Here is a 56278-nt window from a genome sequence, read left to right as displayed (position 1 = left end):
CATCTTCGCCGCCAACAGCACCGATTCCAGGCCCGGCGCGTGCGCGGCGAGGACCCGGATGCCCTCGTGCAGGTAGGCGTAGCCGGTCGACGAGCTGACCTGGTTGTCGATGGCCAACTGCTTGACCCGAGTGCCGTCGAGGAACCAGCGGATCACCAGGATCGCCTGCTTGAAGCAGCTCAGCGACCGCGTCCCGGAACGGGTCCCGAGCCGCTGCCGTTGCCCATGCAGAAGCCCGGACAGGAACAACACGGTCTCCTCGCGCACGGACAGCTCGGCGGTGTATGTGACACTCATGGCGACGCAGGGCCCCTACTGAAGTTGATCTGTGGAAGGACCACTTCATACCGGGGCTCTGCGTCTTTCCCTTGCACCACAACGGGTCCGGGCGTGTCCGCACCGCCCACCAACGCCGCTACGCGCCGCACTCACACCGTTACGCGGAAAGGCTCAGTGCCATGTCGATGCCCGCGGAGACGCCGGCTGCGGTCGCGTAGTGACCGTCGATGACGACGCGCTGCTTCGATGGTGTGACACCGAAGCCGGTGAGGTGCTCGAGCGCGGCCCAGTGGGTCGTCGCCCGGCGACCGTTGAGGATGCCGGCGGCGGCCAGGACAAAGGTTCCGCTGCAGACGGCAGCCGTCCATGTGCTGGTCCGATCGACCGTTCGCAACCACTCGTGCAATCGGCCGTCGGACATCTGCTCCGACTGTCCCGGACCCAATGCCACGTAGCCTAATTTGATCATGGGGTTGGACTGGGTCTTTGTGGATGGTCGGCGTGGTGGCGTGACCGGCAGGTCGGGTGCTGGTGTGCTTGCCGGTCATGTCCGAGACGGTGGCGGTGACGGCGGATCAGGTGTCGTTGGGGGTGCTGGTGTCCGCGGTGCCGCGGGATGCGGTGGACGCGGCGGTGGCCCGGTTTGGGGTTGGGGCCAAGCGGTCGGATGGGAAGCTTCCGCCGCATGTGGTGGCCTATCTGACGATGGCGTTGTGCCTGTTCGGTGAGGATGACTACGAAGAGGTCGCCACGAAGGTCACCGGGGCGTTGACCCGGTTCGGCTGCTGGGACGCCGCTTGGTCGGTGCCGACCGCGTCGGGGATCAGCCAGGCGCGGCAGCGGCTGGGCGCGCCGGTCATGGAGGAGATCTTCGAGTCGGTGGTGCAGCCGGTGGGCACGACTGATACGCGGGGGGCGTGGCTGCGGCGGTGGCGAGTCCTTGCTATTGACGGCTTCGATGTGGACCTGCCGGACACGCCGGGTAACGCCGCCGAGTTTGGCTACGCCGGCTCGGGGGGCAACCGGTCGGCGTATCCGAAGGCGCGGGTGGTGGCGTTGGCCGAGTGCGGCACGCACGCGTTCCTGGCCGGGGAGGTGTCCGGCTATGGCACCGGGGAGCGGACATTGGCGATGCGGCTGTACCCGCGGCTGCGCCGCGATGAGCTGCTGACCGCCGACCGGGGGTTCTACTCCTTCGACGCCTGGTCTGCTGCGGCGGGCACCGGGGCGGCGTTGCTGTGGCGGGCGCCGACCGGGCTGCGGCTGCCGGTCGTGCGGGTGCTGGCCGACGGCACGTATGTGTCCGTGGTGATCAACCCGAAGATCCGCGGCGCCCGCCGGGACCGCGTCGTCGCCGCTGCCCGCGCTGGGCAGGATCTGGCCCCTGAGCTGGCGTATCTGGTACGAGTGGTCGAGTACGACGTGCCCGACCGCGACGGCGACGGCACCGGCGAGCTGATCGTGCTGCTGACCACCGTCCTCGAGCCGGCCGAGGCCCACGCGGACGAGCTGGCCGAGGCCTACCACCTGCGCTGGGAAGATAGAGACCAGCAACGACCAGCTCAAGACGCACCTACGCGGCCCGGGCCGTCTGCTGCGCTCAAGGCTGCCGGAGCTGGCCTACCAGGAAATCTGGGCCTGGCTGATCGTCCACCACGCCCTCGCCGCGTTGATCACCCGCGCGGCCGAAGCCGCCGACCTCGACCCCGACCGGATCAGCTTCACCCGCGCGCTGCGAATCGCCCGCCGTACCGCCACCGGGACGGCGGGCATTCCCCCTGGAGACTGGACTGACCACCTGCCCCACGCACTCGCCGAGCTGGGCCGCAAGCCGCTACCGCCCCGCCGGCACCGCAGCTGCCCCCGGGCGGTCAAACGAGCCCGCCACAACAGCTACCGCGTCAAGAAACACCACGAACCGGCCAGCATCCGCCACGACGGCCCAGCGACCATCCGGTTCTGGGGCCTCAAACCCCCACCACCGGCGGACCCGCCCGCCGCCACCAGCCAGAAAGGACTACCAGAAACACCCGGCCAGACCCGCCCAGCCAGCCGGCGTCAACACCACAGCCCGGACACGCTGACCCGCCCGCCGCACCACACCCGCCGGAAGCCCGTCCGGGCACAAACGACCAGCACAACAACATGATCAAATTAGGCTACGTGGCATTGGTCCCGGACCTCCCCCGACAAGCACCACGTCGGGACTGGGCACGTCATCGAAGGGTGGCGACCACGTTGACCGACAGGGTCTTCAGGTCGTTTTGAACGAGGCCCGGACGTTCGGCAACGAACACCACCTCGGTTTCGGGGAGGCGGCCCAGGACCTCGTAGGGTCCGAGGACGTCCAGCGAGGTGAAGCCGGGATAGAGGACGACGGCGATCTGCATGTCAGTATTCCTTCGGGTGGGGCGACCGCGAGGCGAGGTCGGCCGATCGGCCGGTCGGCAATTTTGCGACCTCGCTCAACATCAAGGTCGTCATCAGGCGTTACGGAACAAACGTAAAGGCGTCCCACCACGACGGCAATGTCATGCAGGGCAACAAATCTGCCATCGTGCAGGCCGGTAAGGCACGAGCCGGGCATGGGCGGGTCGGCGATTTCCGTACCTGAGCGCCGACGTTGTCCGATCGGGGATCAGGAGCCGATCGTCGACGAACTCGCGAATCTGCGGCGGTACTCCGTGGGCGAGACGCCGAGTTCACGCATGAACGCGCGACGCATCGCCTCCGGCGTTCCGTAGCCACAACGATGCGCGATGCCGATCACGCCGTCTCGGGTGTCGGTCAGCATTCGCTGCGCGGACTCCAAACGGATGAGGTCCACGTAGCGGCCCGGTGTCGTCCCGACCTGCTCGGCGAACGCACGAGCGAATTGCCGGGCGGACAGACCGGCGCGCTGAGCCAGCGCCGGAACGGACAGGTCGGATGCCAGGTTGGCTGCGGCCCAGTACTGGACCTCACGCAGCGGATCCGAGCGGGCGATCTGCGCCGAGAGCTGAACGCTGAGTTGCGCCTGGTTGCCTGGCCGGCGCAGGTAGACAACCAGAAGTCGCGCGATCTCGTGGGCCACCGTGCGACCGAAGTCCTCCTCGACCAGGGCTATGGCCAGATCCACACCCGCCGTGACCCCCGCCGACGTGGAGATCGAACCATCACGGACGAAGATCGGGCTCGGATCGATCGAGACCTGGGGAAATCTGCTCGCGAGGTTGGCACAGGCATCCCAGTGCGTCGTCGCCCGGCGCCCATCAAGCAGCCCGGCCTCGGCCAGAAGATACGCCCCGGTGCACACCGACATCACTCGCCTCAGGCCTGGGGCGCGCATACGCAGCCAGGTCGTCAGTCGGGCGTCGACGTGTTCCACGCCGGGCCCGCCCGGCACCAGGAGCAGGTCGGGATCCTCGGCCTCGGCCAGATCGAAGTCAGGGACCAGTCGCAGACCGCCGGCGGACCGTACCGTTTCGCCTCCGAGCGAAGCCGTGCGAACGACGTACGGCGGCGTGCTAGCGCTGCCGGTGAAGCGCGCCGCCGCCGAGAACACGTCCACCGGCCCCGCCACATCGAGCGGCTGCACGCCGTCGAAGAGCACGACCAGCACCGACCGGGTACGCAACCCGGCGATGCCGGCACCGCGGGAATCATGCATCACAACACCGAGGCGGCTGAGCCCGCATCGAGAAAGAGACGGTTCGCACCACCACGGCCCGTACGCCGGAACAGGCCCAGCGTTCAAGCATGAACGTCGCGCCAGACGACATGTGCTGCAAGCCGCAGCGGACATGGCACCGGGTGGAGGTCTGCATCAGGGTCTTCCTAGGCGAGCGACAGGACGTCTGACGAGATAGTCGCCGCGGGGGCGAATCTAGTTCCAACGCCATTCAGTTAGGGCGGTGGTTGGTTGGTCGAGGTTCGTTGGTGATGACGTCGATGCTGGTCGTGGCCTTGTAGAGACCGGCTGGTAGACCTCGTACCACGGGCGCACGCCGTCGGGGCTGTTCGGCAGGCAGGCTGACCGACTCCTGCGGCGGGGCGACCGACGGCCAGTTCCACTCCCAGAGGTTCGCGGTGACCTCACTGAGCCTTTCCGCGTAACGGGTCGTGGCGTTGGGTGATCAGGTTGTGCGGTTGTGCTCGACGTGCAGGAGCACGAGGGCCGCCGCGGTGATCCTGCCGATGTTCCACGGGCACAGGCTGACGTTGCGCAGCGCTTTGAAGGTGGTCTTGAGCAGGGAGTTTCCGCGTTCGCCGATGGCGCGGACACCGTTGTGGGCCTTGTTGAACTGCTGCTGCACGTCGGTGCAGGTGCCGTTGCGCGGCTTCTTGAACGCGGTCGTGATCGTGTCGGCTTCGCCTTCGTAGCCAAGGTCGCCGAGAACCCGCCGCTGGTCGTTGGTCCAGGCGGTCAGCAGGGGCAGGATGCCGTGTTCGCGCAGGGCGGTCGTGTCATGTTCCCGGCCGGGACGCACTGGTGAGGTCCACAGCGGCCACCCGTCCGGGGCGGTGATGACCTGCACGTTACCGCCGTGGTTGTCGTGTTTGCCGGACCACCAGAGTCCACTCCCGGCGTCGGCCCCGGTGTGCGGCACCGGTCGGTCTCGATCAGGGTCCCGTCGATGTTCACGTGGGCGTAGCCGGCCATCTTCGCCGCCAACAGCACCGATTCCAGGCCCGGCGCGTGCGCGGCGAGGACCCGGATGCCCTCGTGCAGGTAGGCGTAGCCGGTCGACGAGCTGACCTGGTTGTCGATGGCCAACTGCTTGACCCGAGTGCCGTCGAGGAACCAGCGGATCACCAGGATCGCCTGCTTGAAGCAGCTCAGCGACCGCGTCCCGGAACGGGTCCCGAGCCGCTGCCGTTGCCCATGCAGAAGCCCGGACAGGAACAACACGGTCTCCTCGCGCACGGACAGCTCGGCGGTGTATGTGACACTCATGGCGACGCAGGGCCCCTACTGAAGTTGATCTGTGGAAGGACCACTTCATACCGGGGCTCTGCGTCTTTCCCTTGCACCACAACGGGTCCGGGCGTGTCCGCACCGCCCACCAACGCCGCTACGCGCCGCACTCACACCGTTACGCGGAAAGGCTCACTGTCGTTCAGGGTGACGGCCGCCCGCGCGGGGGTCGCGGGCACGGTCCCCAGGACCGCCGGCGGCCGGACAGGCCACGGACACGGGCGGCGCCGGCGAGCCGAGGGAGGCCACCACCGATCGTGCTGTCGGTAGGGGCTGTTAGCGTCGCGCCGCTGGCGTACCCGCCCGACCGGAGGTTGTCGTGATCAACTCGCATGTGTCGTCGTTCGCCGGGCTACCGGAGACACCCTTCACCCCGGGGATGGTCCTGCCCGAGGACCCGTCGGCGGTGGCGTGGCGACTGGAGGTCGAGGACTTCGACGCCGATCCCGGGGAGTTCGCCGACCTGGTGGCGGCGTTCCGCGAAGCGGTGCCCGGGGAGGCGGTCCGGGCGGTGGTCGTCGGCGAGTGGGGCGACGCGTACGAGCGGGAACTGCCGGTCGACCTGCTGGTCGACGCGGCGGCCGAGTGGACCGGGCTGCGGGCGGTCTTCCTCGCCGACCTGGTCTCCGAACAGTGCGAGATCTCCTGGCTGACCCTGCCCGACATCACCGGGCTGCTGACCGCGTACCCGACGCTGGAGGTGCTGTGGGTGCGCGGCGGGAACGGGCTGCGGCTGAGCCCGGTGCGGCACACCGGTCTGCGGGAGCTGTGCTTCGAGTCCGGTGGGCTCCCCGGCGCGGTGGTCCGGGCGGTGGGCGAGTCGGAGCTGCCGGCTCTGGAACAGCTGGTCTTCTGGCTCGGCCGGTCCGACTACGGCGCGACCACCGGTGTCGACGAGCTCGCTCCGGTGCTGACCGGCGCCGGGCTGCCGGCGCTGCGGCACCTCGGGCTGTGCAACAGCGAGATCGTCAACGCGATCACCCCGATGGTCGCCGACGCGCCGGTCGTCGCCCGGTTGGAGGTGCTCGACCTGTCGATGGGCGTGCTCGCCGACGAGGGTCTGGACGCGCTGCTGGGCGGGCAGTCGCTGACCCACCTGCGTCGGCTCGACCTGCACCACCACTACCTGTCCGACGAGGCGCAGCAGCGGGTGGTCGCCGCGCTCCCGGGCGTGGACGTCGACCTCTCCGAGGCGCGCGAGGTCGAGGTCTACAGTGGCCGCGAGTACCGGTTCACCGCGGTCGGGGAGTGACCGGGATGGCATTCGGTGGCCACGCGCGGTCCTTCGCCGGCCGGCCGGTGGTCGACGTACCCCCGGACGGGCCGCTGCCCGCCGTGGACGCCCCGGTGTCCTGGCGGATCGCCCACTGGGACTTCGACGAGTCCGCCGGGTACACCCTCTCCGAGCCGTTCCGGGAGGCGTTCGAGCGGTTCGTCGCGCAGGCCGGACCGTCGGTCGAGTCGCTGGTGGTCGGTGCCTGGGGGTACGCGGCGTTCAACCATGCCCCGATCGCGCAGCTCTGCGCGGCGGCACCCCGCCTGCCGGCAGTGCGGGCGCTCTTCCTCGGCGACATGACCTCCGAGGAGTGCGAGGTCTCCTGGATGCGGGTGGGTGACGTCAGTCCACTGCTCACGGCGTACCCGGAGCTGGAGACGCTGCGGGTCCGCGGCGGCACGGAGTTCACCTTCTCGCCGGTCCGGCACGAGCGGTTGCGCGAGCTGGCGGTGGAGACCGGCGGACTGTCCCAGGCCTTCACCCGCGCGGTGCTCGACTCGGAGCTGCCCGCCCTGACCGACCTGGAGCTGTGGCTCGGCACCCCGGACTACGGCGGCGACACGGAGGTCGCCGACCTGGCCCCGCTGCTGGCCGGCGACCGTTTCCCCAAGCTACGCCGGCTGGCACTGCGCAACGCCGAGATCGCCGACGACCTGGCCGAGGCGTTGTCGACCGCGACGGTGGTGGCCCGGCTGGAACGCCTGGACCTGTCGCTGGGCACGCTCGGTGAGCGGGGCGCGGCCGCACTGCTGGCCGGGCAGTCCCTGACCCACCTGGCCGAACTCGACCTCGAACACCACTACCTCCCCGAGGAGGTGGCCGACGCACTGGTCGCCGCCCTGCCCGGGGTGCGGGTGGACGTGTCGGACCCGCAGGAGGACGACGACTACGACGGCGCAAGCTACCGGTACGTCGCCGTCGGTGAATGACGCGTTCCGGTTCGGGTCGGTCCGCCCTGGCTAGCACCAGGCACGACCGACGCCGAGGAGGACGAGATGAGCGACCCGAGGTACGCGGCACTGCCACTGGCGGCCACCGGCCGGTTCACCGAGGACGACGGCACCGGTCCCGAGACGTCCGGTGAGATCGTCGGCGCGGACGACGCCGCAGCCGACGCCGCCCGGGCCGGCGGCGACGCCGACCTGACCGGGGCGAACCGGGACGGTGACGGCGTCCCCGTCGGCGCGGCCGACGCCGCTGCCGACCGGGAACGCGCCGCCCGGCAGACCGACTGACCACTGTCCACCTGACCGACCACCGGTCGCGGCCCGGCCGCCGCCCGCCAGTGTCGGCGGGACGGCGGCCGTCGTGCCGTCAGCCACCGGCGCTCACCAGCTGCGGGTCGCGCGGCAGCTCGCTAGCACGTCCCGCAGCTGGTCCAGCGCCCACCGGAGGTCGTCGTCGGTGGCGACCAGCGGGGGCGCCATCCGGATGGTGGAACCGTGGGTGTCCTTGACCAGCACGCCCCGCCCGGCCAGCGCGGCGCAGACGTGCCGCCCGGTGGCCAGGGCCGGGTCGATGTCGATGCCGGCCCACGCGCCCGCGCTGCGCACGGCGGTGACCCCGTCGCCGATCATGGCGTCGAGCCCCTCCCGCAGGACGGCGCCGAGGCGGCGGGCCTGGGCCTGGTACTCGCCGGTGCCGAGCAGGTCCACCACGGCCTCGCCGACCGCCGCCGCCAGGGGGTTGCCACCGAAGGTGCTGCCGTGTTCACCCGGCTGGAGCAGACCGAGGACGGCCCTGTCGGCGAGCACGGCGGAGAGCGGGACGATGCCGCCGCCGAGCGCCTTGCCGAGCAGGTACACGTCCGGGCGGACCCCGGCCCTCTCGCAGGCGAACGTGGTGCCCGTCCGCCCCAGCCCCGACTGGATCTCGTCGGCGACGAACAGCGCCCGCCGCTCGGTGCAGATCCGGCGGACCCCGGCGAGGTAGCCGTCGGCGGGAACGACCACACCGGCCTCGCCCTGCACCGGTTCGATGAGCACGGCGGCGGTGTGTTCGTCGACGGCGGCCTCCAGGGCCGGGAGGTCGTCGTACGGCACCACGGTGAACCCGGGGGTGAACGGGCCGAACCCGGCGCGGGCCTGCGGGTCGGTGGAGAAACTGACGATCGTGGTGGTCCGGCCGTGGAAGTTGCCGGCGGCCACGACGATGGTCGCCTGGTCGGCGGGGACACCCTTGACCTCGTACGCCCAGCGGCGGGCGACCTTGACCCCGGTCTCCACCGCCTCCGCGCCGGTGTTCATCGGCAGGACCAGGTCCATCCCGGCCAGCGCGGCGAGTTTGGCCGCGAACGGGCCGAGCCGGTCGTTGTGGAAGGCGCGGCTGGTCAGGGTCACCTTGGCCAGCTGCTCCCGGGCGGCGGCGAGCAGCCTCGGGTGACCGTGGCCGAAGTTCAGCGCCGAGTATCCGGCCAGCAGGTCGAGGTAGCGGTGACCGTCGACGTCGGTGACCCAGGCGCCCTCGGCGCGGGCGACGACGACCGGCAGCGGGTGGTAGTTGTGGGCGAGGACGGCCTCCTCCCGGCTGATCGCGGCGCGGGTGCGGGTCCGGTCGGCGGCCTCGGTCCGGATGCTCATCGGCGGATCTCCAGGGTGCAGCACTTGGCCCCGCCGCCGGCCTTGGCCAGCTCGGACAGGTCGACCGGGACGGGCCGGTAGCCTCGGGCGGTGAGTTGGGCGATCAGGTCGGTGGCGGCCTGCGCGACCACCACGTTCGCCCCGTCGCTGACGGAGTTCAGCCCGAGGGCGAGCGCGTCGGCCTCGCTGGCCAGCAGGGCGTCGGGGAACAGGTGCGCCAGGGCCCGTCGGCTGCCCGGGGAGAACGCCGCCGGGTAGTAGGCCACGGTGTCGTCGTCGAGGACGAACAGCGCGGTGTCCAGGTGGTAGAAGCGCGGGTCGGTCAGGCACAGCGACACCACCGGCCGGCCGAGGAACTCCTGCGCCTCGCCGTGCGCGGCCGGGTCGGTGCGGAAGCCGCTGGCGGCCAGCACCAGGTCCCGGGTGACCGCGAAGTCGCCCTCCCCCTCGTTGACGTGCTCGGGCGGTCGGACGCTGGGGAACCCTGCGGCGGTGAACCAGGCTCGGTAGGCGGGGGCCTCGGGCGCGCGTTCGACGTTGCGGTACCGGGCGCCGTAGACCAGGGAGTCGAGCACCAGGCCGCAGTTGGCGGCGAAGACCATGTCGACCAGCCCGGGCACCGGGTCGACCAGGTGCACGGTGTGGCCGAGCTGGCGGTACGTCTCGCACAGCCGCGTCCACTGGGCGGTCGCGCGGGTCCGGTCGACCGGCACCCCCGGGTCCATCCAGGGGTTGATCGAGTAGGTGACGTCGAAGTGGGCCGGCGGGCACATGAGGTACTCGCGCCGGGTGGCGGTACGGATCATCGGGGGTCGTCCCGGGCGAGGATGTCGTCGACGGCCGCCTCCAGGGCCGCCTCGGCGCGGGCGACCCGCTGCCGCAGATCGTCGACGTGCTGCCGGTCGGCGGCCAGCCGCTCGGCGAAGCGGGCCGCCTCCCGGCGGACCGCCTCCGGCGCCGGGCCGCCGTAGAGGGTCCGCCGGACGACGAAGGCGTGCGGGTCCATCGCCTCGGCGAACTGCTCCGGGGTCAGGCCGCTGTCGCGGCCGAGCACCTGCCGGGCCGCGTCGTCGAGCAGTGCGCAGGTGGCCGCCGGGGCGGTCACCCCGCGCTCGATGCCGAGCCGGACGAAGACGCCGACGACCTGGTGGGCGTGCCGCCAGTCGAGCCCGGTGTGCCGGACGAGGGCGGTGGCGACGTCGGTCACCTGGGCCCAGTGCGCGCCCGCTTGGGCGGCCAGCCGGTCCCGGTCGACGCGCAGGTCGGCGAGGATCCCGGCGCAGTCGCGGAGCTTGCCGGAGATCGACCCGCACATCGACCAGAGCGCCTGCTGCGAGTAGCGGCGTTCGAGGATCGGGAAGCCGGTCGGGCCGCGTTCGGCGGTGATCACCCCGACCAGGGCCGCCAGGGCCTGGGTGGCGACCGACTTGACGTCCTCCAGGGCGTCGGGGTTCTTCTTCTGCGGCATGATGCTGCTCGTGCCGCAGTACCGGTCGGGCAGCTCCACGTACCCGAACTCGGACGTCGACCACAGGTAGAGGTCGTCGGCGAGCCGGGCCAGGGTGGCACCGGTGGTGGCGAGCAGCGCCGCCGTCTCCATCTCCAGGTCGTGACTGAGGATCGCGTCCATGGTGTGCGGCAGCGGGGCGTCGAAGCCCAGCAGGTCGGCGACCCGGTGCCGGTCGACCGGCAGGTCGCTGCCGGTGAGGATGGCCGCCCCGGCCGGCGAGAGGTTGAGCCGGCCGTGCAGCCCGAACAGCCGTTCGGTGTCCCGGGCGAAGGCCTGCTCGAACATGGTCGCCCAGTGCGCGAACGTGGTCGGTTGGGCGTGCTGGCCGTGGGTGTAGCCGGGCATCACCGTGTCGGTGTGCGCGTCGGCCAGGTCGAGCAGGACGCCCCGCAGGTCGGTCAGGGCCGGCAGGAGCGCGTGCAGGTGCCAGCGGATCGTCATCCGGCGGGCCACCTCGATCAGGTCGCCGGAGCTGCGGCCGAGGTGGATCCGGCCGCCGGTGTCCGGACCGAGGGTGGCGGTGAGGTACTGCTCGCCGGAGTGCATGCCGCCACCGGCGGCGATCCGGGTCTCGGCGACCCCCCGGACGTCCATGTCCCGCAGGGCGGCGACGATGGCCCGGCCGGTGGCCGGGTCGAGCAGGCCCTGCTCGGTGAGCATCACCGCGTGGGCCTTGTCGAAGGCGTGGATCGCCGGCAGGGAGTCGCCGAGCAGTTCCGTACGGTGGCTGCGCAGGTGCGGCAGCTGTTCCTCGGTCAACCGGACGCCGGTGGCCCGGAATCCCTGGTTGTCGTGGTCGGTGGTCATCGACGGGCTCCTCCGGCGCCGAAGACGGCGAAGTGAAACAACAGGTACGCGGTGAGCGTGGCGGTGGTCGACGTGGGGTGATCGGTGAGCGGGTTGACCTCGGTGACGGCGAACGCGTCGCAGTGCGGGGCGAGCAGCCGGACGGCCTCCAGCGCCTCGCCGGAGGTGAGACCGCCCGGTTCGTGTGCGCCGGCTCCGGGGGCGAACGCCGGGTCGATCGCGTCGATGTCGAAGGAGAGGAAGATGTGGTCGGCGCCGGAGACCCGGTCGAGGATCTGCTCGACGGCGGAGACCGGGCCGAGCGCCTGGAACTCCCGGGCGGTGATGTGGGGCAGTCCGGACGTGCGCTTGAAGGTCGCCGAGGACGGGAAGTTGAAGTGCCGGACGGCGACCTGGATACAGTCGTCGGCGTTGATCCGGTCGAGTTCCAGGCTGCGGCGCATGCCGCTGGACTGGCTGACCCGGCCCTGGTGCCGGTTGTGGTCCATCAGGTCGAGGTGGGCGTCGAAGTGGATGACCCCGACCCGTCCGGGCAGGGCGTCGTGCACCCCCCGGGCGCAGGGGAAGAGGACCGAGTCGTCGCCGCCGATGACGATCGGCGAGCGGCCCTCCCGCAGTGAGTCCGCCACGGCGGCGGAGCAGGCGTCGAGGGTGGCGTGGATGTCGTGGCCCACGACGTCCACGTCGCCCCGGTCGCGCAGCAGGTCGTCGCCGACCTCGTGCACCGAGTCGCTGTCCAGTGAGTAGATGGCACCGTTCTCGATGCGCTGGGTGATCCAGCCCAGTGCCTCGCGGACCCGGGCGGGCGCGTAGCGCGAACCCGGCCAACCCAGGGTGGAGCCCCCGTCGAAGGGGACCCCCCACAGGTCGAACGTCCGCGGCTGGTGACGACGTGGCATTCCTGACCTCTCGCTGTGCGAACGACGGTGGTGGGTGGGTTCAGCCGAGGACACGGGAGAGGAACTCCCGGGTCCGGGGGTGCTGGGGGGCGCCGAGCACATCGGCCGGGGAGCCGCTCTCCACGACGACGCCGTCGTCCATGAAGACGAGCGTGTCGCCGACCTCGCGGGCGAAGCCGATCTCGTGGGTGACGACGACCATGGTCATGCCGTCGGCGGCGAGGGTCTTCATCACGTCGAGCACCTCGCCGACCAGTTCCGGGTCCAGGGCGGAGGTGGGCTCGTCGAAGAGCATGAGGTACGGCTGCATGGCCAGCGCCCGGGCGATCGCGACCCGCTGCTGCTGACCGCCGCTGAGCTGCGCCGGGTAGGCGTCGTACTTGTCGCTGAGACCCACCCGGTCGAGCAGCCGGCGGGCGGCGGCGGTGGCGTCGGCGCGGTTGTGCCGCAGGGCGCGCAGCGGCCCCTCGACCACGTTGCCGAGCGCGGTCATGTGCGGGAAGAGGTTGAACCGCTGGAAGACCATGCCGATCCCGCGCCGCTGCCGGGCGATCTCCCGCTCGTTCAACTCGTACAGCCGGCCCTGGCGCACCCGGTGGCCGACCAGTTCGTCGCGGACCCACAGCTCGCCGTCGTCGATGCGCTCGAGTTGGTTGACGCAGCGCAGGAAGGTGCTCTTGCCAGACCCGGACGGCCCCATCACGCAGAGCACCTCACCGGCGTGCACGGTCAGGGACACCCCACGCAGCACGTGGACCGGTCCGAACGACTTGTGGATTCCGATGGCCTGGACGACGGGTGTGCCGGTCACGCCTCGTTCTCCTTCTCTCGGCGCGCGAGGGCGCGGGCGGCCCGGCGGGTGGTGTGCTGGAAGCCCCGGCCGAACCGTCGTTCGACGAAGTGTTGGATCACGCTGAGCACCGAGACGACCACCAGGTACCAGATCGCCGCGACGATGAGCAGTTCGATGACCCGGTTGTTGGCGTAGTAGATGAACTCGGCGCTCTCCAGGATCTCGCCGAACGTGATCACCGCGGCGAGCGAGGACATCTTCAGCGTGCTGATGAACTCGTTGCCCAGCGGCGGGACGATCACCCGCATCGCCTGGGGCAGGACCACCCGGCGGCGGATCTGCCCCGGGGTGAGACTGAGCGCCTGGGCGGCCTCGATCTGACCCCGGTCGACCGCCAGGATGCCGGCGCGGACGAGTTCGGCGGTGTAGGCGCTCATGTTGATGCCCAGCCCGAGCAGGGCCGCCACGAAGGGCGTCATCACGTCGATGGTGCGGGCCTGGAAGCTGCCGAAACCGATGGTCGGGAAGACCAGCGCCAGGTTGTACCAGATCAGCAGTTGCAGCAGCACCGGCACGCCCCGGAACAGCCAGATGTAGCCGAGGGCGACCGTCCGGGTCACCGGGTTGGCCGACATCCGCATCACCGCGACCACGACGCCGAGGACGATGGCCAGCGCCATCGAGCAGAGCGTGATCACGACGGTGTTGCCCAGTCCATGCAGGATCGCCCCGGCGGTCAGGTACCGGCCGACCACCGACCACTCGATGCTGCCCTGGGCGAAGGCCCGGGCGAGCAGCGCGAGCAGGACGATCACCAGCGCTGCCGAGATCCAGCGGCCGTGGTGCCGTAGCGGCACCCGGGGCAGGCCGGCGAGTTGTCCCGGTCCCGGTGCCGGCGAGGTGGCGGTTCCACCCCGGTCCGTGCTGGTCATGGTGCCTCCCGTCGGTGCTTTCGCCGAGTCTCACCGGCGACGACGGGGCGCGGTACCTGACAGGAGGTCCACTGGGACCGCCCTGACCAGGACTCTCTGTCCTTCGGGGTTGCCGGGTCGGCGCTACGTCCGGTCCGGCGGCGGGCGGGTGTCGTCCGGGTCGGCGGCGCCGTCGGCGAGCAGGGCGAGCCACAGCTCCATGCGTTCGTAGGCGGAGGCGAGGTCGCGGGCGGTGATCCGTTCGATGCGCTCGATCCGGGCCCGCAGGGTGTGCCGGTGGATGCCGAGTTCGGCGGCGGTCTCGTTCCAGTGCCCGTTGTGCGCGAGGAACGCGCGCAGGGTGCCCAGCAGGGTGCCGTCCCGGCCGCCGTCGTGTTGCTGGAGCGGGCCGAGCACCCGGCGGACGAAGCCCGCGAGCGCCTGGGGGGACTGGGCGTGGAACAGCATCTGGAGGGCTTCCAGGTCGTCGAAGCGGGTCACCGCCCGCCGTTCGGCCAGGCCGACCTCGGCGGCGTGGCTGGCCGCACGGTGTGAGTGCGTGACGCGTTCGACGGGCACCACGTCGCCCAGGCCGAGCGCGACGGTGGGACGGACCGAGGCCAGTCGGGCGAGGGCGCGGGCGGTGCGGTCCGAGCCGTCGGTGAGCACGGTGACCCGGGCCTGCCGGCCGGTGGTCTGGACCACCGCCGCACCGGGCAGGTTGGCCTCGCTCATCAGCTCGTTCACCCGGTCGCCCAGCGGGTCGCCCCGGCTCGCGTCGCAGAGGTACGTGGCCACCCGGAGGGCGGTGGGGTCGAGGTCCCAGCCGGTGACGTGCTGGTGGGCCACCGCCGGCGCGATCGCGCCACGGAGCAGCTGGAGCAGGGTGTCGGCGCGCAACCGGCGCAGTTGCCGGCTGGCCGCCTGCGACCGTTCCATCTCCAGCGACAGCAGTGCCACCCCGCCGGCCAGCACCATCCGGCTGTAGTCGCTGGCCCGACCCGGCACGCCGGCGACCAGGAAGCCGCGCATCCGGCCCCGGGCGCCGAGGGTGTGGATCGCGATGGACTCGCGCGGGGTGACCACCGCGCTGCTCGCCCGGATGCCCCGCTCCCGGGTGCGCATGAGGTCCGGGAGCAGGGCGGGCAGCCGCTCGCCGGCCTCCGGCGGCCAAGCCCGGACGACGGTCGCCGCGGTGTCGGTGAGCACGGCCCACCCGTCGACCGCCCGGGAGATCGCGGTGACGATGCCGCCCCGTCCGGACTCCAACGCGGCGGCGGTCAGCGTCTGCTGGGCGTCGAAGGCGCGGGCGATGGTGTCGTAGCGCTCGGCGGCGAGCAGGTTGGACACGCCCTCGGAGATCGCCACGTAGGGCGCGTCGACCGGGATCTCCAGCACGGGCAGGCCGCGTTCCTCAGCGGCGGCCCGCAGCGGTTCGGGGACGTCGGGGTGGTCGAGGCCGACCCCGAAGCCGAGCCCGGCCAGCCCGGCGTCGGCGAGCCGGTGCAGGTACGGCCGGAACTCCTCCGGGTCGGTGATCCGCATACCGGTGGTGAGCAGGAGTTCCCCACCGCGCAGCCACGGGGTCGGGTCCACCGTCTCGCTGACGTGCACCCAGCGCACCTCGTTGCCCATACCGGTGCCGCCGGCCACCATCCGCAGCCGTAGTTCCGGCAGTGCGAGAACCTGCGCGACGGTCACCGTCATCGGACCCACCCCCTGTCGTCGATCATGATTGGACAGCCTGTCTTCGACATGAAGTACAGTCCGACCTGCGGCAACGTGACAATAGGTCGCCTTCCGACAGCCGCGCGGTCGCTTGAACACTGGGGCAACGTCAGCCGATCACCGGCGACGGTCAGGCGGGGTGTGGGGTGCGCCATCACCCGCGAACCCGGAGGAGACAGGTGTGAAGAAGTCAGCCACATGGGTGAGCGTGGCGGTCGCGGCGGCGCTCCTCGCCGGTTGCGGCGGCACGGACGAGCCGGCGGCCAGCACGTCGTCGGACAACCCGCTCAACGCGATGCTCCCCGAGTCGGTCCGCAGCGCCGGTCGACTCAACGTCGGCAACAGCCCGGTCTATCCCCCGATGTCCTACCTGCCGGAGGGCACCGAGGACCGCGAGAAGCGGCAGGGTTTCGACGTCGACCTGGCCCGGGCCATCGGCGAGAAGCTCGGCGTCACCGTCACGTTCGTCACCCAGGAGTACGAGCAGTACATCCCGTCCCTGGCCACCGGTCGGATCGACCTGGTGCAGTCCGCCATGCAGGACCTGGAGTCCCGCCGGCAGACGGTCGACTTCGTCGACTACTACACCACCGGACCACAGCTGTTCACCCGCGCCGACAAGGCCGGCCAGTTCCCGACCGAGGCCGACGTCTGCGGGCACAAGGTGGCGGTGGACAGTGGCGACACCGGGTACCGGAAGGCGCTCACCGACTTCAACACCCGGGTCTGTGCCGCCGCCGGCAAGCCACCAATCCAGGAACTGACCACGAACGGCACCGCCGACGCGCTGTTGCAGTTGCAGCAGGGCCGCGCCGACGTGAGCATCCGGGGCGCGGAGTCGATCCGGTACGTCACGAAGGAGCAGGAACCCGGCAAGTACGCGTTGATCGGCAAGCCCATCGCGGAGATCCCGGTTGGCATCGGCGTCAGCAAGAAGCAGACGCAGTTGCGCGACGCGGTGGCGGCGGCGCTCAAGGCGCTGATCGAGGACGGCACCTACGCCAAGATCGGCGAGAAGTGGGGCCTGTCGGACATCCTGCGTCCGGCGGTGACCGTCAACGGCCAGCCGGTGGCCTGACCATGACCGTCACCGTCCTGCGCGGCGGCACCGTGTTCACCCCGCAGCCGGCCGGCACCGCCGACGTGGTCGTCGGTGGACGTGACCTCCTCGCCGTGACGGCGGCGGGTGACTCCCCGTCCGGCGGCCCGCCGACCGGGTCGCCGGACGCGGTGGTCCACGACTGCACCGGCCTGCTGGTGGTGCCCGGACTGGTCGACGGGCACCTGCACATCGTCGGTGGGGGCGGCGGCGCGGGATACCACTCCCGGATCCCGGAGCTGCCGGCCGACGTGATCGTCGAGGCCGGCACCACCACCTGCGTCGGGATGCCCGGCGTCGACCCGGTCAGCAAGGGTCCGGAGGCGCTGCTCGCCCGGGCGTACGCCCTGCCGGTCGCCGGTCCACGCGCCTGGGTGATGGCCGGGGGGTTCCACTGGCCGCCGCCCACCCTGACCGGGTCCCTGCTGCGGGACCTCTACCTGCTGCCGCACCTGGTCGGCGTCAAGGTGGCCCTGTACGAACACAAGGCCACCTGCCCGGACCTCGCCGAGCTCACCCGGCTACTGCGGGAGCTGGAGTGGGCGGCCGGGGCCACCGGCCGGGCCGCCCTGCTGCACGTGCACCTCGGCACCGCGGCCGGCGACCCGGACCTGCTCCCCCGGGCTCTGGACGCCTCCGGCGCGGACCCGCGCCGACTCCAGGTCACCCACGCCAACTACGCTCCCCGGACCCTGGACGTGGCCGCCCGGATCGGTGCCGCCGGTTCCTGGGTCGACGTCAACCCGTTGATCAACCCGGATCGCATCGCCGGTGCGGTGGCCCCGGTCGGCGCGGTCGCGGAACTCCTCGACCGGGGGGTGCCGGCCGACCGGCTCACCCTCAGCAGCGACGGGAACGCCTCGGTGCCCCGCACGCTGCCGGACGGCACCCGGGAGGAGTTCGCCTACCGGGTGGAGCTGCTGCCCACCGTCCGCGCGCTGGTCACGACCGGCACCCTCGACCTGTCCGACGCCCTGGCCCTGGTGACCCGGAACCCCGCCACCGCGCTCCACCTGGCCGGTGCCGGCACGCTGCGGCCCGGCGTACCGGCCGACGTCGTCGTGCTCGACCCGGAGCTGCGGGTACGTCGGGTGTTCCGGGACGGCACCGAACTGGTCCGGGACGGCCGGGCGGTCACCCCCGCCCCGTTCCGGCCGTCGCCGGGCGAGATCGCCGGTGCTGGCCCGGACACCGGGAGCCGCTGATGCGACACGTCCTCTTCCAGGACCCGGACCCGGCGTCCGCCGGACCGCCCGTGCCGGTCTGGGCCGACGCCGCCACCCCGACGCCCGGCCCCGAGCAGGTGCTGATCGAGGTGCACGCGGCCGGGCTCAACCGCGCCGACCTGCTGCAACGCGACGCCGACTACCGGCCGCCGGCCGGCGAGTCGGCGGTACCCGGGCTGGAGTGCGCCGGTCGGATCGTCGCGCTGGGCAGCCGGGTCACCGACCTGCGGATCGGTGACCGGGTCTGCGCCCTGCTCGGCAGCGGCGGGTACGCCACCCACGTCGTCGCGCCGCGGGCCCAGGTGCTGGCGGTGCCCGACGGGTGGAGCATGACCGAGGCCGCCGCGCTGCCGGAGGCCCTGGCCACCGCCTGGTGGAACCTGCGGATGCTCGGCGGTCTGCGCCCCGGCGACCGGGTGCTGGTGCACGCGGCCAACTCCGGCGTGGGCACCATGGCCGTCCGCCTGGCCCGGGCACTCGGCGCGAGCGTCGCCGGTACGGTCCGCACCGCCGCGCTGGCCGAACGGGTACGGCTCCTCGGCGCCGACCCGGTGGTGGTGTCCACGGCGGCCGACGCGGAGCGGACCCTGCGGGAGCAGGCCCCGGAGGGGTTCGACATCGTGCTCGACCTGGTCGGCGCGGCGGTCGCCGGTCTGACCCTGACCGGGCTGCGCACCGGCGGCCGGTGGCTCTGCGTCGGCGTGCTCAGCGGCGACGAGGTCGCCCTCAGCCTGCGCACCGTGATCCGGCGTCGGCTCGTGCTGACCGGCGGATCGATCCGCAGCCTGCCGGCCGCCGAGAAGGCCGCCATCATCGCCGACGTGCGGCGTCGCGGGCCGTGGGCAGCACCGGACGGGATCCGCCCGGTGCTCGCCGCCGCGTACCCGCCGGCCGGGGTCACCGCCGCCCTGGAACACCTCGAACGCGGTGGCCTGCTCGGCAAGATCGTGCTCGATTTTTCCCGCTGACCTCGCTCCCCGCCCCGTCCCCAGCCCCCTGGAGTTGCCGTGACCCCGACCGCCCCCGCCCCCGCCCCCGCCCCGGAACGCGTCGGACTGGCGCTCGGCTACGACCCGACGGTGTCCGTCCGGCAGATGGCCGGCTCGGCCGCCGCCGCCGAGCGGGCCGGTTTCGACACCGCCTTCTTCTCCGAGACGTTGTTCACCAACCGCGACTCGGTCAGCGCCCTCGCCGCGTTCGGACTGGCCACCGAACGGGTCACTCTCGGCACCACCCAGGTGGTCCGGCTGCGCAGCCCGCTGGTGATGGCGCAGACGGCGGCCACCCTCGACGAGCTGAGCGGCGGACGGCTCGTCCTGGTCGTCGGGGCGTTCACCGCCAAGCACGCCGCCCGCAACGGCCGACCGTTGACGGACCCGGTCACCACCCTCCGGGAGTACGTCGAGTCGATCCGGGCGCTGCTCACCGGGGAACGGGTCACCTACCGGGGCGAGGTGGTGCAGCTCGACGACGTGCGCCTGAACTTCCCTCCGCTCCGGCCGGACATCCCGATCTGGATCGCCGCCGCCAGCCGGCGGGGACTGGTCAACGCCGCGAAGCTGGGTGACGGCGTGCTGCTCGACGCCGGCACGTCCCCCGAGTACTCGGCCAACGCGGTCGAGTTGCTCCGGCGCAGCTGCGAGAAGATCGACCGGGACCCGGCCGAGCTGACCGTGGCGCAGTTGGTCAACACCTCCATCGAGGACGACCGGGAGACCGCCGTCGCCGCGATCCGCTGGGAGGTCGCGACCAAGTTCACCTACGCGTCCACGCCGAAGGCCAAGATGTCGGTGGGCGAACCGACCATCGACCCGGACGACCTGCCCCGGTTCGCCGACGCCTTCGCCCGGGGCGGCAAGGCCGCGCTCCAGGAGATTCTGCCCGAGCGGTACGTCACCTCGTTGACCGCCACCGGCACCGCCGACGACGTGCGGGCCCGGATCGCCGCCTACCGGCAGGCCGGGGTCACCCTGCCGCTGGTCCGCCCGGCCGCGCCGCACCAGCTCGACCGGCTGCTGCGCACCTTCGGCCGCCCCGAGGTGGGGTGACCGGCGCGGAGCCGACCGGCGGTGGGGTGACCGGCGCGGGAGCCGAGCGGCCACCGCGTGTGGCAGGTCGGCGCGCCGCACCGGTCTGGCCGCCTCAGCCGGTGACCGGGGTGGGGCAGGAGTCCAGCCAGCGCCGGTACCAGCGGGCGAAGCCCAGTGCTGTGCCGTCCTCGTCGGCCCGCTCGGCCTCGTCCTGGCGGATCCAGCTCCGCAACGCCTCCGGACGCACGTCCAACTGCCGCGCCGACTGCCGGATCGGCGGTTTCGGCTCGTCCAACTGCTGGCCTCACCCCCGCCACCGAACTGCCGCCGCAGGACGCCACCGGAACCAGCGCCGGGAGATTCCTTCACGCCAGACGAACAACTTGTAGACAAGCTTCGATCACTGGCCCTATCGTCACCCCATCGAGATTCATTGATTCACTTCGATGGGAGAACCGATGCGACTCCGGCGATGGGCGAGCATGTCCCTGGCACTGGTCGTCCTGCAGAGCGCCGTCCTCGGCGCCGCCCCGGCCGCGCACGCGGCCGTGCCCGCACCGTCGGCGGACGCCGGGTCGGACCCCTCCGTCCTGAGCACCGACTACGGGCTGGCGGCCTGGGTACCGGCCAGCACGAGCAACTACACCGTGGCCACCCGGCCCACCGGCCAGCCCATCACCCACGTCGTCATCCACGTGACCCAGGGCTCGTACGCCGGTGCCATCAGCTGGTTCCAGAATCCGGCGTCCAAGGTCAGCGCGCACTACACGTTCCGCTCCTCCGACGGCGCGGTCACGCAGTCCGTCCGGGAGAAGGACATCGCCTGGCACGCCGGCAACTGGACGTACAACACCCAGTCGATCGGCATCGAACACGAGGCCTGGGTCGACAACCCGGCGTGGTACACCGACGCCATGTACCGGGCGTCCGCGGCGCTCACCCGGAACCTCGCCAACAAGTACGGTATCCCCAAGACCCGCAGCAACATCATCGCGCACAGCGAGGTCCCCGGAGCCACCCACACCGACCCCGGCCCGTACTGGAACTGGACCTACTACATGCAGCTGGTCAACGGCGTCACCGGAATCGGCTCGGGGACCGTGCACAGCGCCACCCCCGTCCTCAACGTGCGCTCCGGCCCCGGCACCGGCTACGCCGTCGTCGGCACCCTCACCGGCGGCACCACCGTCAGCGTCTACTGCCAGGCCACCGGCACCTCGGTCACCGGCCCCTACGGCACCACCGGCATCTGGCACCGGATCGGCACCAACCGCTACGTCTCGGCCGCCTACCTGAACACCGGATACAGCGGTTACATCCCGAACGTGCCGCGCTGCTAGCCACACCCGCAGCGAGGCCCGGAGCATCGTGCTCCGGGCCTCGGTCCGGGCAGCCACCCGCGTGCGGGCCCCGCTTCCCCCGGACGGGTCGAATGCTCCGAACGACCCGCGCCGCCCGGTCGCACCCCCCACCATGGAGGCAGGACGACCGCGACGGTGAGAGGGGCGAACGGTGATCAGGCGTCGACGTAGCAGGAGAGGGCCGCTGTTGCAGGCGGCGACGATGTCGCTGGCGGCGGTGGTGACCATGGTGGCCGTGGTGCGGGCGGCGCGCCGCCGCACGGCCGACGCCTCCGCGGGACATCCCTCCGCCGTCGGGGACCGGCTGGTCCCCGGTCGGGGCACGGAGGGGTCGGCGCTGGCCGGCGCCGCGGTGGGCCGGGGCAGCGAAACGGCGTCCTGGGTGGCGACCACCGGCTGAGACGGGCACTGTCACGACCGGGACGACAGCTCTCGACAGCGCCCGCGCGGAGGCCGGGTCCGCGCGGTAGGCCGTTTCCGGATACGCGGGCGATGACGACGAACGTCGACCGCGCCCGGACGGACAGGTAAGGCCCGGCCGGACCGGGTGCCACTGATGGAGCGGTGATCATGAGTGACGCGACCCTGGATACCGGACGTCACGGCGGCAGCGAGTATGCCGACCTGTCCCGCCTGGTCCGCCGGGCCGGTCTGCTCGACCGGCGGCGCGGCTACTACGCGGCGGTCATCGGCCTCCTCGCCGCGTCCTATGCCGGGGCGTGGACGTTGTTCGGCTGGCTCGGCGAGTCCTGGTGGCAGATGGGCGTCGCGGCGGCCCTCGCGGTGATCTTCGCCCAGGCGGGCTTCGTCGGCCACGACGCGGGTCACCGACAGATCTTCCGCACCCACCGCGCCAACGACCTGGCTGGCCTGATCCACGGCAACCTCCTGATCGGCCTCAGCTACGGCTGGTGGGTGCGGAAGCACAACCGCCACCACGCCCACCCGAACACCGAGGGCCGGGACCCGGACATCGTCGTGCCACCGCTCGCCTTCACCCGGAGCCAGACGAGGGACCAGCGGGGGCTCGGCGCACTGGTCGTCCGGCACCAGGCCCTGCTGTTCTTTCCGCTGCTGTTGTTGGAGGGCCTCCACCTGCACGTCAACAGCGTCAAGGCCCTCCTCGGACGGGGACGTGTCGCGCGACGTCCCACCGAGATCGCGCTACTCGCCGTCCACCTCGGCGGATACCTCGGCGCCGTGGTGACCGTGCTGAGCCCCGCCCAGGCCGTCGCGTTCGTCCTCGTCAACCAGGGTCTGTTCGGGCTCTATTTGGGCAGCTCCTTCGCGCCGAACCACAAGGGCATGCCGATCCTCACCGCCGACGACCGCCTCGACTACCTGCGGCGGCAGGTCCTCACGTCCCGCAACGTACGCGGCGGCTGGGGCGTCGACACCCTGCTCGGCGGTCTGAACTACCAGATCGAGCACCACCTGTTCCCCAGCATGCCCCGCCCCAACCTGCGGCACGTCCGTCCGCTCGTCCGGCGCTTCTGCGCCGAGCACCAGGTCCCCTACCACGAGACGACCCTGTGGCGCTCGTGGGCCCAGGCGTTGCGGCACCTGCGGGCAGTCGGCACCGACCGCCCCGCCGGGGGGCGCGGAGTCGACCCGGACCACCACTGACGCCCCGGCGCGGCCGCCCGCCGACAGCGATCGCGCGTCCCGGCGGGCGCCCCGTCACTCGTCCGGCACGGTGGCGGCCGGCGCGTCCGGGCGGTGGTGGTCCAGGTGGTCACGGGCGTACCGGTAGGCCACCGCCACGATCGCGGCGACCGGCACCGCCAGGAAGGCGCCGGTGATCCCGGCGAGGCTGCTGCCGGCGGCGACGGCGAGGATGACCACCGCCGGGTGCAGGCTCAGCCCGCGTCCCTGGAGGAGCGGTTGCAGGACGTTGCCCTCCACCTGCTGCACCAGCAGGACGATGCCGAGAACGATCAACGCTGTGGTGGGGCCCCGGTCGACCAGCGCGATCAGGACCGCGAACGCCCCGGCGACGAACGCCCCGATGATGGGGATGAAGGCGGCGAAGAAGGTCAGCACCGCCAGTGGCAGCACGAGGGGCACCCCGAGGAACCACAGGCCGACGCCGATGAAGAAGGCGTCGATGAAGCCGACCAGCGCCTGCTGCCGGATGAACTCCGACAGCGTCCGCCAGCTCCGCTCGGACAGCTGCGCGACGTGGACCCCGGCACGCGGGCCGGTCTGCGCCGCCAGCCACGGCACCCAGCGGGGGCCGTCCTTGAGGAAGAAAAAGCACAGGACGAGGGCGAGCACGGCGTTGACGATCCCGGACCCGACCGAGGTGGCCCAGGTCAGCACGTAACCGGCGATGTTCTGCGCGTTGGACTGGAGGGCGGCGAAGACGTTGTCGATCGTCTCGCCGATCTGGTCCTCACCGAGGTTGAGCGGGGGGCCGGTGAGCCACTGGCGGACCTGTTCGAGTCCGGCTGTCGCCTGCTCGGTGAGTTCACCGACCTGACCGACCACCGGCGGCACGACGAGGACACCGATGGTCACCAGCAGGGCGAGGAAGGCCAGCAGGACCGTCGCGGCGGCCAGCGCCGCCGGCCAGCGGTGCGCGCGGAGGAACCGCACGGCCGGCCAGAGCACCGTGGTGAGGAGCAGGCCGAGCACCACCGGGAAGAGCACGACCCAGAGCCGGCCCAGCAGGTAGCCGAGCCCGACGATCGCGGCGGCGATGACGAGCAGCTGCGCCGCGACGATCGCCACGCGGCGGATCGCGGCCCGCACCCGGGGACCGCGCTCCGGTGGCCGGACCGGTGCCGGATCCGCCGTCGGGGTGACGGCCACCGGCTCCCGGGGGTCGTCCTCTGCCTGGGTCACGTCTGCCTCCACACCATGGTCGCCCTGCCGACCCTAGTCGTGCGGGGCGACCACGATGACGTGCGGGCCCACTCACGCGGGAGCACCGACCCGGGCCGGCGGCGATCGCCTCGACCAGCCCCTCCACCGCCGCGCGCCGGCACGACGGATCCGCGTGGGCCAACTGGGCGAGAAGTTCGGTCACCGACACCCGGCGGAAGCTACCGGGTGCCACCGACAGGGAGACGGCTCCGGTCAGCTCGGTGGGCGTCCGACGGGTCGGCGTCCCGGCGGCTCTGCGACCCCGCCGGCCGCCGGGACGGGGCGGGGCGGGGCTGACCGGCCGGCGTGGTCAGGGTGCGCAGCGGGCCAGCAGTCGGGCGATCTCCGCCGGCACCTGGTCCGGGCCGCGCAGTGACCTGGTGAAGGGCAACCGGACGTCGCGGTGGCCGGTCGCGGACTCCAGCCGGAGAACGAGCCCGCACCGGTCCAGCCGGAGCGGGTGGATGCGTCGCGCCTCCCGCCGCAGGGGCCCGGGAACCAGCTGGGCCAGGGTCCGCACGGTCTGCTGGCCGTCGTCACCGAGGTGCCGCAGCAGGTCCGCCTCGGCGGCGGCGAGCGGATCGGGCCGCGCGGCGGCGAGATCCTCCGGGTCGACCGGCGCGTCGCCGTCGGCGTCGACCAGCTCGGCGGTGACCAGGTCGAGGCGGGCGCTCACGTCGGCACCGCCGGGATCCGCCGCGGTCAGCCAGCCGGACAGCGTCGCGCGGGACCGCACCCGGTCGCGCATCGGCACCGGGGCCAGGCCGGTGACCTCGACCTGCGCGGCCACCTCGCCGGCGGCGAGGAGGTGCCGGGCGACCCGACTGTCGGCGGGTAACGTCAAGCGGAGCCGGCCGGCGGGGTCGACGGTGTGCCGGCCGGCGAGCTCGGCGCGGTGGTCGGGGGTCCGCAGGGTCAGCGATTCCGTCCCGGCCAGCAGGGTTCGCATTCGTTCGGCGGCCGTTCCGGCCCTCACCGTCTTGCCCACCACGGCGCCCTCCAGTGGGGCCAGCCTACCCGGCTACCACGGCCGGGGCCGGAGTGGCTCACGCCACGACGGTCCTCCCCTGGCCCGGGACCGCCACCGTCGGGGCGTCGTCGGGGACCGTACCGGGCCGGATCCGGCCGTGGAACCGCCGCTGGTGCCGGACCCCGGCGACGACCCCGGCCGCGACCAGCGCCACGGAGGCGACCGCGACGGCCGGGTAGCCGGCCCGGTCTGCCGCGGCCAGGCCGATCGAGGCGGCGACGAACGAGCAGATCAACCCGAACGACGACAGCACGGTGAAGTCGGTGCCGCCGGTCTCCGGCCGGGAGTAGTCCATGTTCACCGTGTAGAGCACCACGTTGAGGACGGTGTACGCGGCCATGAAGCAGCCCAGCGCGACGACCGTGCCGACCAGGGGTGCGTGACCGTTCAGCAGCGGCAGCAGCAGGAGGGCGGAGACGGTCAGCGCCGCTCCCCCGACGACGAGCACGCCGCTGCGGCCGAACCGGCCGATGCCGGATCCGGCCAGCAGGCCGGCCAGGATCGCCGGCACGCTGATCACCACCCCGGTCACCACGCCGACCCGCTCCAGGGTCCAGCCGGCGTCGACCAGCGCCGGCGTGGCCAGCGCGTACGCCGCCCCGGCACCCACGTAGACCAGCGGCACCACGACGAAGGTCCACCACCGGCAGCCGGGTTGACCGAACGTCGACAGCAGCGCCCGGTACGCCTGGCCGGTGCGGGTCACCCGGTCGGTGCGGGGCGGCTCCCGGAACCGCCACACCACCAGCAGGCCGACGGCGGTCAGCACGGCCAGCAGGAGGATCGCCGGGACCCAGCCGAACCGGTCGTAGACGATCACGCAGGCCCCGCCGCCGAGGAGGTTGCCGAGGTAGCTCGCCGCGACCTGGATCCCGTTGCCGGTGCCCCGGGTGCGCGCGGAGAGCAGCCGGACGGCGACCGCGTCGGCGGCGACGTCCTGGGTGGCGGAGAGCAGCACGTACGCCGCGCAGATCGCGACGACCGGACCGAGCCGCTCGGCGGGGCGGGTGAACGGCAGCAGGGCCAGCAGGGCCAGCACCAGGCCGCCCTGGAGCACCAGCAGCCAGGACCGGTAGTGGCCGTGGCGGCGGGAGCCGTACCGGTCGAGGATCGGGGCCCAGAGGAACTTGACCGGCCAGATCAGACCGACGACGTTCAGCAGCGCCAGGGTCTCCAAGGACGTGCCGCCGTCGCGGAGGATCGCGGTCAGGCCGACGGTGATGAAACCGATACCCAGGTACTGGGTGACGTAGAGCGCCGTGAGCGTGCCCAGGCGGCCCGACGCCGACCGGTCCCGTACGTGTTCCACTCGCCCTCCCGGTCGCGATAGTTAGGTGAGGGTAACCTAACTTAATCCACCTGGGTATCCACGTCGGGGCCGGTGTCGAGTAGGCATGACCACATGACGTCGACGATGCTGGTGACCGGGCCGAGGCTGGCGGTCGCGCTGGTGGTGCTGACCGCTCTCGCGGCGGTCGTGGTCACGCTCGGCCGGCTGGGGCACGGCCGGCAGATCGTGGTGGCCGCGGTCCGTGCCGCGCTCCAGCTCACGGCCGTGTCCCTGCTCATCGTCGTCATCGTCGGGTCCGTCGCGGCCACCGCCGGCTTCGTCCTGCTCATGTGGGTGGTGGCGGCGGTGACCTCCGGCCGGCGGATCACCGGCGCCGGGCGGGGCTGGTGGGCCGCCGTACCCATCGGGGCCGGGAGCCTGCCGGTGGTGGTGGCGCTGCTCGCCGCCGGTCTGCTCCCGCCGCGCGGCATCGCGGTCGTCCCGGTGGCCGGCATCCTGATCGGCGGGGCGATGACCGCCACATCCCTGGCCGGTCGTCGCGCCCTGGACGAGCTGACGAGCCGCCGGGGCGAGGTGGAGGCCGGACTCGCGCTGGGTCTGCTCCCCCGGGATACGGTGCTGCTGGTCTGCCGCCCGGCCGCCGGGCAGGCGCTGGTCCCGGCGCTGGACCAGACCCGCACGGTGGGGCTGGTGACCCTGCCGGGGGCGTTCGTCGGTGTGCTGCTCGGCGGCGCGGACCCGCTCACCGCCGGCGTCACGCAGCTGTTCGTCCTGATCGGCCTGCTGGCGGTGGAGGCGGTCGCCGTGGTCGTCACCATGGAACTGGTCGCCCGCGGCCGGCTCCGGCCGGCCTGACCGGAGCACGACGCCGCCCCGGGAAGCGTGGCTCCCCCAGATGCCGAAGCCCGACTTCGCGTCGAAGGCGTCATCGCTCCTGCGCGCCCCAGAAGTGGCCGCCGGCCCGGATCAGCGAGATGTTCTCGAACCTCGTCGGCGGGCTGGCCCCGAACCCGATGAACGGGTAGCCGAAGTCCAGCGAGCTGATGGTGATGCCGGAGTAGGTCAGCATGTCCGCGATGTAGAGGTTGCGCCTGGTCGACGCGGACGCAGACCCTCTCCGTCCAGGCCAGCACCGACGGCACCGCCTGGCGCACGATCGTCGCACCGGCCGGGCGGGTCTTCGACCCGGCCACCGGTAACCAGGTGAGCGTCACCGTCGCCACGACCACGACGCGGTACGTCCGGATCCAGGTCACCGGCAACACCGGGTGGCCCGCCGGGCAGCTTTCCCGGCTCGAGGTGTACGCCACCTGACCGGTCGCCGGCCCGGGGAGGCGGCGGTGCACCTGTCGCAGGCGTCGATCCGTTCGGCACTGATCCGCCGCCGGTGGTCACGGGCCGGGCCCCGGAGCACCGGACCCACGCGTCGTCAGCCGCGCCGGCCCCGCCGGCGCGACGGGTCGCCGCGCCGTCCGTCGTGGGGTCGCCGGCCGATGGTGACCGGGGTCGGCGACCAGTGCGCCGGACGGCCGAGCGACGCCGGAACCGCCGTCCGGGTGTCCCCCCGGGCGGCGTCGAGCTGGGCACGGGTAAGGAAGATGCTGCCGGCCAGGTCGGCACCGCGCAGGTCGGCGCCGCGCAGGTCGGCACCGGTCAGATCGGCCAGGTGCAGGTCCACGCCCCGCAGGTCCGCGCTGATGAGGTACGCCCCCCGGAGGTTGGCCGCCCGCAGGTCGACCCGGCGCAGGTCCGCCCCGACCAGGTCCGCGCCCCGGTGGTCCCGGCCCGGTCCGCCACCCCGGGCGCGCACCCGTGTGCTGACCTGGGACAGCACCGGATTGACCGCGCCGCGCAGGGCGTCCACCTCGACCACGCTCAGCGCGTCCGGGCCGAGCCGGGTGTGGGCGGCCAGCCGCTCCCCCACCTGCCGCAGCTCACCGTCGAGCGGCTCGCCGGGACGCAGGGCGACCGCCTCGGTGACGTACCAGAGCAGCTCGTGCAGGGCACGCAGGACCGGGAAGGCGGCCCGCACCGGGGCGGCCAGCTCGGGATGGGTACGCCAGTCCCGCCCGCCGAAGGTGACCTGGGCGAGCTGCTGTCCCGCGCCGAAGCAGTCGAAGACCGTGCAGCCGGGGAAGCCCCGCTCCCGCAGCCGGTCGTGGATGCCGCAGCGGAAGTCGTCGGCCAGGTTCGGGCAGGGGGTACCGGCGGGCTTGTCGAGGGCGAAGTCGGCGGACGCGGCGAACGCGGGTACGTAGCAGCAGAGGCCAAAGCACCGCGCGCAGTCCGCCCGCAGGTCCGCCGCACGTGGCAGGTCGGTGGGCACGGGAGGCAAGCCTAGTGCCGTGGCCACGGACGTCCACCACGTTCCCGCTGGCGGGTGGCGGATCCTCGCCGGGGGCGCGTGCCCACCCGCGGTGGTGCCGTCACGCCGTCCGCCCCCGCCGACTCAGCGGCGACGACCGCCCGGCTCGGGCAACCCGGGCGCGACCACCGACAGTTCGAGGGCGGCGGAGAGCGGTGCCACCCCCGGCCCACCGGCCCGGACCCAGCCGGTGATGTCGTCGACCACCGCGTCGTCGACGACCAGCCCGAACCAGACCGGCCGCGCGCCGGCCCGGCGCGCCCGGGGAGCCGGGTGCACGACGATCACGTTCGACTGCGCACACAGGTCGAGGCAGGTGCTGATCCGCATCCGGTGCGGTGCCGGGAGGCCGGCGCGCAGGCGGCGCAGCTGTGCGTCGTGGTCGACCGAGGGGTGCTTGCGGGCGCTGCCGCAGCAGCAGTCCCGGCACACGGTGACCAGACAGCCGGACGGGTCGGTCATGGTCGGCTCCTTGGTCGCTGGCCGTCGACGGGCTGTCCCCGCCGCAGGTGTTCGTCGACGATCCGCCCGGCGAGTTCCGGGTCCACCTGCTCGTACCAGATGTCGTCGGGGTGGACCACGACGAGCGGACCGAGGTCGCAGGGGAAGAGGCAGCCGGTAGGGGTGACGAGCGCGTCGTCGTCGCCCAGACCGTGCCGCACGAGCTCCCGGGTGAGGCGGTCGGCGACCTGGTTCGCCCCGTAGGCGGTGCAGCGTGGCCCCCGGCAGACCAGGACGTGGTGGCGGTGCGGGGTGAGGCGCGACCAGGCGGGGCTGCGGAACGGGCCGGGACTGCCGACGAGCGGGTGGCACGGGCCGGTGACCGCCTGCGTGATCGCGGTGACCAGTGCGGGTTGGTCGGCCAGGGGTCCGGTGACCGAGACCCGGGGCGGTCGCGCGTAAACCGGCCGCCCAGTGCGCGTGGGCCCGGCGGATCCAGGTGTCCAGGTACCGGTCGGGTGGCAGGTGCGTCGGGACGAGCAGGACCTCGTCGGCACCGGCGGCGACGGCGTCGTCGAGCGCGGCGTGCAGCGACGGCGCGGCGCCGTCGAGGAAGCACGCCGACACCGGGACGTCCAGCGCCCGGGCCACGTCGTCGGCGAGCCGGCGCACGGTGTCCTGCCCGCCGACGTGGGTGACCGCTTGCGCGCTACGCACTTCGGTCATGACGCGGGCGGGTGGTAGGTGATGGTGGGCCGCCCGGTGACCGGGTGCGCCGCGACGTCGGCGTGGACGCCGTAGACGTCGCTGAGCAGCCGCGGGGTGAGGACGTCGGTGGGTGCGCCGGTGGCGACGACCCGACCGCCGGCCAGCACCACCACGGTGTCGCAGAACATGGCGGCGAGGTTGAGGTCGTGCAGTGCGGCGAGGGTGGTGATGCCGGCGCGGCGGACCAGGTGCAGCAGGTGCAGCTGGTGGCCGATGTCCAGGTGGTTGGTGGGCTCGTCGAGCAGCAGCAGTCGCGGTCGCTGTGCCAGCGCGCGGGCCAGTTGCGCCCGCTGCCGTTCACCGCCGGAGAGCGTGTGCCAGCGACGGTCCGCGTAGCCGTCCAGGTCGACCCGGGCGAGCGCCTCGGTCGCGACCTCCCGGTCGGCGGCGGTGTCCGACCACCAGGAACGGCGGTGCGGGATGCGGCCCAGCAGCACCACCTCGGCGACGGTGAGGTCGAGGTCGGTGTCGGCGTGCTGGGCGAGCAGCGCCGCCCGACGGGCCAACGTGGAGCGGGAGAGGCTGGCGAGGTCGTCGCCGTCGACGGTGACCCGGCCCTGGTCGGCGCGGGTGAGCCGGGCGACGATCCGCAGCAGGGTCGTCTTGCCGCAGCCGTTCGGCCCGAGCAGCCCGACGAGACTGCCCGTCGGCACCGCGCAGGTCACGTCGTCGAGGATCCGCCGGGCCGCCACGGACCAGGACACGCCGGTGACGTCGAGCATCAGTCCCGTGCCCTCCGCCGGTGCAGCAGCACCACGAAGGCGGGCACGCCGAGCAGCGCGGTCAGCACGCCGACCGGCAGTTCCCGGGGCTCGAACAGGGTCCGCGCGGCGGTGTCCACCCAGACCACGAAGATCGCGCCGGCCGGGACGACGGCGGGCAGCAGCCGCCGGTGGTCCGCCCCGGTGAGGAAGCGGACGGCGTGCGGCAGGATCAACCCGACGAAGCCGATCGCGCCGCTGATCGCCACGAGCACGGCGGTGAGCAGCGCGGTGGCGACCAGCAGCAGCCAGCGGACCCGGCCGACCGGGACGCCGAGGGCCGCGGCGGCGTCCTCGCCGAAGGCGAACGCGTTGAGCCGGCGGGCGTGTGCCGCCACCAGGGCGAGCACGGCGGCCAGCACCGGCGAGGCCCAGGCCAGCGCGGTCCAGTCGACCCGGGCCAGTGAACCGGAGAGCCAGAAGGTGATGCTCTGGGTGGCGTGCGGGTCGGCGACCCAGATGATGACGAAGGAGGTCGCCGCGGCGCAGAGCTGCGCGACGGCCACCCCGGCGAGCACCACCCGGGTGGGTTCGAGGGCACCCCGCCGACCGGCCACGGCGATCACGACGACGAACGCGGCGAGCGCACCGGCGAGGGCACCCCCGGTCAGCGCGGCGACGCCGTTGCCGAGACCGACGACCAGGACCGCGACCGCGCCCAGCGACGCCCCGGAGGAGACGCCGAGCAGGTACGGGTCGGCCAGCGGGTTACGGGTGACGGTCTGCATCACCGCGCCGACCGCCGCCAGCCCCGCCCCGACCAGAGCCGCGCCGAGCACCCGGGGCAGCCGTAGCCGCCAGACGATGTGCTCGCGCAGCACCGGCAGGTCGGAGTCGAGCAGCCCCAGCCGGTCGGCCACCACGGTCCACACCGTCCGTATCGAGATGTCGGCGGGCCCGATGGTGACCGCCGCCCCGATCGACGCCACCAGGGCGACCAGCAGCACGGGCACGAGCAGCGCCGGGCCGGCGGGCCGGGCCGGGCGGAGGGCGGCCTGGGTGGGCGGCGCGGTCGCGGTGGTCAGCGCCCGGTCCCGTCGGGGATCCGGACGACGCCTTCGGCGAGCGCCTCGACGCCGCGCACGACGCGCACCCCGGCGGAGGTGGCGGAGAAGGGGATGACGACGAAGCGCTGCCCGCTCACCGCCCTGAGGTGCCGCAGCGTGGGGTGGCCGGTCAGGAACGCCTTCTTCGCGGCGGCCGTGTCCCATGCCGCGTCGACCAGCACGATCACGTCGGGATCGCGTTCGGCGAGGGTCTCCCAGCCGCTGTCGGCCCAGTCGCCGGTCAGGTCGGCGAACGCGTTTCCGACCCCGACCGAGGACATGATGAGGCCGGGAGTGCCGCAGCAGGAGCCCACACTCGGCGCGTCGGTCCCTTCGTCCCACCAGAGCACGGAGAGGTCCCCGGCACCGTCGACCCGGCCGGCGGCCGTGGCGATCCGGGTCCGCTGGTCGGCGATGAGCTTCTCGGCCCGATCGGGTACGCCGAAGATGGCCGCGACGTCCCGGATCTCACCGAACACGTGGTCGATGGTCAGCTTCGCCGGCCGGTGCGGCGCGGGACAGCCGGCCGGGGAGAGGTACGTCCCGATACCGAGCCTCGCCAGCCCGGTCCGGTCACCGGCGCCCTCGTCGCCGAAGGCACTGTGGAAGGAGCCGTAGACGAAGTCGGGCTCGGCCTCGAGCAGCTTCTCCTTCGAGGGGTACTTCTCGGCCAGCACCGGCACCGAGGCGTACGGGGTGGCGTACTCCGGCAGGATGGCGTCGTCCAGGTAGGCCGTACCGGCCATCCGGTCGGCCAGCCCGAGGGCCAGCATGATCTCGGTGGCGGGCTGGTTCATGGTCACCGCCCGCCGGGGCGGCGCGGCCACCCGGACCGGCGTGCCGCAGTTGGTCAGGTCGACCGCGGTGACCGGCTGCGGGGCAGCCGGGGTGGAGTCGTCCCCGGTGCCGCAGCCGCCGAGCAGGACGATGAGGACGGTCAGCGGCGCGGCGACGCGCCGGGACACGGTGGACAGAGCGCGCTCGCGCATCGGGATTGCCTTCCAGCACCTCGTGGACGGGTCGTCACAGTGCCGTGGCCGGTCTCCTGGCTGACGGGACGTGCGTCCGTGGCCGGCCTTCCCAGGCGCGTACGCCCAGTGACCTCGGTTTCGACGAGGGCCGCGGACTCCCGATCACAGTGGCGAGGACCGCACCGGTACTTCACCGGTTTCCCGTGCACCACGGCAGCGTCACCCTAGCCGCTGCCGCGCACGGGTGCCATGGTGACGAAGACCACCCGCGCGGTACCCGCTGCCGGGCCCCGTCGAGGTCCCGGCTGCCGGCGGGCAGGCCGCCCGAGGCCAGCACCAGCACCGGGCAGTCGAGGATGGGGCCTCCTCGACGGCCCGCGGGTTCTCCGTCCGGCAGTCGTGGGCGGTGAGGAAGCCGCCCCGGCGGAGTGGAGGTGACGGTGAGCCCGGTGGCGCGGACCAGCCGGGCCGCCCGCTCGACGCCGTACGCCCCGACCGGTTCGCGCCACACGATGCCCGGCACCCCCGCGTCGGCGTAGTCCGCGACGGCCTCCTCCAGCGGCCGGTTCATCGAGGTGGCCTGGTTGACGGAGTGCCCCCGGCGGCCTGGGGCGATCCCGCCAGGCAAGGGCTTTCCTCCGCCCGTTCGCCCGGCGTGCCGGGCCCCGCGGTGGCGGGGACCGCCCTACCCGCTGCGGTAGCCTGAGGCCGCGACTCAGGGCGCGACCACATCAGCAGAACACTCGGGGGTGGCCATGGCGACGCTGGCCGACGTCGCCCGACGGGCCGGGGTCTCCCCCGCGACCGCGTCGCGGGTCATCAACGGCAGCAGCAAGACCGTCACCGAGGAGCTGCGCGACCGGGTGCTGCGGGCCGTGGCCGACCTGCGCTACGTCCCGAACGCCCACGCCCAGCTCCTGGCCCGTCCCCACCGCAGCGTGGTCGGCGTCATCGTGCACGACGTCTCCGACCCGTACTTCGCCGAGGTCACCCGAGGGCTGCAGCGGGTGGCGACCGCACGCGGCAAGCTGCTCATCATCTGCAACAGCTACCGGGACCCGGAACGGGAACTGGAGTACGTCGACCTGCTGCGCGGCCAACAGGTCGCGGCGATGATCCTGGCCGGCTCCGGCTACCACGACGACAGCTTCACCACCCGGCTCAACGAACAGCTCGCCGCGTACGAGGCGACCGGCGGCCGGGTCGCGGTCATCGGACGCCACGAGCACGCCGGCGACGCGGTGATGCCGGCGAACGAGAACGGCGCGTACCTGCTGGCCCGGGAGCTGCTCGCGCTCGGTCACCGGCGGATCGGGGTGGTGGCCGGCCCCCGGCTGCTCACCACGACCACCGACCGGTTGGCCGGGCTGCGCCGCGCCCTCGCCGAGCGGGAGCTGACCCTGCCCGAGGAGCACGTCCGCTACGCCGAGTTCGACCGGGACAGCGGGGCCGGGGCGGCGGCCGTCCTCCTCGACGCGGTGCCCGGCGTGACGGCGGTCGTGGCACTCAACGACTCCATGGCCATCGGCGCGCTGTCGCTGCTGCGGGCCCGGGGGGTGGCCGTGCCCGGCCAGGTCTCGGTCACCGGCTTCGACGACATGCCGATCGCCCGCGACGTCACGCCGGCCCTGACCACCGTCCGGCTCCCGCTGGTCGAGATGGGGGCACGGGCGATGGCCCTCGCGCTGGAGCCGGTGGCCGCCGGCGGCCGGATCGAGGTGCTCGACGCCGGGGTGGTCCTGCGCGACACCACCGGCCCCGCCCCGGCCTGACCGGCCACCACGCCCCGGCCCGGACACCGTCCCTGCCCGCCGGTCCCGCGCAGCCCCGGCCGGGCTTTTCGCCGGTCCGCACCAGAGGTCCGCCTGATCAGCGTTACCCTCACTCTGACCGGTACGTGACGAAATCTCACCAGCCGCTCGCCGTGACGGACGGGGGGTACGGGCATGCGCGGTCCGCTCTGGCGCAGACGCCTGTGGAGCCCACGGATGTCGGTGGCGAAGCTGACCCGCACGGTGGAGACCCGGGTCAGCGGCGAGGAACAGCAATGGCGGCGCGTCCGAGCCGACAGGCTGCCGACCCGCTCCCGCCGGTGGCCGCGGCATCCCTGGTGGACCGTACTGGCCGTGGTCGTCGTGCTCGTCGTCGCCGTCTGTCTCGTCGCCCAGGTCCTCAACCCCCTCTACCACCTGTTCTTCCCTCCCCAGGGACGCCGGTGGCTCGGTGAACGACTGCCGGAACTCCGGAACCCCTGCGCCGGGGAGCGGCAGGCACCCTGCACGACCCTCGCGCAGTTCTTCAGTCCCCTGATCGGCGCGGCCCTCGGTCTGGCCCTCTTCTACGTGCTCAGCAAGCAACGGGTCCACCGCTGGTACAACCGCCGGGCTCGGGCGTCGGCGACCGCGCTGGTGGCGACCGCCGATCCCAGCGTGGACCGGGTCGTCGGCCGCGACGAACTCTGCGAGGTGCTCATCGAGCGGATCCGGGACCCGCAGGTGCGCTCGCCCGTCGTGCTCGTCGGTGGGGTCGGGTCCGGGAAGACCGCGATCATCGTCGAGTTGACCCGACAGCTCGCCCGCCGCGGGATCGTGCCGGTACCGGTGCGGATGCGCGATGCCCGGCTCGCCGAGGACCTCACCTTCGAGGAACTGGCCAGGAGACGGTTTCAGGAACTGGTGGACGCCCAGTTGTTCAGCGACGGCTCCGGAACCCGGATCTGGCGGCACCTGCGGATGAGCAACCGGATCGCGGTGCTCGCCGACGGACTGCACGAGCCGTTCGGCCGGGACGAGGAACAGCGGGAGGAGAACGTGCTGCGGGAGGCGATCAGCCAGGCCGCCGAGGCACGACTACCGCTGATCGTGACCTCCCGTCCGTACGACCCGCTCCGGGGCATGCGCGCGATCCTGGTCGGGTTGGAACCGCTTGGCGAGGGGGCCGCGCTGGAACACGGGCTCGACGGCACGCCGGGAGCAGCTCCGTCCTCCTGGGCGAGGATCGTCGCCCTGATCAAGGCGGCGGACGTCACCGACTCCCCGTTCTTCCTGACCGTCATCCGCGCCCTGCACCGCAGCGACCGGTTGCCACGGTTGTCCCGGGCCGAGGCCGGCGGGGTGGTCCGGCCGATGGACCGGTACGAGGCCCGGTGGCAGTTGCTCGACGCCTGGCGTACCGCACTGCTCGACGGCACCCTCAAGAGGGACGTCAGCCGGAGCCGCGACGACCGGGCGATCACCCTGGAGGTGCTGTCCGCCTTCGCGTGTCTGGCCCTGGTGCGCGGCACCAGTCACCTGGAGTACCAGGAAATGACCCGGGGCCACGACGCGGAGCATCGGGCGATCCTGGGCCGGCTGCACGACGGACTCGGCAACCGTGTGCGGACCAACCTCCTGGACCACATCACGCACGCCTTCGTCGAGGGCGCGGAGTGGGCGGTCGTGGACGTCCGCCGGACCGAGGCCCAGTTCCTGCACGGCGTCGTCCAGGCCTACCTGGGCATGCGGTACCTCACCGACCCGAAACTGCTGGGCCGGCTGCTGGGAAGCCTGATCACGTCACGACGCAACCCGGAGGCGCTGATCGCGTTGACCCTCCTCTCCCGCCACCTGGCGGCCCAGCGGAGCGACCGACCGCCCCTGGCCGAACGCCTTCCACTCGCCCCGCGCGAGGAACCGGTCGCCCGGCTGGTCCGGCACCTGCGGGAGCAGGCGAGATCGGAGAAGGACCTCTGCTGGCGGTTCGAGTTGTACGCCGCAGCGGTGGAGAGCGACACCAGCGCCCGCCGGCCGGTGCACGCCGACCTGCTCCGGGAGATCGCGGAGCAGTGGGAGGACGCCGGGATCGGGCACGTTCCCAACCGTCCGGCCAACCAGGCCCGGCTCCAGCTCGTCCGCCGGATCGGGGACGCCGCGCGGCTGATCGTCGACCGCGCACGCACGTGCCGGACCGAACGGGGTGTCCGGGCCGACCGGGCCGGTCCAGAGCCCAACTACGCCGCCTTCTTCCGGCTGGCCGGTCGGGAGGGTTCGTACCGGGTCCGGCTCGCCGCGGCGCGGGAGATCGGCCTGGGCGGTCGGGAGGCGGTGCGCGGCCTGCGTCAGGTCGGCGGCTTGGGCCCCGAGGAGATGCCGCGCAGCACCACCGCCGACCGCCGGTCGGAACATCTCACCTACTGGGAGCAGCAGCTACGGGGCTGGATCCTGCCGTTGCTCTACCAGTCCGCCCACCAGGACACCGAGGAGACCCCGCTCGGACCGACCCCGGAGATCACCCAGGTGGGGGGTGACCTGCGGAAGTGGCTCCGCGCGCTGGAGGCGTACCACCCCGCGCGGCCGGAGCACTACTTCCCGATCACCTCGGAGATCGCGTTCGCCCAGGGTTTCCGGCTGGCCGCGAACATCCGCCGGCCCCTGGTCGGTCGCACCCCGTCCGACCGTAGCTTTCTCGTCGAGAAGGCGGAGCGGACGTTGGCCCACTCCCGGTTCTGGTACAGCCAACTGGTGCTGCTCCAGGCACTGACGCTCTTCTCCCTGCCCGTCGACCCGGCCGAACCGCTGCCCCGCCGGGAACACGGCGCGAACCCGTACGGCCTGGTGCGGCACTGGTTGCGGATCGCCGGTCAGGCGGTGCGCGGACGACCGCCCGGTCCGCCGCACCCCTTCCTGCTGGAGGCCGGCCGCCTCTGCGTGCGCGCCCTGCTCAGTCGCCGCCCGGAACGGTACTGCTGGATCGACGAGCGTGAGACCTCCAGCCGGGTCGGGTCGAGCAGCACGGTGGCGGAGGTGCGCCGGGAACAGTCCCTGTGGATCCCCGACTCGAGCGGCTGGAGTGTCCTCACCCCGCATGCCCAGCGCCTCCTGGCCGACGTCATGCTGCTGCTGAATCTCGCCGACCGGGGCGACCTGCTCATCGACCGGGAGGACCGGCTGACCCGCGCGGACCGCGCCGACCTGCCGCCCTGCCTGACCAGCGACCGTCGCCCGCTGCGGCCCGACCGCACGCTGGAGTCCTCCGAGTCCTGCTCCCCGGGGGCCACCTGCCTGGACGACTGCCCGTTCCGGCTCTGCCCGCTGCCGGCCGAAGGTGAACCGCAGCCGCACGAGCTGGACCAGAACTTCTGTGCGCGGCAGGCGGACCTCACCTCACCGCGGTACCTGCTCAGTGCCCGGTCGCCCTGGCAGAACACGTCCCGCTCGCAGCTGCGCCAGTTCTGGCGTCGCATGTCCGAGCGGCAACTCCCGGAGTGGCGACGCTGAGCACCGCGCCCGCAGGCCGGGGACGCACAGGCGGGGCGGGACGGACGGCGGGTGATCGGCTATAAGTGACGGATGGATTTCCCCTCGTACCTGGGCACGATGCCGATGCACGCGATCACGGAGATCCACGGCGAGCCCGGCCTGCTGGAACGCTTCCGGCTGGAGGTCGGCGCCTTCGACGCCGACGCGCGACGGCGCCTGACCGAGGCCCTCGACCTCGCCGCCGAGCTGCACCGCGACGACCGGCGGGTGCGCGAGCCGTACCTGAACCACCTGCTGCGGGTGGCCATCCGCCTGATGCACCACTACCAGGTCCGCGACGTCGACGTGATCGTCGCGGGTCTGCTGCACGACGCCGTGGAGGACCATCCGGCCGACCTGGCCGGCGAGGTCGGCGACGGTGTCGATCCGGTCCCGGCCGCCCTCGCCGTGCTGGCCGACCGGTTCGGTCACCGGGTCGCCCGGCTGGTCGCGGCGGTCACCAACCCGACCTGGGACCCGGACCGGGACCGCCACGTCCAGTACCGGGAGCACGTCGCGGCCAGCCTGGACCGGGACCCGTGGGCGCGGGTCATCAAGATCTCCGACTTCACCGACAACGGCGTCGGAGTGATCCACACGACCGGGCCGAAGGTGCTCTCGTCGGCCCGCAAGTACCGCCCGCTGGTCCCGATCCTGCGGGAACTGATCGCCCGGCCCGACACGCCGCTCGCGCCCGCCGTCAAGGAGCACATCTTCGCCCAGCTCGACCTCGCCGAGGAGCGCTTCCGGGCGATCCTGGACGACCCCGCCCCCACCCACTGACCGCCGACCGGGTTCCGCGGCGGGCCGCTCCCAGCCGATCCGGGCCGCCGTCCGCTCAGCTCGGGACGTCGCGGCGACGGAAGCCGGTCGCCCCGGCGGCGAGCAGCAGCACCGCCACCCCGGTGAGCACGGCCAGCGGCAGCACGGCGAACCCGGCCGCCGGCAGGGCCGGCACGTGCGTGTACGGGGAGAGGTCCAGCACCGCCTGCGGCAGGTCCAGCACCGCCCCGAGCTGCCCGAACAGCAGGAACACGATCAGCGTCGCCCAGGACAGGCCCGTCGCCGCGCGGGGCACCAGCCCGAAGAACAGCACCACCACCCCGGCCAGCACCAGCAGTGCCGGCACCCGGACCAGGGCCGCCCCGGTCAGCTCACCGACCCGGCCGACCGGGTCACCGGCGACGGTGGCGTACCCGAGTCCGGTGGTCCCCCCGGCCAGGAGCATCAGGCCGGTGGCGCCGAGCACGGCGGTGGACAGGTGCCCGGCCAGCCAGCGTCGCCGGCTGACGGCGGCGGCGAGCGCCACCTCCAGGGTCCCGTCGGACTCCTCGGCACGGGTCCGCAGCACGGCCTGCACGACGTACGCGCCGATCGTCAACGCGAAGATGCCGATCATCGCGGTCAGGTACGCGTCGACCAGGTCCGCCCCACCACCGAGTTGGCTGATCGCCTCGGCCGCCGCCGCGTTCTCGCCGACCATGTTCTCGACCTCGTCGGCGGCGAGCCCCATGCCGAAGCCGAGCACCGCGACACCGACCGCCCAGCCGAGCAGGGCCGGGCGCTGCAACCGCCACGCCAGACCGACCGGGCTGAGCAGGGCCCGGGATGCCCGCGCCGGCCCGCGCCGGCTGGCGAGCAGACCGGCCCCGAGGTCCCGCCGGTTCGTCAGCAGGTACGCCGCCACGGTCGCCGCGACCAGCAGCGCCACGGGCAGTACGAGCACCCACCACCGCTCGCCGCCGTACGGTCGCACCTGGGTCGCCCAGCCGAGCGGGGAGAGCCAGGCGGGCCAGGCGCTGACCACCCGCTGACCGTCCGGGGTGGCGTCGCCGAACACGTCGCCGGCGGCGCGGAGCACGAACGCCACCCCGACCGCCGCCGCGGCCAGCGCGTTCGCGCCCCGGGAGCTGCCGGAGAGCTGGGCGGTCACCGCGGCGACGGCCGCGAAGGAGACCCCGACGGTGGCGATCGCGGCGGCGGTCGCGATCGATCCGCCGGCCGGAAGGTCCGCGCCGACCAGGGCGACGGCGACCAGCGCGGCGGTGATCAGGTTGGCCGCGACGGTGACCAGCAGGGCGGCGGTGAGCGGGGCGTACCGGCCGAGCACGGACGCGCCGAGCAGTTCGGCCCGCCCGGTCTCCTCGTTCTGCCGGGTGTGCCGGACCACGGTGAAGGTGCTCAGCAGCGCGGTGAGCACGGCGAGGGTCAGGTACGACTCGGCGAAGACCACCGAGCCCATGCTCGGTCCGGCGACCGGGCCGTTGAACGCGCGGGCGACCAGGCTGGCCGCCGCGGTGGTGGCGTACGTGATCCGGTCCCGTTCCCCGGCGTAGAGGCCGGCGACGCTGGCGGCCAGCGCGGCGGTCAGCAGCGGCGTGCCGAGCACCCAGAGCGCCAGCCGGACCCGGTCTCGGCGCAGCACCAACCCGACCAGGCGGCCGGTGCCGGTGAGGGCGCTCACCGCTGCGCCGCCGGCACGGTCGCGGTCGGGGTGACCCGGTCGCCGTAGTGGGCCAGGAACAGCTCCTCCAGGGTGGGCGGGGCGCTGGTCAGCGACCGCACACCGAACCGGATCAGGTGACCGAGCAGCTCGTCCAGGTGGGCGGGGTCGACCTCCAACTGGAGCCGGTCGTCGGCCTGGTTGACGAGCTGGGTGCCGGCGAGGCGGTCCAGCCCGGTCACCGGGCGCGCGGTCTCGACGGTGACCGACAGCCGGGTGAGGTGGCGCAGTTCGGCGAGGGTGCCGGACTCGACGGTGCGTCCCTCCCGGATGATGCTGACCCGGTCGCAGAGCGCCTCGACCTCGGCGAGCACGTGACTGGAGAGCAGCACGGTGCCACCGTCGCGCCTGATCCGCCGGACCTCGTCCTGGAACACCGCCTCCATCAGCGGGTCCAGGCCGGCGGTCGGCTCGTCCAGCACGTACAGCACGACGTCGGCGGCGAAGGCCGCGACGATGGCCACCTTCTGCCGGTTGCCCTTGGAGTAGGTGCGGCACTTCTTCGTCGGATCGAGGTCGAACCGCTGGAGCAACTCGTCGCGGCGCCGCCGGTCGAGCCCGCCGCGCAGGGCCCCGAGCAGGTCGATCGCCTCACCACCGGAGAGGTTCGGCCAGAGGTTGACGTCACCGGGGACGTACGCGAGGCGGCGGTGCAGCGCCACCGCGTCACGCCACGGATCGCCGCCGAGCAGGCGCACCTCCCCGGAGTCCCAGCGCAGCAGTCCGAGCAGGACGCGGATGGTGGTGGACTTGCCGGAGCCGTTCGGGCCGAGGAAGCCGTGCACCTCCCCCGCCTCGACGCGCAGGTCGAGCCCGTCCAGGGCCCGGGTGCGGCCGAAGGTCTTGACCAGGTCGTTGACCGCGATGACGGCCATGACGCCTCCTGTCGCCCATGAGCCGAACAGTGCACACTGTACTGACCGGCGGTCAGCGTAGCCACCCGACTCCACCCCGCATCGGTCAGCCCCGGTTAGGGTGGCGACCGTGGTGGACGAGGAGCCGGGCGACACCCGGGGCAGGATCCTGCGGACCGCGCTGGACCTCTTCTCCGCGCACGGCTACCAACGCACGTCGCTACGCGAGATCGCCGAGCGGCTCCGGCTGACCAAGGCGGCCATCCTCTACCACTTCCCCACGAAGGAGGACCTGCTCGCAGCCCTGGTCGAGCCGCTGCTGACCGACCTGGAGACCCTGCTGGCGACGGCCGGTGCCCTACCGCCGGAGCGGGGCCGCTGGGCCCTGCTCGAGGGGTTCGTGGACACCATGCTCGCGCACCGCCGACCGCTGGGCATGCTCTTCCACGACATGGCACTGGTCGCCCGTGGTCCCACGTACCAACGACTGGTGCAGTTCGCGCTGCGGGCGAACGAGATCGTCGCCGGGCCGAACGGCGACCGGCGGGACCGGATCTGGGCCAGCCAGGCGATCGCCATGTGCTCCGACCCGGTGGTCTTCTTCCTCGACGTCCCCCCGGACGTGCTGCGCGCGGACATGCTCGACGGGGCGCACCGGCTGCTGGACGGCCCGCCCGCCCCCGAGGTGCCGACCGGCCCCCGCCGGCCGGGCCGGCCCCGCGCGATGAGCAGCGGCCAGATCGCCACCGCCCGGCGGATGCACGCGGCCGGCAGACACTCGGTCGAGGAGATCGCCGCCGCCCTGGGCGTCTCCCGGGCCACGGTCTACCGACACCTGGGCGACGAATAGCGAGTCGCCTTATGCGTCACTTCTGAGACGGTTATGAGACGCTGAGGCCGGGCATCGGTTCCACCGTGTAGTGGACGGTCTGCGCGACGATCCAGCCGTCCTCGACCAGGAAGGAGTCGGCACCGTCGAGGACCTGGAAGCCGGCGGCCTCGGCGGTCCACTCCAGGAAGCCGACCCGCCCCTCCACCAGCACGTTCGTGTACGTGTAGCGGGCGTCCGGCAGTTCCTCCCCCAGCCACCGGGCCAGGGTGCGGGCACCGTCGCGCCCCCGGAACACACCCCGCCGCTCCAGGACCACGCAGTCCGGCGCGACGTTGCGCTCGATGTCCTCGGCGAACCGCCCCTCGGCGGCGAGGCGCAAGTGGTCGTCGAGTACCTCACGCGCGGTGCGCGCCCGGAGATCCACGGTCATGCCCCCATCATCGCGGCTCGCCCCGGCCGGCAGGGCGGTTTCCGGCGCTCCGGCCACACCCCGACCGGAACCGGGTGTCGCGGGGCATCTGAGCCACGTGCACCGCAGCGCGCCCCCGGGCCCGAACCCGACAGCGTTCACCCTGGTCCGGACAGGTGCGGCCGGCACGACCAGGTGCGGTCGAAACGACAACGGGTACCCGCGCCGGGTGGAGCCGGAGGACGACGCCGTGGACGTCGAGGAGCCGCTCGCCGCGGACGTACCCGCAGCGCCGCACGACGCCAGCGGCGAGCGGGTGGCGATCCGTGACCTCACCGGGCTGGCCCCACCCGCCCGGCCGGCCCGGCGCTGGACGCCCCGCCGGGTGGTCGTCACCCCCGCGGCGGTCGACCATCCGCACGGGCGCCGGATCGTCGACCGGATCGAGGGACTCGGCATCGAGGTCGAACGGCTACGCGCCAACCGACTGGTCGGCGTGCGTGGCGAAACCGAGCGGGAGACGTACGCGCGGGCGAAGTCGACCCTGGCCATCGTGGTCAGCCCGCCGTCGCGGCGGGCGTTGCAGTCGATCGCGCCGAGTGCGGACTGGCGGGCGGACCTGGCCGAGGGCTGCCCGGCGCACTGCCAGTACTGCTATCTCGCCGGCTCCCTCTCTGGTCCCCCGGTCACCCGGGTCTACGCCGATCTCGACGACATCCTCGCCGGACTGGCCGACTACGTGGGCCGGGGAACGGTGACCAGTCGCAGCGCCGCCCGGGCCGGCGAGGGCACGACGTTCGAGGCGTCCTGCTACACCGATCCACTCGCGCTGGAGCACCTCACCGGCAGCTGGCGCCGGGCGGTGGAGCACTTCGGGGCCTGGGACGCGCCGGTGCAGTTGCGCTGGACCACGAAATACGCCGACGTCGACACGTTCGTGGGACTGCCACACGCGCGCCGCACGCGGGTACGGTTCAGCGTCAACGCCGCGCCGATCAGCGACCGTTTGGAAGGTGGCACCGCGACCGTGCTGGAGCGGCTCGACGCGCTGCGCAGGCTGGCGCTCGACGGCTACCCGGTCGGGCTGACCATCGCCCCGATCATGCCCACGCCGAACTGGCGGGAGCACTACGGCGTGCTGCTCGACCGGGTACGGGCGGCCGTGGCGGGGGTGGACGGGTTGGACCTCAGCGCTGAGCTGATCACGCACCGGTTCACACCCGGCAGCAAGGAGGTGCTGCTCGGCTGGTATCCCCGGACCCGTCTGGAGATGGACGAGCAGTCCCGCCGCCGCAGGTTCGGCCGGTTCGGCGCGGTGAAGTACGTGTACCAACCCGACGTGATGACCGAGCTGCGCACCTGGTTCGAGCGGGAACTGACCACCAGGGTGCCCGCCGCCCGGATGCTCTACTGGACCTGATCCGCCCTCGGGACCTTCCGCGACGGCCGTCGACACGTCAGCCACCCGCGCCCGGCCGACCGGGACGGGCGTCGTGGCTTCCTCAGCGGGCCCCCGGTGCCCAGGTGGCGGAAACGCCGTCCGGAGCGCGGGGCCAGCCGTAGCGGCGGCCCCGCGTCCGGACGGGTGGATCAGGCGGTGGCGCGCAGCGGAGCGAGCGCCTTGCTCCAGGCGACGACCTCGTCGAGGAGGGTGTTCACCGCGGGGAGGTTGTAGTCGCCGGGCTTGAAGACGCTGTAGTTCTCGATCTCGGTCATCAGCGAGAGCACGACCTGCTGGCGGACGTCGGCCATCTTGAGTTCACCGGCGATCAGCCGCAGGTGCTCGACGGCACGGGCTCCGCCGGCCGAGCCGTAGGAGACGAAGCCGACGGCCTTGTTGTTCCACTCGGCGAAGAGGTAGTCGATGGCGTTCTTCAGCACGCCGGAGGTGCTGTGGTTGTACTCCGGCGTGACGATCACGAAGCCGTCGTGCCCCGAGACGCCGGTCGGCACCGACCCGACCGACCCGAGCCGGCCGGGTCACACGCCGTAGAAGCCCCGGTACCGGCGGATCAGCCGCCACTGGAGCACCACCGCCGCCACGGTCAGCAGGATCATCACCAGGGTCGCCGCCGACGCGTAGCCGTACCGGAGGTACTCGAAGGCGTTGCGGTAGACGAAGAGCGACAGGTAGGTGGTGGCGTACGGGGGCGGGCCACCGTCGGTCACCACGAACGCGGGGACGAAGGAGAACTGGAGGCTGCCGATCGCGTCCCGGATCAGCAGCAGCGCCAGCACCGGGGTCATCAGCGGAAGCGTGATCCGGCGGAACACGTCCCAGCCGGTGGCGTCCTCGATGGCCGCCATCTCGTAGACCTCGGCGGGAAGCGCCCGACGGGCGGCGAGCAGCACCACGAAGGTCTCCCCGATGGTGAACAGGCTCATCAGGACGATCGCCGCCCGCGCGTCGGTCGGGTCGGTCAGCCACTGCGGCGGGGTCCGGCCGAGCACGGTCAACCCGTTCTCCCCGCCGAGCCGGAGCACCTGGTTGACCGGGCCGTGGAGCGGGTTGAGCAGCCAGAGCCAGAGCAGCCCGTACGCGATCTCCGGCACCGCCGTGGGCAGCACCGCCGCGGTGCGGGCCGAGCCGACGGCCGGGCCGCGCCGGTGCAGCAGCAGCGCCAGGCCCAGCGCCAGCAGCAGCCGCAGCGGCACCGCCACCAGGGCGAACACCAGGGAGTTGAGCAGCGACACCCGGAACACCGGGTCGCCGACCAGCTCGGTGACGTTGTCCCAGCCGACGAAGCGCGGCGCGCGCAGCAGGTCGTACTCGGTGAACGCGAGAACCAGGGTGACCGCGGCCGGCAGCAGCACCAGACCGACCAGGCCGACCAGGTACGGCGCCAGCATCAGCCGCAGCTGTCGGCGGGAGCGGGTGTCCGGGTTCACGCCGGGTCGACCCGGCGGCCGGAGGCGGCGTCGAAGACGTGCACGTCCGGCCAACGCACGGTGAGCCGGACGGCCGAGCCGGGCGCGGGCCGCCGGGCCGCCGGGACCCGGGCGACCACCGGATGCCCACCCGGCAGGGTCAGGTACGCGTAGGCGTCCTCGCCGACCACCTCGACCCGGTCGGTGACCGCCGCGCCGTCGTCACCGGCCGCCGGGGCGGCCAGGGCGACCGCCTCCGGCCGGAAGCCGAGTCGCCGACCGGTCACCGGCAGCGACGGCGCGTCGCCGGCCGGGGTGAGCGCGCCGGCCGGCAGCAGGTTCATCGCCGGAGAGCCGACGAACTGGGCCACGAAGACGCTCGCCGGGCGACGCCAGATCTCGTCCGGGGTGCCCACCTGCTCGACCCGGCCGTCCCGGAGCACGGCGATGCGGTCGGCGAGCACCAACGCCTCGGTCTGGTCGTGCGTGACGTGCACCATGGTCGCGCCGAGCCGGTCGTGCAGGGCGCGCAGCTCGGGCAGGCCGACGCCTCCTCTGTCGGCCTGCCCCGGGGGCTCGCGGGAAACCGGATGCGGCATCACTTCCCGTCGACGACGGGAATGCTCTTTCCGGTCCACGAATGAATCGTTCCGGTAACGCCGTGATTGGTTGTCATGCATTCGCATCGATTCGATATCGCCGCCGATCCCCGCACAATCGCCACGCGATTTCGTTGTCAGCCGAATGGTCGAACGTCGCGGGACGACCGGCGTACGACCGGCGGCGGCACCATCGGTCGGCACGTCCGGTGGTTTCCGCGCCACCGCGGCGGGAACAGCCGACGAGGACGACATCGAGTGACGACCGGCGCCGACGACGGCTGGCACGGTCCGCGTTGTCGGACGACCGGTCGACGTTTGCGCCGCGACGGCGCGGGCAGGAGTGCGGCATGAGCACCGACAAGCACGCGGACCGCGCGGCCACCGACGAACCGGACGGCACCACCGCTCACGAGGCGTCGCTCCGGCCGCCGGGCGACTCGTTGCGCAGCACCGACGACACCGGGGACGACCTGGACAGCGGGCCGGTGCCCGGTGAGGGCCGACCGGCGACCACCACCAGTCGGGCCGGCTACGACGTCGACGACGTCTCCGGCAGCGCCGACCCGGCCCGGTACGAGTAGAGCGGCCCCGGCGGCCGGGGCGGATCAGCCCGGCCGGCTGCCCGGCCGGGCCTCGGTCATGCCCCGGTTGGCCAGCGCGTCCGCCCGCTCGTTCTCCGGGTGCCCGCTGTGGCCCTTCACCCAGTGCCAGGTCATCTCGTGCCGGCCACAGGCGGCCTCCAGCCGCTGCCACAGGTCGGCGTTCTTCACCGGCTGCCGGGCGGCGGTGAGTCACCCGTTGCGTTTCCAGGAGGCGAGCCAGCCGGTGATGCCGTTGCGCACGTAGGTGCTGTCGGTGTGGATCCGTACGGTGACCGGGCGGGTGAGGCTCTCCAGGGCCTGGATGGCGGCCATCAGCTCCATCCGGTTGTTGGTGGTCGCGGTCGACTCACCACCGCTGATCTCCCGTTCGTGGGCACCGTAGCGCAGCACCGCGCCCCACCCACCCGGTCCCGGGTTCCCGCTGCACGCCCCGTCGGTCCAGATCTCCACGACCCGGCCGGTCGTCGCCGTGCCCGGGTCGACCGTCGTCTCCACCATGTCCGGCAACCTACCGTCCGGTCCGACGCCCGGTGTCCGGCGCGGGGGACCGCTCGGACAGAATGGCCCGGTGGGCGGGCGCGGGACGACACGGAAGACCACGGACACCTCGGCGTGCCCGTGCGGCGCGGGGCGCGAGTACGGCGAGTGCTGCGGGCCGCTGCACCGCGCCGAGACCAGCGCGGCGACGGCCGAGGCGCTCATGCGGTCCCGGTTCTCCGCCTTCGTCGTCGGCGACGTCGACCACCTGCTGCGCAGCTGGCATCCGCAGACCCGGCCGGCGGGGCTGACCCTCGACCCCCGGCTGCGGTGGACCCGGCTCGAGGTGCTCGCCACGGAACGGGGCGGCCTCTTCGACACCACCGGCACGGTGGAGTTCCGGGCCCACTACCGGGACCGTGGGCGCCCCGGCACGCTGCACGAACGCAGCCGGTTCCACCGCGAGGACGGGGAGTGGGTCTACCTCGACGGGCTGACCGACGACGAGTGACCCCGGCACCGGGCGGGCGGTGGCGGGCCCTCGGCGGGCGGGGCTGGCCCGCACGGCGGCGGGGCCGCTACCCGGTCGCCGGGTCGGGCACACCCCCCGGCCGACGCCCGTCGCCCCGACCGGGGACGAGCCGGATGGTCTCCCCCGCCGTCCGGGTCACGGCGGCGGACGCGTCGGCGATCCGGCGGGACGCCTGGGCCTCGCCGTCGGCGGCGGTCACCCGCGCCCGCCGCTCCCGTTCCGCCTCGGCCTGGCGGCACAGGGACCGCGCCAACGACTCGGGCAGGATCACGTCCCGCACCTCCACCCGCTCGACGAGCACGCCCCAGGGGTGCCCGGTCGACGCGTCGACGGCGGCGCTCAGCGCGGCGTTGACCCGCTCCCGGCCACCGATGACGGTGTCGAGTTCCGCTCCGCCGACCACCGACCGCAGGGCGGTCTGCGTCACCTGGAGCAGGGCCGACGGGTAGTCCCGCACGTGGACCAGCGCCTTCACCGGGTCGACCACCCGGTGCCGGACGACCACGTCGACGGTGAGCGGCACGTTGTCCCGGGTGATCGCGCTCTGCGCGAGAACCTGCGTCACCACGGTCTGCACGTTCACCCGCACCATCCGGTCGGCGACCGGCACGATCAGGTGCAGACCGGGCTGACGGACGCGGGCCCGCACCCGACCGAACCGGAAGACCACGCCACGCTGGTGCTGCTGGACCACCCGGACGCTCGCCACCAGCTGGACCGTCACCAGGACGGCGACGGTCAGGCCGACGACGACGGCTTCCATGTCCCCCTCCGGTTCCGGCAGGCCCGCTCCCGGGCCGCCGGTTACCCGTTGCGCCGCCGGCCACTCCTGCGGCTCCGCCCCGCGCCCCCAGCGACGGCGGCGCGGCTCCCGCCCCGCGCCCCCAGGGACGGCGGATTCGCCTGGGACGTTGACGGCACACCCACAGCTGGCTGACTCTGGCCGAGCTGTTGGCGTTCGACGACGACCAGGCGTTCACCGACCGGTTGGCCGTGCTCGATCTGTCGCCTGATCGGGTGAGCCCGGCCGGGTGAACCTGCTCGCCCTCGCGTTGTCACGGAGCCGACCCCGTCGCCACTGATCACGGAAGGACGACCAGTGACCGACGAACCCACCCCCGAAGCGCCCGCCCTCCGGACCCGCAGCTACCGGAACCGCCCCGAGCACTGCCGCTGCGACAAGATCCGATACCGCACCGAAGAACAAGCCCGGCAAGCCCCCAACCTGCCCACCGAGCACGCCAACCTGCCCTTCCGCGTCTACCGATGCCCCGGCTCCCGGTCATGGCATGTCGCCACACGCGGCTTCTCCCCCGCCAACCTCCGATCAACGGCCAGGATCGCCGCATACTTCCTGATCAGGGAGGACGAGATAACCGTGCTGACGCTGGTGAGGCGGGGAATGCTCCTCGGGATCGCGCCTGTCGTCGACCCCAGCAGCCCGGCTCACCAGAGGCGCATGAAGCGCGCGCGGTCCAAGATGCGTGACCTCGTCACCCTCGGCCTGGCCGCGCCGGGCGACACTCCGGAAAGCCCCTACCGCGCCGTGGACCGCGCCGGCCTGGCCCGTGTCATCGAGGTCGGGTTGGAGGAGTACGCGGCGGAGAGAGCCGCCGGCCGGGTAGCCGACCCTGAGCAGGATCCATCGTTGGCTGCGGCGTTGAGGCACGCCACCGCCCCCTGGCGTCGTGCACGAGGATCCTCGAGCACCGTTCGGCCCCCGGCCGACCCGACCACCGGAGGCACCCGATGACCGACACCACCACCGTCCTACGGAGGTCCTGTCTGGGGAAGGCAGAACGGGAGGTCGCGGATCTGTGCCCCCACTCAGGTCGGTGATCTGGCTCGCAGCACCCATGGTGCGCGTGGGGTTTAGCGTTGACTGAGTTGGTGAACCATCAGGTCGACGTCGACGAAAGGGGTTCCCGTGCCCAGCGCCTCCCACCATCACCCCAGCCGACAGGCCGCCCTGCCGGACGACGTGACCGACCCATTGCTGTGGCGACTCGGCTTCGACGTGGCGCGCGCCCACCAGCTCGACGCGTCCGGCCGGTGTGGGAACCTCGGCTGCCCCGACGAGCCCGGACCGTGCCCGGCCCTGCGGCACGCGGACCGGGCGATGCGCCTGGCCCGGCAGGACGGCCCGGCCACCGACCGGTCCGGTGGGTCCACGACGGTCTCCCCGGACGACGGCTCCTCCGAGGACGTACGCCTGCCCCGGCGGCTGCCTGGATCCGGACTGCAGGCGGCCTGAGCCCCACTGGTAAGCAGCGTGCCGGCCCGGACGGCACCGTGACGGCGGCCCTCGGCGCCCCGTCACCGCGTCCCGCCGGTCGGTGACCCGACCGGTCCGGACCGAACAGGTCGACGCCCACGACGACACGCGTCCCCCAGCAATCCCGAAAGTGGTGGCACCCACCGGTCGCGTAGGTACGACCGGGTACTGGCGCTGCCGGCAGGTCGGCAATATTCTCCATTGCGCGCGAAGGTTGTGGAGTTCCTTTACATCCGTCGTGCCGTCGCCGGCTGGCCGAGGGAGAAGCCATGATCTTCGACAACCCCGAACTGGATCGCCGTACCCTGCTCCGGGCCGGCCTCGGCGCGGCGGCGGTCGCGGTGGTCGGGAGCGAGCTCGCGCTGCCGTCGGCCGCGCAGGCCGAGCCGGGCGACGACCTGGACTGGATCCTCGGCTGCGACGAGTGGGGAGCCCGGCCACCCCGGGACCCGCTGGCGGTCAGCGCCATCCCCACCAACAAGATCATCGTTCACCACATGGCGTTCCCGAACACCACGGACTACTCGCAGGAGCAGGCTGTCCGGCTGGCCAAGCGCTGCCAGGACCTGCACATGGACGGCAACGGTTGGTCCGACACCGGCCAGCACTTCACCGTCAGCCGGGGCGGGTACGTCCTGGAGGGACGGCGGGGCAGCCTGGACACCCTCCGGGTTGGCGAGCGACAGATGATCTCCGCGCACTGCCCCGGCGAGAACGGCCGCTCCATCGGCATCGAGAACGAGGGCATCTACGTCACCGAGACGCCCCCGCAGTCGCTGCTCGACTCGCTGGTCAAGCTCTGCACCACGATCTGCCAGCGGTACGGGCTGCACGCCCACGACATCTTCGGCCACTGGGACTTCCGCGCCACCCTCTGCCCCGGGGCGATGTTCTACCGGGAGTTCCCCACCCTGCGGCGACGGGTCTTCCTGGCACTCGGCACCGACCTGGCCGACGTACCGGCCCGACGGTGGCCGGACATCTGGCGCTTCGTCGGCGGGCCGGTGGTCCGGGTCGCCCAGTACCTGCTCGCGTTCCGGGGCTATCCGGTCGGCGTCAGCGGCACCTTCGACGCCGCCACGGTGGCCGCGGTGCAGGACTGGCAGGCGCGCAACGGCATCCCGGTCGACGTCGACGCCACCCTCACCGGCCCGACGTGGGAGACCCTCGCCCCGGAACTGGACCGGGACGCGACCGGCCTGGCGATCAGCGCGGTGCAGTACATCCTCAACGTCAAGGGGTACGCCGACGTCACGATCACCGGCGAGTACGACTGGGTGACCAAGAAGGCGCTCCAGGACCTCCAGCGCCTGCACGGCCTGCCCGGCCACGGCAAGGTCGACACCAGCACCTGGTGCGCGGTCGTCGGCGGCGTCGTCCGCCAGTCGTTCCGGCAGGACTGACCGCCGGTCCCGTCCGACCGACCCCACCGGCATGCCCGGCCGGGGTCGGCCTCGGTCCCGCCAGACGGTCCGGAGCGCACGCCTGGCGGTGGGGGAACGCCCGGCGGTGGACGGGACAGGACGTCCAACGTCGGGCACGCACCCCCCCGGGGTGCCACCGCACGCGTCCGGACGCGGACGTATCGTCACGACATGACGTACACGGTGGACGGTCCATGGTGGGTCCGGCTGCCGGCGTACCGGGTCAGCCAGCTGGCCGGAGCGGACCCGCAGCTGGTCGACCTCGCCCTGGACCCGCTGCCCCCCGACGCCCCGGCGGTGGTGCGGTTCACCCCGGTGAGCGGGGTTTCCGCCGCCGCCCAGGTGGCGACGCTGCTCGACGCGGCCGACCGGGCCGCCGTCGCGCTGTTCCCCCGGTGGCTGCCCGGAGCCGACCGGGTCGACGGCTCCGGCGTGCTCGGCACCGCGGCGGTGCGCGCCCTGGCCGCCGGGGTGGCCGCCCGGTCCCCCGGCTTCGGCCCCTTCCTGGCCGACCTGGCCGAGCGCGCCGTCGGCGGCGGGACGACCGACCGACGCTCCGCCGCCGGCACCCGCTTCCCGGCGGAGGTGCGAGCCGCCGGACTCGTGCGGGTCCTCGCCGACGCCTACCACCGGCGGTCGGTCGTCCTGCTGGTCCGGTTGCCCGACGGGCTCACCCCCGCCGACGAGCGGGCCCTGACCGCCGCCGCCGAGTGGTTCGTCCAGCAGGGCCGGTGCACGGTCTGGCTGGCCGGGGCGGAACTGCGCACCGTGGACCGGGTCCGTACGGTGCGGATCACCCTGCCCGGGGCACTGACCCGGCTCGCCGCCGGGCCCACCGACCCGCCACCGGACCCGACCGGCGGGTACCCGCCGGTCGGGTCCGCCCCGGCCGACGCCGACCCGCCGTCGGCGCCGACGCTGCGGGTGCCGCCGATGTCCGGCCTGCCCCGCGCCGACAGCGTCGCCGAACAGGCACTGGAGCGCGCCCTCGCCCGGCATCGCTGGGCGTACGGACGCTGGTGGAACCACACCCTCACCTGGCACACCCTGGCCCGGCCGTACCGCCTCGACCTGTTCTGGCCGGTGGAGGGACTGGTGGTGGAGGTGGACGGTCCGGAGCACCGGGAGCGGCTGCGCTACGCCGACGACCGGCACCGGGACGCCCAGCTGCAACTACTCGGGTACGACGTGCTGCGGTTCACCAACGACCAGGTGCTCTCCGACGTGGACGCCGTGGTGGGCACCATCCGGGACCTGCTGGCCGGACGACGCCCGGCCACCGTGCGAGACGAGGAGACGAGGCACCATGCCGACCGCTGACGCCCTGCCCCAGCTGACGCCGAACCAGATCAACGCGCTGGTCGTGCTCATGGCCGAGGCACGCGAGCTGACCAACACGGAGCTGCGGGACCTGGCCGGCTTCGCGCTCACCGGCGCGGACAACGCCAAGCTGGTGAAGCTCGGGCTGGTCAGCACCGACCGGACGCAGCGGCCCTTCTCCCACGAGCTGACCGAGCACGGTTGGCACGTCGCCCGGCGGCTGCACACCGCCCGTCCACCCCGGCAGAGCGGCTCGGCCACCCGGTCGCTGCTCACCGTCCTGACCAACCTCGACCGGGGACTGGAGCGGCTGCGAGTCAGCCAGGCCGACTTCTTCCGGCAGGACGCCTCCGGCGTGGATGCCGACTCCCCGACCGGGGACGACGACACCACCGCCGTCCCCGCGACGAGCGGCACCACGACCCCGAACGGCACCGCCGTCCCGATGGCCGCGGCAGACGAGCCGACTCCGGTCGAATCCGCCACCGGTGACGCGCAGGCCCTGGTGCGGACGGCGTACCGGGAGCTGGCGGTCACCCCGGGGGCGTGGGTCGGCCTGGCCGACCTGCGCGAGCTGCTCGACGAGCACGACCGGGAGGTGGTGGACGCCGCGCTGCGTGCCCTGGTGCGTCACGACGACGTCCGGATCATCCCGCTGGCCAACTCCAAGTCACTGACCCCCCGGGACCGGGCGGCGGCCGTGCTCATCGGGGACGAGGAGAACCACGCGCTGTCGATCGGGCCGGCATGATCGGCGCGACGGAACGGGCCGCCCTGGAGGTGCTGAGCTTCAACCCGGCGGCCACCCCCGACGATGTCTGGCGCCCCTCCCCCTACGACGTGCCGGAGCTGCACGAACGGGTGGTCCGGGAGATCCTGCACGGTGTGGGGCGGGCACGGACCGCCGACGCCGGCCAGCCCCTCGGCGTGGCGATGCAGGGGCGCGCCGGCTCGGGCAAGACCCACCTGCTCGGCGCGGTACGTGACCAGATCCAGCGCCGGGGCGGCTACTTCTTCCTGGTCAGCATGATCAACGGAAGGACGTTCTGGGAGAGCGTCGCGCTCGCCCTGGTGGAGGGGATGGGGCGCGACGCCATCGGCTGGGGCACCCAGCTCACCACCCTCCTGCGCCGACTCACCGCCCAACTCGGCATCCCCGCCGAGGTGCGGGACGCGGTCGCCGGCCGCCGCCCGGTCACCCGCGCCGACCTGGACACCTTCGTCCGCGCCCTGCGCGGCTACGACCGGGAGGTGGGCCGGGACGCGCAGGACACCGCGCGGGCGCTGGTGCTGCACGGCTCGCTCGACTACGAGGCCCAGGACGTCGGGTACGCCCACCTGATCTCCGAGCCCGGTGACCCGGCCGCCCGGGCGTTCTGGGGACTCGGTGGGGCGGTCCGCTCGCCCCAGCAGATCGTCCAGGACATCTCCCGGCTGACCGCGTTGACCCTGGAGCCCACGGTCATCGCCGTCGACCAGCTCGACACGCTCTTCGCGCAGACCAGCACGTCGATGCTCGACCGGCACGAGGGGTTGGAGGACGCGCACGCCCGGACGGTCGGGCCGGTCGCCGACGGGCTGCTGACCCTGCGCGACGTCACCCGTCGCACCCTGACCGTGCTCTCCTGCCTGCCCGACACCTGGGATCTGCTGACCCGCAGCGCGCCCACTCCGGTCACCGACCGGTTCCGTCTCGCCCTCCTGCCCGACCGGATCCCCAGCCCCGAGATCGGCCGGGCACTGGTCGAGAAGCGGTTCACCGCCGCGTACCGGGAACTGCGCTTCACCCCGCCCCACCCCACCTGGCCGATCGCGCCCGACGCCTTCGCGGACGCGCCGAACCTCACGCCACGGGCCCTGCTGCGCCGGGTCGACCGGTACGTCACCGCCTGCCGGGACCGCGACGAGGTCACCGAGCTGGCCCGGCTGATCGACGTGCCGGCGACCGGCCTCACGCCGCAGCCGGCCCCCGTCCGGCCCGCCCGCGCCGGGCTGGAACGGCTCGACGAGCGCTTCGCCGAGCTGGTGCGGACGGCCCGCGTCGCCGACGCGCTGGAACCGACCAGCGAGGACACCCGGATGCCGGAGCTGCTCGGGGCCGGTCTCGCCGCCTGGATCGGCGAGCAGGCGACCACCGGCGCGACGTACCGGCACGACCCGCCGCCGGGACGGAAGCCGGCGCTGCACGGCCGACTGGTCGAGGTGCTCGACGAGGCCACCGAGAACGAGGCGCACTGGTGTTTCCGCGCGATCGCCAGCCGCAACGCGGTCGCCGTGCTCAGCCGCATCCGGGCCGCCTGCACGCGGGCGGGACTGGACCGGGCGGTCCCGCAGCGGCGACTGGTGCTGCTGCGCAACGGCCCGTGGCCGAGCGGGCGGCGTACCGCCGAGGTGCTCGACGCGTTCCACGCCGCCGGCGGCGTCACGCACCCGGTCGGCGAGGCCGACCTGCGCACCCTGGCCGCGCTGCGGACGCTGGCCGCCGAGGGTGACCCGGCGTACCCGGAGTGGCTGCTCGCCCGCCGACCCGCCAGCGGCACCGCGCTGTTCGGGGCGGTGCTGGGCGACCCGGGCGGCGGCCGGACGGACGGGCCGGACGGGGTCGAGCCGGCGGGGAACGGACACCGCCCGCCCGGACCCGATGCTCCCGCGCCGGCCGCCCCACGGACGGACACCGGGCGGCCATCGGCAGACAGCGCGGGGGCGGGCACCGACGCCACCCGCACCGTACGGCTCGGACACACGGCGGATGGTGCCCGTCCGTTCGAGATGGATCTCGCCGCCCTCCGCCGGCACAGTGTGGTCTTCGCCGGCTCCGGATCCGGCAAGACGGTGCTGATCCGCCGCCTGGTCGAGGAGTGCGCCCGGCAGGGGGTCTCGGCGATCGTGCTGGACCCGAACAACGACCTCGCCCGGCTGGGCGACCCCTGGCCGCGCCCGCCGGCCGGCTGGCTCCCCGGCGACGAGGAGCGGGCCCGGGACTACCTGGAGCAGACCGAGGTGGTGGTCTGGACGCCCCGGGTCACCGCCGGACGGCCGCTGAGCTTCCAACCGCTGCCCGACTTCACCCCGCTGCGGGACTCCCCCGACGAGTTCGACCAGGCGATCCGGTCGACCATCGAGGCTCTCGCGCCCCGCGCCGGGGTGGCCGGCCCGACGAAGCTCGCCCAGCAGGGCAAGGCGGTGCTGACCGAGGCGTTGCAGGCGTACGCGCGCAGCGGCCTGGTGGGCCTGCCCGGCTTCACCGAGTTCCTCGCCGCCCTGCCCGACGGGGTCAGCCGGATGGCCCGCGCCGACAAGCTGGCCCA

Annotated in this window: 51 protein-coding genes, 8 pseudogenes and 1 riboswitch (2 of these 60 cut by a window edge); of the genes and pseudogenes, 26 read left to right on the top strand and 33 right to left on the bottom strand. The window is 73.1% G+C overall.

Translation table 11 applies throughout. The features are described from left to right. Both GA0074694_RS21895 and GA0074694_RS21890 read right to left on the bottom strand, forming a co-directional pair. Positions 1-297 (bottom strand): annotated as a pseudogene (locus tag GA0074694_RS21895) (transposase family protein) (it extends 524 nt beyond the left edge of the window). Positions 298-436: 139 nt separating this feature from the next. After that, positions 437-700, bottom strand: a complete 264-nt coding sequence (locus GA0074694_RS21890; protein WP_245714845.1) for a DJ-1/PfpI family protein — start codon at positions 698-700, stop codon at positions 437-439. A gap of 125 nt (positions 701-825) precedes the next feature. On the opposite strand from GA0074694_RS21890, the gene GA0074694_RS21885 reads away from it, so the two are divergent. Then, a complete protein-coding gene (locus GA0074694_RS21885; protein ID WP_425413630.1) occupies positions 826-2073 on the top strand; it encodes an IS4 family transposase in 1248 nt (415 codons plus the stop codon). A gap of 422 nt (positions 2074-2495) precedes the next feature. Here the strand turns inward: GA0074694_RS21885 and GA0074694_RS21880 are convergent, their stop codons facing one another. The 3 genes and pseudogenes from GA0074694_RS21880 to GA0074694_RS21870 all read right to left on the bottom strand — a co-directional run bounded on the left by GA0074694_RS21880 (position 2496) and on the right by GA0074694_RS21870 (position 5215). Continuing rightward, entirely contained in the window at positions 2496-2669 is a 174-nt protein-coding gene (locus GA0074694_RS21880) for a type 1 glutamine amidotransferase family protein (protein WP_176738063.1), read from the bottom strand. 248 nt (positions 2670-2917) lie between these two features. Next, the gene (locus tag GA0074694_RS21875) at positions 2918-3928 is read right to left on the bottom strand and encodes a GlxA family transcriptional regulator (RefSeq protein WP_091461328.1); all 1011 of its coding nucleotides are present in this window, start codon (positions 3926-3928) and stop codon (positions 2918-2920) included. Between the two features lie 466 nt (positions 3929-4394). Then, positions 4395-5215, bottom strand: a pseudogene (locus GA0074694_RS21870) (transposase family protein). 340 nt (positions 5216-5555) lie between these two features. Here GA0074694_RS21870 and GA0074694_RS21865 point away from each other — a divergent pair. The 3 genes from GA0074694_RS21865 to GA0074694_RS31905 all read left to right on the top strand — a co-directional run bounded on the left by GA0074694_RS21865 (position 5556) and on the right by GA0074694_RS31905 (position 7747). Further along, positions 5556-6488, top strand: a complete 933-nt coding sequence (locus tag GA0074694_RS21865) for an STM4015 family protein (RefSeq protein ID WP_091461326.1) — start codon at positions 5556-5558, stop codon at positions 6486-6488. 5 nt (positions 6489-6493) lie between these two features. Next, positions 6494-7441 carry an STM4015 family protein gene (locus GA0074694_RS21860; RefSeq protein WP_091463618.1) on the top strand — a complete coding sequence of 316 codons (948 nt, stop codon included), beginning with the start codon at positions 6494-6496 and terminating at the stop codon, positions 7439-7441. 66 nt (positions 7442-7507) lie between these two features. After that, positions 7508-7747 carry a hypothetical protein gene (locus tag GA0074694_RS31905; protein ID WP_091461323.1) on the top strand — a complete coding sequence of 80 codons (240 nt, stop codon included), beginning with the start codon at positions 7508-7510 and terminating at the stop codon, positions 7745-7747. Between the two features lie 93 nt (positions 7748-7840). Here GA0074694_RS31905 and rocD read toward each other — a convergent pair whose 3' ends face one another. The 7 genes from rocD to GA0074694_RS21820 form a co-directional block, all read right to left on the bottom strand. Further along, positions 7841-9091: an ornithine--oxo-acid transaminase gene (rocD, locus tag GA0074694_RS21850; protein ID WP_091461321.1), complete on the bottom strand. Its 1251-nt coding sequence runs from the start codon at positions 9089-9091 to the stop codon at positions 7841-7843. Beyond that, on the bottom strand, positions 9088-9897 hold the full coding sequence (ddaH, locus tag GA0074694_RS21845; RefSeq protein WP_218105771.1) for a dimethylargininase: 810 nt from the start codon (positions 9895-9897) through the stop codon (positions 9088-9090). Before ddaH ends, rocD begins: the two co-directional genes overlap by 4 nt. Next, on the bottom strand, positions 9894-11408 hold the full coding sequence (gene argH / locus GA0074694_RS21840) for an argininosuccinate lyase (RefSeq protein WP_091461319.1): 1515 nt from the start codon (positions 11406-11408) through the stop codon (positions 9894-9896). The genes ddaH and argH overlap by 4 nt, the downstream gene beginning before the upstream one ends. Continuing rightward, entirely contained in the window at positions 11405-12307 is a 903-nt protein-coding gene (locus GA0074694_RS21835; RefSeq protein WP_091461316.1) for an arginase family protein, read from the bottom strand. Before GA0074694_RS21835 ends, argH begins: the two co-directional genes overlap by 4 nt. A gap of 40 nt (positions 12308-12347) precedes the next feature. Then, on the bottom strand, positions 12348-13118 hold the full coding sequence (locus GA0074694_RS21830; protein ID WP_091461314.1) for an amino acid ABC transporter ATP-binding protein: 771 nt from the start codon (positions 13116-13118) through the stop codon (positions 12348-12350). Next, on the bottom strand, positions 13115-14032 hold the full coding sequence (locus GA0074694_RS21825; RefSeq protein ID WP_091461311.1) for an amino acid ABC transporter permease: 918 nt from the start codon (positions 14030-14032) through the stop codon (positions 13115-13117). Before GA0074694_RS21825 ends, GA0074694_RS21830 begins: the two co-directional genes overlap by 4 nt. Before the next feature lie 123 nt (positions 14033-14155). Continuing rightward, positions 14156-15718, bottom strand: a complete 1563-nt coding sequence (locus tag GA0074694_RS21820) for a PucR family transcriptional regulator (RefSeq protein WP_141714239.1) — start codon at positions 15716-15718, stop codon at positions 14156-14158. Positions 15719-15920: 202 nt separating this feature from the next. Between GA0074694_RS21820 and GA0074694_RS21815 the strand changes: the two genes are divergently transcribed. The 4 genes from GA0074694_RS21815 to GA0074694_RS21800 are packed head-to-tail and all read left to right on the top strand — an operon-like array spanning position 15921 to position 20112. Further along, positions 15921-16817 carry an ABC transporter substrate-binding protein gene (locus GA0074694_RS21815; RefSeq protein ID WP_141714238.1) on the top strand — a complete coding sequence of 299 codons (897 nt, stop codon included), beginning with the start codon at positions 15921-15923 and terminating at the stop codon, positions 16815-16817. 2 nt (positions 16818-16819) lie between these two features. Further along, positions 16820-18043, top strand: coding sequence for an amidohydrolase family protein (locus GA0074694_RS21810; RefSeq protein ID WP_091461305.1), 1224 nt, complete (start codon positions 16820-16822; stop codon positions 18041-18043). Continuing rightward, positions 18043-19032 carry an alcohol dehydrogenase catalytic domain-containing protein gene (locus GA0074694_RS21805; protein ID WP_091461303.1) on the top strand — a complete coding sequence of 330 codons (990 nt, stop codon included), beginning with the start codon at positions 18043-18045 and terminating at the stop codon, positions 19030-19032. The genes GA0074694_RS21810 and GA0074694_RS21805 overlap by 1 nt, the downstream gene beginning before the upstream one ends. Before the next feature lie 39 nt (positions 19033-19071). Beyond that, a complete protein-coding gene (locus GA0074694_RS21800) occupies positions 19072-20112 on the top strand; it encodes an LLM class flavin-dependent oxidoreductase (protein WP_091461300.1) in 1041 nt (346 codons plus the stop codon). Positions 20113-20206: 94 nt separating this feature from the next. Here GA0074694_RS21800 and GA0074694_RS21795 read toward each other — a convergent pair whose 3' ends face one another. Beyond that, positions 20207-20389: a transposase gene (locus GA0074694_RS21795; protein ID WP_091461297.1), complete on the bottom strand. Its 183-nt coding sequence runs from the start codon at positions 20387-20389 to the stop codon at positions 20207-20209. Positions 20390-20552: 163 nt separating this feature from the next. Here GA0074694_RS21795 and GA0074694_RS21790 point away from each other — a divergent pair, with 163 nt between their 5' ends. The 3 genes from GA0074694_RS21790 to GA0074694_RS21780 all read left to right on the top strand — a co-directional run bounded on the left by GA0074694_RS21790 (position 20553) and on the right by GA0074694_RS21780 (position 23081). Then, on the top strand, positions 20553-21434 hold the full coding sequence (locus tag GA0074694_RS21790; protein ID WP_245714844.1) for a peptidoglycan recognition protein family protein: 882 nt from the start codon (positions 20553-20555) through the stop codon (positions 21432-21434). A 208-nt stretch (positions 21435-21642) separates the two neighbouring features. Next, the gene (locus GA0074694_RS21785) at positions 21643-21855 is read left to right on the top strand and encodes a hypothetical protein (RefSeq protein WP_141714237.1); all 213 of its coding nucleotides are present in this window, start codon (positions 21643-21645) and stop codon (positions 21853-21855) included. 170 nt (positions 21856-22025) lie between these two features. Continuing rightward, on the top strand, positions 22026-23081 hold the full coding sequence (locus tag GA0074694_RS21780; RefSeq protein WP_091463613.1) for a fatty acid desaturase family protein: 1056 nt from the start codon (positions 22026-22028) through the stop codon (positions 23079-23081). A gap of 54 nt (positions 23082-23135) precedes the next feature. Here GA0074694_RS21780 and GA0074694_RS21775 read toward each other — a convergent pair whose 3' ends face one another. The 3 genes from GA0074694_RS21775 to GA0074694_RS21765 all read right to left on the bottom strand — a co-directional run bounded on the left by GA0074694_RS21775 (position 23136) and on the right by GA0074694_RS21765 (position 26662). Next, on the bottom strand, positions 23136-24302 hold the full coding sequence (locus GA0074694_RS21775; RefSeq protein WP_245714843.1) for an AI-2E family transporter: 1167 nt from the start codon (positions 24300-24302) through the stop codon (positions 23136-23138). Positions 24303-24633: 331 nt separating this feature from the next. Then, positions 24634-25272 carry a DUF2470 domain-containing protein gene (locus tag GA0074694_RS21770; RefSeq protein ID WP_091463606.1) on the bottom strand — a complete coding sequence of 213 codons (639 nt, stop codon included), beginning with the start codon at positions 25270-25272 and terminating at the stop codon, positions 24634-24636. A 97-nt stretch (positions 25273-25369) separates the two neighbouring features. Next, a complete protein-coding gene (locus tag GA0074694_RS21765) occupies positions 25370-26662 on the bottom strand; it encodes an MFS transporter (protein ID WP_091461291.1) in 1293 nt (430 codons plus the stop codon). Positions 26663-26755: 93 nt separating this feature from the next. Here GA0074694_RS21765 and GA0074694_RS21760 point away from each other — a divergent pair, with 93 nt between their 5' ends. After that, the gene (locus tag GA0074694_RS21760; protein ID WP_245714842.1) at positions 26756-27499 is read left to right on the top strand and encodes an ABC transporter permease; all 744 of its coding nucleotides are present in this window, start codon (positions 26756-26758) and stop codon (positions 27497-27499) included. A 79-nt stretch (positions 27500-27578) separates the two neighbouring features. On the opposite strand, the pseudogene GA0074694_RS31900 reads toward GA0074694_RS21760, so the two are convergent. Next, positions 27579-27734, bottom strand: a pseudogene (locus tag GA0074694_RS31900) (hypothetical protein); the annotation flags it as partial. Between the two features lie 50 nt (positions 27735-27784). Between GA0074694_RS31900 and GA0074694_RS21750 the strand changes: the two are divergent. Continuing rightward, positions 27785-27958 (top strand): annotated as a pseudogene (locus tag GA0074694_RS21750) (hypothetical protein); the annotation flags it as partial. 115 nt (positions 27959-28073) lie between these two features. On the opposite strand, the gene GA0074694_RS21745 reads toward GA0074694_RS21750, so the two are convergent. From GA0074694_RS21745 to GA0074694_RS31895, 8 genes and pseudogenes are all read right to left on the bottom strand, one after another. Continuing rightward, the gene (locus GA0074694_RS21745) at positions 28074-28970 is read right to left on the bottom strand and encodes a pentapeptide repeat-containing protein (protein WP_245714841.1); all 897 of its coding nucleotides are present in this window, start codon (positions 28968-28970) and stop codon (positions 28074-28076) included. 123 nt (positions 28971-29093) lie between these two features. Further along, positions 29094-29471, bottom strand: a complete 378-nt coding sequence (locus tag GA0074694_RS21740; RefSeq protein WP_091461287.1) for a hypothetical protein — start codon at positions 29469-29471, stop codon at positions 29094-29096. Beyond that, the gene (locus GA0074694_RS21735; RefSeq protein ID WP_091461284.1) at positions 29468-30007 is read right to left on the bottom strand and encodes a (2Fe-2S) ferredoxin domain-containing protein; all 540 of its coding nucleotides are present in this window, start codon (positions 30005-30007) and stop codon (positions 29468-29470) included. Before GA0074694_RS21735 ends, GA0074694_RS21740 begins: the two co-directional genes overlap by 4 nt. Positions 30008-30038: 31 nt before the next feature. Continuing rightward, positions 30039-30176 (bottom strand): annotated as a pseudogene (locus GA0074694_RS34300) (hypothetical protein); the annotation flags it as partial. Further along, positions 30173-30940, bottom strand: coding sequence for an ABC transporter ATP-binding protein (locus tag GA0074694_RS21725; RefSeq protein ID WP_091461280.1), 768 nt, complete (start codon positions 30938-30940; stop codon positions 30173-30175). The gene GA0074694_RS21725 and the pseudogene GA0074694_RS34300, both read right to left, overlap by 4 nt. Further along, positions 30940-31932 carry an iron chelate uptake ABC transporter family permease subunit gene (locus GA0074694_RS21720; RefSeq protein ID WP_245714840.1) on the bottom strand — a complete coding sequence of 331 codons (993 nt, stop codon included), beginning with the start codon at positions 31930-31932 and terminating at the stop codon, positions 30940-30942. The genes GA0074694_RS21725 and GA0074694_RS21720 overlap by 1 nt, the downstream gene beginning before the upstream one ends. A gap of 68 nt (positions 31933-32000) precedes the next feature. Further along, positions 32001-33014 (bottom strand): ABC transporter substrate-binding protein, encoded by a 1014-nt coding sequence (locus tag GA0074694_RS33130; protein ID WP_091461277.1) that lies wholly within the window; start codon positions 33012-33014, stop codon positions 32001-32003. Between the two features lie 29 nt (positions 33015-33043). Beyond that, positions 33044-33224, bottom strand: a riboswitch (cobalamin riboswitch). After that, on the bottom strand, positions 33187-33567 hold the full coding sequence (locus GA0074694_RS31895) for a hypothetical protein (RefSeq protein WP_218105769.1): 381 nt from the start codon (positions 33565-33567) through the stop codon (positions 33187-33189). It overlaps the preceding riboswitch by 38 nt. A gap of 184 nt (positions 33568-33751) precedes the next feature. Between GA0074694_RS31895 and GA0074694_RS21710 the strand changes: the two genes are divergently transcribed. From GA0074694_RS21710 to GA0074694_RS21700, 3 genes are all read left to right on the top strand, one after another. Continuing rightward, positions 33752-34768 carry a LacI family DNA-binding transcriptional regulator gene (locus tag GA0074694_RS21710; protein ID WP_091461274.1) on the top strand — a complete coding sequence of 339 codons (1017 nt, stop codon included), beginning with the start codon at positions 33752-33754 and terminating at the stop codon, positions 34766-34768. A gap of 216 nt (positions 34769-34984) precedes the next feature. Further along, the gene (locus GA0074694_RS21705) at positions 34985-38251 is read left to right on the top strand and encodes a hypothetical protein (protein WP_091461271.1); all 3267 of its coding nucleotides are present in this window, start codon (positions 34985-34987) and stop codon (positions 38249-38251) included. 72 nt (positions 38252-38323) lie between these two features. Further along, positions 38324-39055 carry an HD domain-containing protein gene (locus tag GA0074694_RS21700; protein WP_091461269.1) on the top strand — a complete coding sequence of 244 codons (732 nt, stop codon included), beginning with the start codon at positions 38324-38326 and terminating at the stop codon, positions 39053-39055. A 55-nt stretch (positions 39056-39110) separates the two neighbouring features. Here GA0074694_RS21700 and GA0074694_RS21695 read toward each other — a convergent pair whose 3' ends face one another. Both GA0074694_RS21695 and GA0074694_RS21690 read right to left on the bottom strand, forming a co-directional pair. Further along, on the bottom strand, positions 39111-40736 hold the full coding sequence (locus tag GA0074694_RS21695; RefSeq protein WP_091461266.1) for an ABC transporter permease: 1626 nt from the start codon (positions 40734-40736) through the stop codon (positions 39111-39113). Then, entirely contained in the window at positions 40733-41650 is a 918-nt protein-coding gene (locus GA0074694_RS21690) for an ABC transporter ATP-binding protein (RefSeq protein WP_091461264.1), read from the bottom strand. The genes GA0074694_RS21695 and GA0074694_RS21690 overlap by 4 nt, the downstream gene beginning before the upstream one ends. Before the next feature lie 109 nt (positions 41651-41759). On the opposite strand from GA0074694_RS21690, the gene GA0074694_RS21685 reads away from it, so the two are divergent. Next, the gene (locus GA0074694_RS21685; RefSeq protein ID WP_218105768.1) at positions 41760-42479 is read left to right on the top strand and encodes a TetR family transcriptional regulator; all 720 of its coding nucleotides are present in this window, start codon (positions 41760-41762) and stop codon (positions 42477-42479) included. A 31-nt stretch (positions 42480-42510) separates the two neighbouring features. On the opposite strand, the gene GA0074694_RS21680 is transcribed toward GA0074694_RS21685, so the two are convergent. Continuing rightward, positions 42511-42891, bottom strand: coding sequence for a nuclear transport factor 2 family protein (locus GA0074694_RS21680; protein ID WP_091461261.1), 381 nt, complete (start codon positions 42889-42891; stop codon positions 42511-42513). 208 nt (positions 42892-43099) lie between these two features. Here GA0074694_RS21680 and GA0074694_RS21675 point away from each other — a divergent pair, with 208 nt between their 5' ends. Further along, the gene (locus GA0074694_RS21675; RefSeq protein WP_245714839.1) at positions 43100-44290 is read left to right on the top strand and encodes a spore photoproduct lyase family protein; all 1191 of its coding nucleotides are present in this window, start codon (positions 43100-43102) and stop codon (positions 44288-44290) included. A 170-nt stretch (positions 44291-44460) separates the two neighbouring features. On the opposite strand, the pseudogene GA0074694_RS21670 reads toward GA0074694_RS21675, so the two are convergent. The 3 genes and pseudogenes from GA0074694_RS21670 to GA0074694_RS33125 form a co-directional block, all read right to left on the bottom strand. Next, positions 44461-44799 (bottom strand): annotated as a pseudogene (locus GA0074694_RS21670) (NADPH-dependent FMN reductase); the annotation flags it as partial. Between the two features lie 51 nt (positions 44800-44850). After that, a complete protein-coding gene (locus GA0074694_RS21665) occupies positions 44851-45720 on the bottom strand; it encodes a carbohydrate ABC transporter permease (protein WP_091463586.1) in 870 nt (289 codons plus the stop codon). 35 nt (positions 45721-45755) lie between these two features. After that, a pseudogene (locus GA0074694_RS33125) lies at positions 45756-46274 on the bottom strand (TOBE domain-containing protein); the annotation flags it as partial. Between the two features lie 413 nt (positions 46275-46687). Here GA0074694_RS33125 and GA0074694_RS21655 point away from each other — a divergent pair. Next, positions 46688-46921, top strand: coding sequence for a hypothetical protein (locus GA0074694_RS21655; RefSeq protein WP_091461256.1), 234 nt, complete (start codon positions 46688-46690; stop codon positions 46919-46921). Between the two features lie 24 nt (positions 46922-46945). Here GA0074694_RS21655 and rnhA read toward each other — a convergent pair. Further along, positions 46946-47440, bottom strand: a pseudogene (gene rnhA / locus GA0074694_RS21650) (ribonuclease HI). A gap of 70 nt (positions 47441-47510) precedes the next feature. Here rnhA and GA0074694_RS21645 point away from each other — a divergent pair. Then, positions 47511-47930 (top strand): YchJ family protein, encoded by a 420-nt coding sequence (locus tag GA0074694_RS21645; RefSeq protein ID WP_091463580.1) that lies wholly within the window; start codon positions 47511-47513, stop codon positions 47928-47930. Positions 47931-47997: 67 nt separating this feature from the next. Here the strand turns inward: GA0074694_RS21645 and GA0074694_RS21640 are convergent, their stop codons facing one another. After that, the gene (locus GA0074694_RS21640; RefSeq protein WP_091461254.1) at positions 47998-48714 is read right to left on the bottom strand and encodes an SPFH domain-containing protein; all 717 of its coding nucleotides are present in this window, start codon (positions 48712-48714) and stop codon (positions 47998-48000) included. A gap of 336 nt (positions 48715-49050) precedes the next feature. Between GA0074694_RS21640 and GA0074694_RS21635 the strand changes: the two genes are divergently transcribed. The 6 genes from GA0074694_RS21635 to GA0074694_RS21610 form a co-directional block, all read left to right on the top strand. Continuing rightward, positions 49051-49704: a hypothetical protein gene (locus GA0074694_RS21635; protein ID WP_091461251.1), complete on the top strand. Its 654-nt coding sequence runs from the start codon at positions 49051-49053 to the stop codon at positions 49702-49704. A gap of 174 nt (positions 49705-49878) precedes the next feature. Then, positions 49879-50205, top strand: a complete 327-nt coding sequence (locus GA0074694_RS21630) for a hypothetical protein (RefSeq protein ID WP_091461249.1) — start codon at positions 49879-49881, stop codon at positions 50203-50205. A 290-nt stretch (positions 50206-50495) separates the two neighbouring features. After that, positions 50496-51629 (top strand): peptidoglycan recognition protein family protein, encoded by a 1134-nt coding sequence (locus tag GA0074694_RS21625; protein WP_091461248.1) that lies wholly within the window; start codon positions 50496-50498, stop codon positions 51627-51629. Between the two features lie 192 nt (positions 51630-51821). After that, the gene (locus tag GA0074694_RS21620; RefSeq protein WP_091461246.1) at positions 51822-52970 is read left to right on the top strand and encodes an endonuclease domain-containing protein; all 1149 of its coding nucleotides are present in this window, start codon (positions 51822-51824) and stop codon (positions 52968-52970) included. Next, on the top strand, positions 52957-53721 hold the full coding sequence (locus GA0074694_RS21615; RefSeq protein ID WP_091461243.1) for a hypothetical protein: 765 nt from the start codon (positions 52957-52959) through the stop codon (positions 53719-53721). The genes GA0074694_RS21620 and GA0074694_RS21615 overlap by 14 nt, the downstream gene beginning before the upstream one ends. Continuing rightward, on the top strand, positions 53718-56278 hold the 5' portion of the coding sequence (locus tag GA0074694_RS21610) for an ATP-binding protein (RefSeq protein ID WP_091461241.1). The gene runs 634 nt beyond the window's last position; only the first 2561 of its 3195 coding nucleotides appear in the window; the start codon lies at positions 53718-53720; the stop codon falls past the right edge of the window. The genes GA0074694_RS21615 and GA0074694_RS21610 overlap by 4 nt, the downstream gene beginning before the upstream one ends.

Origin of the sequence: Micromonospora inyonensis (assembly GCF_900091415.1) — a bacterium.
Classification (GTDB): Bacteria; Actinomycetota; Actinomycetes; order Mycobacteriales; family Micromonosporaceae; genus Micromonospora; species Micromonospora inyonensis.
The sequence above is the reverse complement of the archived record's forward strand: the minus strand, read 5'-3'. Positions and strand labels throughout refer to the sequence as shown.

Coding starts and splice junctions, on each gene's coding strand:
- GA0074694_RS21680 (WP_091461261.1), bottom strand. CDS start 42,891: ATGACCGTGGATCTCCGGGCGCGCACCGCGCGTGAGGTACTCGACGAC.
- GA0074694_RS21805 (WP_091461303.1), top strand. CDS start 18,043: ATGCGACACGTCCTCTTCCAGGACCCGGACCCGGCGTCCGCCGGACCG.
- ddaH (WP_218105771.1), bottom strand. CDS start 9,897: ATGATCCGTACCGCCACCCGGCGCGAGTACCTCATGTGCCCGCCGGCC.
- GA0074694_RS21760 (WP_245714842.1), top strand. CDS start 26,756: ATGACGTCGACGATGCTGGTGACCGGGCCGAGGCTGGCGGTCGCGCTG.
- GA0074694_RS21810 (WP_091461305.1), top strand. CDS start 16,820: ATGACCGTCACCGTCCTGCGCGGCGGCACCGTGTTCACCCCGCAGCCG.
- GA0074694_RS21885 (WP_425413630.1), top strand. CDS start 826: ATGTCCGAGACGGTGGCGGTGACGGCGGATCAGGTGTCGTTGGGGGTG.
- GA0074694_RS21770 (WP_091463606.1), bottom strand. CDS start 25,272: ATGCGAACCCTGCTGGCCGGGACGGAATCGCTGACCCTGCGGACCCCC.
- GA0074694_RS21655 (WP_091461256.1), top strand. CDS start 46,688: ATGAGCACCGACAAGCACGCGGACCGCGCGGCCACCGACGAACCGGAC.
- GA0074694_RS21665 (WP_091463586.1), bottom strand. CDS start 45,720: ATGCTGGCGCCGTACCTGGTCGGCCTGGTCGGTCTGGTGCTGCTGCCG.
- GA0074694_RS21725 (WP_091461280.1), bottom strand. CDS start 30,940: ATGCTCGACGTCACCGGCGTGTCCTGGTCCGTGGCGGCCCGGCGGATC.
- GA0074694_RS21825 (WP_091461311.1), bottom strand. CDS start 14,032: ATGACCAGCACGGACCGGGGTGGAACCGCCACCTCGCCGGCACCGGGA.
- GA0074694_RS21860 (WP_091463618.1), top strand. CDS start 6,494: ATGGCATTCGGTGGCCACGCGCGGTCCTTCGCCGGCCGGCCGGTGGTC.
- GA0074694_RS21705 (WP_091461271.1), top strand. CDS start 34,985: ATGTCGGTGGCGAAGCTGACCCGCACGGTGGAGACCCGGGTCAGCGGC.
- GA0074694_RS33130 (WP_091461277.1), bottom strand. CDS start 33,014: ATGCGCGAGCGCGCTCTGTCCACCGTGTCCCGGCGCGTCGCCGCGCCG.
- GA0074694_RS21615 (WP_091461243.1), top strand. CDS start 52,957: ATGCCGACCGCTGACGCCCTGCCCCAGCTGACGCCGAACCAGATCAAC.
- GA0074694_RS21875 (WP_091461328.1), bottom strand. CDS start 3,928: ATGCATGATTCCCGCGGTGCCGGCATCGCCGGGTTGCGTACCCGGTCG.
- GA0074694_RS21625 (WP_091461248.1), top strand. CDS start 50,496: ATGATCTTCGACAACCCCGAACTGGATCGCCGTACCCTGCTCCGGGCC.
- GA0074694_RS21640 (WP_091461254.1), bottom strand. CDS start 48,714: ATGGAAGCCGTCGTCGTCGGCCTGACCGTCGCCGTCCTGGTGACGGTC.
- GA0074694_RS21790 (WP_245714844.1), top strand. CDS start 20,553: ATGCGACTCCGGCGATGGGCGAGCATGTCCCTGGCACTGGTCGTCCTG.
- GA0074694_RS21710 (WP_091461274.1), top strand. CDS start 33,752: ATGGCGACGCTGGCCGACGTCGCCCGACGGGCCGGGGTCTCCCCCGCG.
- rocD (WP_091461321.1), bottom strand. CDS start 9,091: ATGAGCATCCGGACCGAGGCCGCCGACCGGACCCGCACCCGCGCCGCG.
- GA0074694_RS21880 (WP_176738063.1), bottom strand. CDS start 2,669: ATGCAGATCGCCGTCGTCCTCTATCCCGGCTTCACCTCGCTGGACGTC.
- GA0074694_RS31905 (WP_091461323.1), top strand. CDS start 7,508: ATGAGCGACCCGAGGTACGCGGCACTGCCACTGGCGGCCACCGGCCGG.
- GA0074694_RS21780 (WP_091463613.1), top strand. CDS start 22,026: ATGAGTGACGCGACCCTGGATACCGGACGTCACGGCGGCAGCGAGTAT.
- GA0074694_RS21690 (WP_091461264.1), bottom strand. CDS start 41,650: ATGGCCGTCATCGCGGTCAACGACCTGGTCAAGACCTTCGGCCGCACC.
- GA0074694_RS21835 (WP_091461316.1), bottom strand. CDS start 12,307: ATGCCACGTCGTCACCAGCCGCGGACGTTCGACCTGTGGGGGGTCCCC.
- GA0074694_RS31895 (WP_218105769.1), bottom strand. CDS start 33,567: ATGAACCGGCCGCTGGAGGAGGCCGTCGCGGACTACGCCGACGCGGGG.
- argH (WP_091461319.1), bottom strand. CDS start 11,408: ATGACCACCGACCACGACAACCAGGGATTCCGGGCCACCGGCGTCCGG.
- GA0074694_RS21740 (WP_091461287.1), bottom strand. CDS start 29,471: ATGACCGACCCGTCCGGCTGTCTGGTCACCGTGTGCCGGGACTGCTGC.
- GA0074694_RS21890 (WP_245714845.1), bottom strand. CDS start 700: ATGTCCGACGGCCGATTGCACGAGTGGTTGCGAACGGTCGATCGGACC.
- GA0074694_RS21820 (WP_141714239.1), bottom strand. CDS start 15,718: ATGACGGTGACCGTCGCGCAGGTTCTCGCACTGCCGGAACTACGGCTG.
- GA0074694_RS21700 (WP_091461269.1), top strand. CDS start 38,324: ATGGATTTCCCCTCGTACCTGGGCACGATGCCGATGCACGCGATCACG.
- GA0074694_RS21620 (WP_091461246.1), top strand. CDS start 51,822: ATGACGTACACGGTGGACGGTCCATGGTGGGTCCGGCTGCCGGCGTAC.